At 62.9% G+C, this 56,951-nt stretch carries 49 protein-coding genes and 1 pseudogene; 25 read left to right on the forward strand and 25 right to left on the reverse strand.

Features of this window, described 5'->3' with window-relative positions:
* The 5 genes and pseudogenes from ACFSJC_RS12090 to ACFSJC_RS12110 form a co-directional block, all read left to right on the forward strand.
* Positions 1-234 (forward strand): annotated as a pseudogene (locus tag ACFSJC_RS12090) (methyl-accepting chemotaxis protein); the annotation flags it as partial.
* A 115-nt stretch (positions 235-349) separates the two neighbouring features.
* Positions 350-1,156 carry a CheR family methyltransferase gene (locus ACFSJC_RS12095; RefSeq protein ID WP_386026985.1) on the forward strand — a complete coding sequence of 269 codons (807 nt, stop codon included), beginning with the start codon at positions 350-352 and terminating at the stop codon, positions 1,154-1,156.
* 14 nt (positions 1,157-1,170) lie between these two features.
* On the forward strand, positions 1,171-1,689 hold the full coding sequence (locus ACFSJC_RS12100) for a chemotaxis protein CheD (protein WP_386026988.1): 519 nt from the start codon (positions 1,171-1,173) through the stop codon (positions 1,687-1,689).
* Positions 1,686-2,765: a protein-glutamate methylesterase/protein-glutamine glutaminase gene (locus ACFSJC_RS12105; protein ID WP_386026990.1), complete on the forward strand. Its 1,080-nt coding sequence runs from the start codon at positions 1,686-1,688 to the stop codon at positions 2,763-2,765. The genes ACFSJC_RS12100 and ACFSJC_RS12105 overlap by 4 nt, the downstream gene beginning before the upstream one ends.
* A 17-nt stretch (positions 2,766-2,782) precedes the next feature.
* Positions 2,783-5,047, forward strand: coding sequence for a putative bifunctional diguanylate cyclase/phosphodiesterase (locus ACFSJC_RS12110; RefSeq protein ID WP_386026993.1), 2,265 nt, complete (start codon positions 2,783-2,785; stop codon positions 5,045-5,047).
* Between the two features lie 82 nt (positions 5,048-5,129).
* Here the strand turns inward: ACFSJC_RS12110 and bfr (ACFSJC_RS12115) are convergent, their stop codons facing one another.
* Both bfr (ACFSJC_RS12115) and bfr (ACFSJC_RS12120) read right to left on the reverse strand, forming a co-directional pair.
* On the reverse strand, positions 5,130-5,606 hold the full coding sequence (gene bfr / locus ACFSJC_RS12115; protein WP_386026995.1) for a bacterioferritin: 477 nt from the start codon (positions 5,604-5,606) through the stop codon (positions 5,130-5,132).
* Positions 5,607-5,623: 17 nt separating this feature from the next.
* Entirely contained in the window at positions 5,624-6,088 is a 465-nt protein-coding gene (gene bfr / locus ACFSJC_RS12120) for a bacterioferritin (protein ID WP_386026996.1), read from the reverse strand.
* Positions 6,089-6,255: 167 nt separating this feature from the next.
* On the opposite strand from bfr (ACFSJC_RS12120), the gene ACFSJC_RS12125 reads away from it, so the two are divergent.
* The 3 genes from ACFSJC_RS12125 (at position 6,256) to ACFSJC_RS12135 (ending at position 7,371) form a co-directional block, all read left to right on the forward strand.
* Positions 6,256-6,459, forward strand: coding sequence for a (2Fe-2S)-binding protein (locus ACFSJC_RS12125; RefSeq protein WP_386026999.1), 204 nt, complete (start codon positions 6,256-6,258; stop codon positions 6,457-6,459).
* A 14-nt stretch (positions 6,460-6,473) separates the two neighbouring features.
* Positions 6,474-6,662, forward strand: coding sequence for a hypothetical protein (locus ACFSJC_RS12130; protein ID WP_386027002.1), 189 nt, complete (start codon positions 6,474-6,476; stop codon positions 6,660-6,662).
* 421 nt (positions 6,663-7,083) lie between these two features.
* On the forward strand, positions 7,084-7,371 hold the full coding sequence (locus ACFSJC_RS12135) for an ATP dependent RNA helicase (RefSeq protein ID WP_386027004.1): 288 nt from the start codon (positions 7,084-7,086) through the stop codon (positions 7,369-7,371).
* Positions 7,372-7,598: 227 nt separating this feature from the next.
* Here ACFSJC_RS12135 and ACFSJC_RS12140 read toward each other — a convergent pair whose 3' ends face one another.
* The gene (locus tag ACFSJC_RS12140) at positions 7,599-8,027 is read right to left on the reverse strand and encodes a TOBE domain-containing protein (RefSeq protein WP_386027006.1); all 429 of its coding nucleotides are present in this window, start codon (positions 8,025-8,027) and stop codon (positions 7,599-7,601) included.
* Positions 8,028-8,263: 236 nt separating this feature from the next.
* On the opposite strand from ACFSJC_RS12140, the gene ACFSJC_RS12145 reads away from it, so the two are divergent.
* The 14 genes from ACFSJC_RS12145 to ACFSJC_RS12210 all read left to right on the forward strand — a co-directional run bounded on the left by ACFSJC_RS12145 (position 8,264) and on the right by ACFSJC_RS12210 (position 23,781).
* Positions 8,264-9,058, forward strand: coding sequence for a TOBE domain-containing protein (locus tag ACFSJC_RS12145; RefSeq protein ID WP_386027008.1), 795 nt, complete (start codon positions 8,264-8,266; stop codon positions 9,056-9,058).
* 509 nt (positions 9,059-9,567) lie between these two features.
* Positions 9,568-11,550 carry a TonB-dependent receptor plug domain-containing protein gene (locus ACFSJC_RS12150; RefSeq protein ID WP_386027009.1) on the forward strand — a complete coding sequence of 661 codons (1,983 nt, stop codon included), beginning with the start codon at positions 9,568-9,570 and terminating at the stop codon, positions 11,548-11,550.
* Positions 11,551-11,561: 11 nt separating this feature from the next.
* Positions 11,562-12,140, forward strand: coding sequence for a molybdopterin-dependent oxidoreductase (locus tag ACFSJC_RS12155; protein WP_386027011.1), 579 nt, complete (start codon positions 11,562-11,564; stop codon positions 12,138-12,140).
* A gap of 73 nt (positions 12,141-12,213) precedes the next feature.
* Positions 12,214-12,858: a MotA/TolQ/ExbB proton channel family protein gene (locus ACFSJC_RS12160; protein WP_386027013.1), complete on the forward strand. Its 645-nt coding sequence runs from the start codon at positions 12,214-12,216 to the stop codon at positions 12,856-12,858.
* Complete coding sequence (locus tag ACFSJC_RS12165; protein WP_386027016.1) at positions 12,858-13,250, forward strand: ExbD/TolR family protein; 393 nt, start codon at positions 12,858-12,860, stop codon at positions 13,248-13,250. The genes ACFSJC_RS12160 and ACFSJC_RS12165 overlap by 1 nt, the downstream gene beginning before the upstream one ends.
* Positions 13,247-14,101 carry an energy transducer TonB gene (locus tag ACFSJC_RS12170; RefSeq protein ID WP_386027019.1) on the forward strand — a complete coding sequence of 285 codons (855 nt, stop codon included), beginning with the start codon at positions 13,247-13,249 and terminating at the stop codon, positions 14,099-14,101. Before ACFSJC_RS12165 ends, ACFSJC_RS12170 begins: the two co-directional genes overlap by 4 nt.
* Before the next feature lie 117 nt (positions 14,102-14,218).
* Positions 14,219-16,465 (forward strand): TonB-dependent receptor, encoded by a 2,247-nt coding sequence (locus ACFSJC_RS12175; protein WP_386027020.1) that lies wholly within the window; start codon positions 14,219-14,221, stop codon positions 16,463-16,465.
* A gap of 35 nt (positions 16,466-16,500) precedes the next feature.
* A complete protein-coding gene (locus ACFSJC_RS12180; protein ID WP_386027022.1) occupies positions 16,501-17,547 on the forward strand; it encodes an ABC transporter substrate-binding protein in 1,047 nt (348 codons plus the stop codon).
* Between the two features lie 4 nt (positions 17,548-17,551).
* Positions 17,552-19,792 carry a TonB-dependent receptor gene (locus tag ACFSJC_RS12185; protein ID WP_386027024.1) on the forward strand — a complete coding sequence of 747 codons (2,241 nt, stop codon included), beginning with the start codon at positions 17,552-17,554 and terminating at the stop codon, positions 19,790-19,792.
* A gap of 13 nt (positions 19,793-19,805) precedes the next feature.
* On the forward strand, positions 19,806-20,513 hold the full coding sequence (gene modA, locus ACFSJC_RS12190) for a molybdate ABC transporter substrate-binding protein (RefSeq protein WP_386027027.1): 708 nt from the start codon (positions 19,806-19,808) through the stop codon (positions 20,511-20,513).
* 166 nt (positions 20,514-20,679) lie between these two features.
* Positions 20,680-21,345 (forward strand): molybdate ABC transporter permease subunit, encoded by a 666-nt coding sequence (locus tag ACFSJC_RS12195; protein ID WP_386027030.1) that lies wholly within the window; start codon positions 20,680-20,682, stop codon positions 21,343-21,345.
* Positions 21,345-22,409, forward strand: coding sequence for an ATP-binding cassette domain-containing protein (locus tag ACFSJC_RS12200; protein ID WP_386027032.1), 1,065 nt, complete (start codon positions 21,345-21,347; stop codon positions 22,407-22,409). The genes ACFSJC_RS12195 and ACFSJC_RS12200 overlap by 1 nt, the downstream gene beginning before the upstream one ends.
* 15 nt (positions 22,410-22,424) lie before the next feature.
* Positions 22,425-22,838: a hypothetical protein gene (locus ACFSJC_RS12205; RefSeq protein ID WP_386027034.1), complete on the forward strand. Its 414-nt coding sequence runs from the start codon at positions 22,425-22,427 to the stop codon at positions 22,836-22,838.
* Positions 22,839-22,923: 85 nt separating this feature from the next.
* Entirely contained in the window at positions 22,924-23,781 is an 858-nt protein-coding gene (locus tag ACFSJC_RS12210) for a sulfurtransferase (protein ID WP_386027037.1), read from the forward strand.
* Between the two features lie 266 nt (positions 23,782-24,047).
* On the opposite strand, the gene ACFSJC_RS12215 is transcribed toward ACFSJC_RS12210, so the two are convergent.
* The 4 genes from ACFSJC_RS12215 to ACFSJC_RS12230 form a co-directional block, all read right to left on the reverse strand.
* Positions 24,048-24,656 carry a hypothetical protein gene (locus ACFSJC_RS12215; protein ID WP_386027039.1) on the reverse strand — a complete coding sequence of 203 codons (609 nt, stop codon included), beginning with the start codon at positions 24,654-24,656 and terminating at the stop codon, positions 24,048-24,050.
* A 206-nt stretch (positions 24,657-24,862) separates the two neighbouring features.
* Positions 24,863-25,237, reverse strand: coding sequence for a response regulator transcription factor (locus tag ACFSJC_RS12220; RefSeq protein ID WP_386027041.1), 375 nt, complete (start codon positions 25,235-25,237; stop codon positions 24,863-24,865).
* Positions 25,234-27,996: an ATP-binding protein gene (locus ACFSJC_RS12225; protein ID WP_386027043.1), complete on the reverse strand. Its 2,763-nt coding sequence runs from the start codon at positions 27,994-27,996 to the stop codon at positions 25,234-25,236. The genes ACFSJC_RS12220 and ACFSJC_RS12225 overlap by 4 nt, the downstream gene beginning before the upstream one ends.
* A 4-nt stretch (positions 27,997-28,000) precedes the next feature.
* Complete coding sequence (locus ACFSJC_RS12230; RefSeq protein WP_386027045.1) at positions 28,001-28,207, reverse strand: hypothetical protein; 207 nt, start codon at positions 28,205-28,207, stop codon at positions 28,001-28,003.
* A 343-nt stretch (positions 28,208-28,550) separates the two neighbouring features.
* On the opposite strand from ACFSJC_RS12230, the gene ACFSJC_RS12235 reads away from it, so the two are divergent.
* A complete protein-coding gene (locus tag ACFSJC_RS12235) occupies positions 28,551-29,474 on the forward strand; it encodes a choice-of-anchor A family protein (RefSeq protein ID WP_386027047.1) in 924 nt (307 codons plus the stop codon).
* A gap of 187 nt (positions 29,475-29,661) precedes the next feature.
* On the opposite strand, the gene ACFSJC_RS12240 is transcribed toward ACFSJC_RS12235, so the two are convergent.
* The 3 genes from ACFSJC_RS12240 to ACFSJC_RS12250 all read right to left on the reverse strand — a co-directional run bounded on the left by ACFSJC_RS12240 (position 29,662) and on the right by ACFSJC_RS12250 (position 35,511).
* A complete protein-coding gene (locus ACFSJC_RS12240; protein ID WP_386027049.1) occupies positions 29,662-30,096 on the reverse strand; it encodes a PIN domain-containing protein in 435 nt (144 codons plus the stop codon).
* 431 nt (positions 30,097-30,527) lie between these two features.
* The gene (locus ACFSJC_RS12245; RefSeq protein ID WP_386027052.1) at positions 30,528-33,023 is read right to left on the reverse strand and encodes a glycogen/starch/alpha-glucan phosphorylase; all 2,496 of its coding nucleotides are present in this window, start codon (positions 33,021-33,023) and stop codon (positions 30,528-30,530) included.
* 100 nt (positions 33,024-33,123) lie between these two features.
* Positions 33,124-35,511, reverse strand: a complete 2,388-nt coding sequence (locus ACFSJC_RS12250; RefSeq protein WP_386027055.1) for a phosphoketolase family protein — start codon at positions 35,509-35,511, stop codon at positions 33,124-33,126.
* 409 nt (positions 35,512-35,920) lie between these two features.
* Here ACFSJC_RS12250 and ACFSJC_RS12255 point away from each other — a divergent pair, with 409 nt between their 5' ends.
* On the forward strand, positions 35,921-37,033 hold the full coding sequence (locus ACFSJC_RS12255; RefSeq protein WP_386027057.1) for a cysteine protease StiP family protein: 1,113 nt from the start codon (positions 35,921-35,923) through the stop codon (positions 37,031-37,033).
* Between the two features lie 54 nt (positions 37,034-37,087).
* Here the strand turns inward: ACFSJC_RS12255 and ACFSJC_RS12260 are convergent, their stop codons facing one another.
* The 5 genes from ACFSJC_RS12260 to fusA form a co-directional block, all read right to left on the reverse strand.
* Complete coding sequence (locus ACFSJC_RS12260; RefSeq protein ID WP_386027059.1) at positions 37,088-37,675, reverse strand: Uma2 family endonuclease; 588 nt, start codon at positions 37,673-37,675, stop codon at positions 37,088-37,090.
* Between the two features lie 180 nt (positions 37,676-37,855).
* Complete coding sequence (lpdA, locus tag ACFSJC_RS12265; protein WP_386027062.1) at positions 37,856-39,562, reverse strand: dihydrolipoyl dehydrogenase; 1,707 nt, start codon at positions 39,560-39,562, stop codon at positions 37,856-37,858.
* A gap of 222 nt (positions 39,563-39,784) precedes the next feature.
* Positions 39,785-41,119 (reverse strand): dihydrolipoyllysine-residue acetyltransferase, encoded by a 1,335-nt coding sequence (aceF, locus tag ACFSJC_RS12270; RefSeq protein ID WP_386027064.1) that lies wholly within the window; start codon positions 41,117-41,119, stop codon positions 39,785-39,787.
* Between the two features lie 34 nt (positions 41,120-41,153).
* Entirely contained in the window at positions 41,154-43,808 is a 2,655-nt protein-coding gene (aceE, locus tag ACFSJC_RS12275; protein WP_386027066.1) for a pyruvate dehydrogenase (acetyl-transferring), homodimeric type, read from the reverse strand.
* An 801-nt stretch (positions 43,809-44,609) separates the two neighbouring features.
* Entirely contained in the window at positions 44,610-46,655 is a 2,046-nt protein-coding gene (gene fusA, locus ACFSJC_RS12280) for an elongation factor G (RefSeq protein ID WP_386027069.1), read from the reverse strand.
* 346 nt (positions 46,656-47,001) lie between these two features.
* Between fusA and ACFSJC_RS12285 the strand changes: the two genes are divergently transcribed.
* Positions 47,002-47,496 (forward strand): YbhB/YbcL family Raf kinase inhibitor-like protein, encoded by a 495-nt coding sequence (locus tag ACFSJC_RS12285; RefSeq protein ID WP_386027072.1) that lies wholly within the window; start codon positions 47,002-47,004, stop codon positions 47,494-47,496.
* Between the two features lie 12 nt (positions 47,497-47,508).
* On the opposite strand, the gene ccmI is transcribed toward ACFSJC_RS12285, so the two are convergent.
* From ccmI to rlmKL, 10 genes are all read right to left on the reverse strand, one after another.
* On the reverse strand, positions 47,509-48,828 hold the full coding sequence (ccmI, locus tag ACFSJC_RS12290; RefSeq protein WP_386027074.1) for a c-type cytochrome biogenesis protein CcmI: 1,320 nt from the start codon (positions 48,826-48,828) through the stop codon (positions 47,509-47,511).
* Between the two features lie 7 nt (positions 48,829-48,835).
* Entirely contained in the window at positions 48,836-49,327 is a 492-nt protein-coding gene (locus tag ACFSJC_RS12295; RefSeq protein ID WP_386027076.1) for a cytochrome c-type biogenesis protein, read from the reverse strand.
* Complete coding sequence (locus ACFSJC_RS12300) at positions 49,324-49,869, reverse strand: DsbE family thiol:disulfide interchange protein (RefSeq protein WP_386027079.1); 546 nt, start codon at positions 49,867-49,869, stop codon at positions 49,324-49,326. Before ACFSJC_RS12300 ends, ACFSJC_RS12295 begins: the two co-directional genes overlap by 4 nt.
* Positions 49,870-49,890: 21 nt before the next feature.
* Complete coding sequence (locus ACFSJC_RS12305; protein ID WP_386027080.1) at positions 49,891-51,885, reverse strand: heme lyase CcmF/NrfE family subunit; 1,995 nt, start codon at positions 51,883-51,885, stop codon at positions 49,891-49,893.
* Positions 51,885-52,355, reverse strand: a complete 471-nt coding sequence (ccmE, locus tag ACFSJC_RS12310) for a cytochrome c maturation protein CcmE (protein WP_386027083.1) — start codon at positions 52,353-52,355, stop codon at positions 51,885-51,887. Before ccmE ends, ACFSJC_RS12305 begins: the two co-directional genes overlap by 1 nt.
* Complete coding sequence (gene ccmD / locus ACFSJC_RS12315; RefSeq protein ID WP_386027085.1) at positions 52,352-52,522, reverse strand: heme exporter protein CcmD; 171 nt, start codon at positions 52,520-52,522, stop codon at positions 52,352-52,354. The genes ccmE and ccmD overlap by 4 nt, the downstream gene beginning before the upstream one ends.
* On the reverse strand, positions 52,519-53,277 hold the full coding sequence (gene ccsA / locus ACFSJC_RS12320) for a cytochrome c biogenesis protein CcsA (protein ID WP_386027087.1): 759 nt from the start codon (positions 53,275-53,277) through the stop codon (positions 52,519-52,521). The genes ccmD and ccsA overlap by 4 nt, the downstream gene beginning before the upstream one ends.
* A gap of 58 nt (positions 53,278-53,335) precedes the next feature.
* Positions 53,336-54,007, reverse strand: a complete 672-nt coding sequence (gene ccmB, locus ACFSJC_RS12325; RefSeq protein ID WP_386027089.1) for a heme exporter protein CcmB — start codon at positions 54,005-54,007, stop codon at positions 53,336-53,338.
* Positions 54,008-54,013: 6 nt separating this feature from the next.
* Positions 54,014-54,631 (reverse strand): cytochrome c biogenesis heme-transporting ATPase CcmA, encoded by a 618-nt coding sequence (gene ccmA / locus ACFSJC_RS12330; RefSeq protein ID WP_386027092.1) that lies wholly within the window; start codon positions 54,629-54,631, stop codon positions 54,014-54,016.
* Positions 54,632-54,746: 115 nt separating this feature from the next.
* Positions 54,747-56,909: a bifunctional 23S rRNA (guanine(2069)-N(7))-methyltransferase RlmK/23S rRNA (guanine(2445)-N(2))-methyltransferase RlmL gene (rlmKL, locus tag ACFSJC_RS12335; RefSeq protein WP_386027094.1), complete on the reverse strand. Its 2,163-nt coding sequence runs from the start codon at positions 56,907-56,909 to the stop codon at positions 54,747-54,749.
* Between the last annotated feature and the right edge of the window lie 42 nt (positions 56,910-56,951).

Here is a 56,951-nt window from a genome sequence, read left to right on the forward strand (position 1 = left end):
CAGAACGCCTCGGCCTCCGAGGAGCTGGCGGCGACGGCCGAGGAGATGAGCGGTCAGGCCGAGCAGCTCCAGCAGATGATGAATTTTTTCAAGATCGCATCGGATGTGGAACGGGCCGTCAAGGATAGGATCCGTGCCCCCGATGCGCGGCCGAAGTTGGCGTCCAAGGCGGCCGATAAGGTGATGCCCATGACGTTTCCTCCATCCTCGGACTCGGAGTTCGTTGCCTTCTAGCCCCCGGCACGGGAGTCGACTGAGGTCGACGAGCTACGCCTTGATGATGCAGCCACATAGCTGCTTGTCCGTCGATCCTGGTGGGTCGGTCGGGCACGCGGTGCGGAACATTTAGATGAGCACGCAAGAGACACGATTGACCGACCAGGAGTTTGCGCAGTTCCGAAAATTCATTCACGGAGTCGCCGGGATCAGCTTGGCACCCGTGAAAAAGACCTTGGTCGCTGGTCGCCTGAGCAAGCGGCTGCGACATCATGGTCTGACCAGCTTTTCGGACTATTACCGACTCATCACGGCCCAAAGCGATGAGCGCCAGATCGCGGTGGATCTGCTGACCACCAACGAGACCCATTTCTTTCGCGAGCCAAAGCACTTCGAGCTTCTGCGCGACGGGCTTCTGTCCGAGCATCCGCCCGGGCGTCCCTTTCGTGTCTGGAGCGCGGCCTGTTCCAGCGGCGAGGAGGTCTATACCCTGGCGATGGTGTTGGAGGAGTCGCTGGGGGGGGCGCCCTGGGAGGTGTTCGGATCCGACATCAGCACCAAGGTTCTGCAGCAGGCAGAGTCAGGGCTCTATTCGATGGAACGTGCCTCTGAGCTGTCCCAGGATCGGCTGAGACGTTATTGCCTCAAGGGGGTCGGAAGCCAGGAGGGACGCTTCCTCGTCGCACCGCAACTGCGCTCCAGGACGCGCTTCGCACAGGTCAATCTGACGGCCACCTTGCCGTCGACTCCCACCTTCGACGCCATCTTTCTGCGCAACGTCATGATCTACTTCCAGCCGGAAACCAAGCGGCAGGTGGTCCAGTCGCTCATGAGTCGGCTGCGTCCGGGTGGCTGGTTCTTCATCGGTCATTCCGAAAGTCTCAACGGATTGGCGTGCGATCTGGAAGGCATCGCGCCCGCCGTCTATCGAAAGATCTGAGCGGATCTCCGTCCATGCAAGACATCTATGTGTATCCCTGCGATATCTGGTTCGGTGGCGGAGAAACACGTCTGCGGACCCTGTTGGGTTCTTGCGTCGCGGTGACGCTTTGGCATCCGAGGCTGCGGATTGGTGGGCTCTGTCACTTCATGATCTCGCGTGCTCCCGCATCCATGCGTCCCGAGCGCGAGGGCTGTTACGCCGATTCGGCGATGGCTATGCTACAGAGTCGGATTGCGGCGACCGGATGCGCTCCGAGCGAGTTCGAGGCCAAGCTCTTCGGCGGTGGGATCATGTCGACTTGCCCAGATGCTGTGCTCGAACTTCAGCCCTATCAGGTCCAGGAACGCAACATCGCGGCCGGCCGCGAACTGGCCAAGCTCTTCGGCCATCCGGTGGTCGCGGAGCATCTGGGTGGCCACGGTCACCGTCAGCTGGTCTTCGATGTCGCCACGGGTCTCGCCTGGCTCAAACATTCGCCCGTCGTCTGCGATGAGGGGTGTCGTCGTTGTAAAAAGGAGCAAATGGCATGAGCCCCCCCGTCAAAGTCATGATCGTCGACGACTCGGCCACCGTGCGTCAGGTGTTGTCTGGACTACTCAATGCCGAGCCCGATCTGACGGTGATCGCGACCGCCTCGGATCCGCTGTTCGCGCTGGAGAAGATGAAGCGCGATTGGCCGGACGTCATCGTTTTGGACGTGGAGATGCCGCGCATGGACGGTATCACCTTTATGAAGAAGCTGATGGCGGAGCATCCGACACCTGTCGTGATCTGTTCTTCTCTGACAGAGAAGGGCGCCCAGACGACCGTTCAGGCGCTGGCGGCGGGGGCTATGGACGTCATCACTAAACCCCATCTGGGGCTGAAGGACTTTCTCTCCAGCGCAGCCAAGGACGTCGCCAATGCCGTGCGCGCGGCGGCTAAGGCCAACATGCGGCGCGTCTCGCCCTCGCCAGCGCCGTTGGCTGTGGCACCCAAGTATTCGGCTGATGTCATGCTTCCGGCCCCCGATCAGGCGATGCATCAGACGACCGAGAAGATCGTGGCAATCGGCACTTCGACCGGAGGCACGCAGGCGCTGGAGATTCTGCTGACGGCGCTGCCCCGCACGACGCCGGGTCTGGTCATCGTCCAACACATGCCGGAGCGCTTCACCACGGCCTTCGCCCAACGGCTCGACGGGCTCTGCCAGATGGAGGTGCGGGAGGCGCAGAACGGCGACCGTGTCATGCAGGGGCGCGTCCTGATCGCTCCCGGTGGACGCCACATGGTGCTCAAGCGTAACGGGGCTCAGTATCAGGTCAACGTCATGGACGGTCCGCCGGTGAGCCGGCACAAGCCGTCCGTCGATGTGCTTTTCCGGTCCGCCGCGCGTAGCGCGGGACGCAATGCGCTCGGGGTCATCATGACCGGAATGGGCGATGACGGCGCGCGCGGTCTCAAGGAGATGCACGATGCCGGCGCTATGTCGGTCGCGCAAGACGAGGCGAGTTGCGTCGTTTACGGGATGCCTAAGGAGGCGGTCAAGTTGGGTGCCGTGGAGCGATCCCTGCCGCTCGAAGAGATCTCCGGTGCCATCATGGCCTTTGCCAGCGGGCGTCGATAGTCGAAGGGAGCTGTGCGATGATTTCTGGACGATGCCAGGGCGCAAGCCCGCAGAACTCCATGATGGTGTCGTCGATTCTGGTCGCCTGGCCGGCCTTGACCTGGTTGACGATGACTGGTGTCACCGATCCGAGCATTGGGGTCGGAGAGACACTCTATGGCGCCCTTCAGGCGCTCATGGCTGCGGTAGCCGCCGTCGCTACGATACGGATTGCGCTGGCGCCTCGTCTCTGGTTTCGGCGCGGTAGACACCCGCACCGGCGCCAGATGGCGATGGGCATCCTCTTCGCTTCGGTTTTGGCCCTCGGGGCGGCCGCACAGCTTACCAGCTGGTTGCTGTTGGCGATGGCGGTCGTGGCCTTCGGGGTATTCCTCCTCACGCGTGGTCAGCGCACGGAGCTGGATCTGGCGCTGTTCGGGCTGGTCCTGTTGGTCACTTGCTGTCTGTTCCTCGTCGTCGCCGAGCGTGTTGCCGATCCCTTTCTTCAGCTGGGTGGCGACGGCCTGGTATTGGCGGGACTCCTTTTGCTGTTGCGGTTGCTTGGTCGAGAGGATGCCGCGACCCGCCCCCCCTGCGCGCCCAGACTCGCATGCCTGAAACAACTGATCGATGTTGCCCCGGTCGGGGTCGTCGTCATGGATACAGACTCCAGGATTCGTTATGCCAACCGCCAGTTCGCATCCATGATGGGATCGGCGGATCCGCTTGAGCTTGAGGCTGGCGAGCGCCTGTCGGATCTGGCTCAGGACGCGGTCTCTCGGCAGGTGCTGCTGCGCGAGCTCGCCAACCTGACGGAGTCTGCCGAACCCGATTCCACTGGTGCGGCGGCGATCTCGCTACGCACGCTCGACGGTGTCGATGTGACCGCCGACATGACCTTCGGCTGTGCTAGCGTGGGTGATCGTGCAACGATCATCGCCATCGTTCGGGATACGTTGGAACTTAGTCAGCAGGATTATCTGCTGCACATGATGGCGACTACGGACGATCTGACAGGGCTTCCGAATCGCGCGCAGCTGTCCTTGATTCTGGACGACCCTGCATCCGGTGTGGCACGGGGCGAGCCGGGCGCTCTGGTTCTGATCGATCTCGATCGCTTTCGTCAGGTCAACGAGACGCTCGGGCACGAGTTCGGCGATCTGTTGTTGGTGACTGTCTGCGCGCGCCTGGTCGAGAATTTGCCGGCCGGCACCCCGCTGGTGCGTTTCAGCGGCGATGTCCTGGTCGCGGTTTTGTTTGGTGCCGATCGAGGCGCCGTGGTCGCGTCTGCCGACCGAATTCTACGGGCATTCGCCGAGCCGATTCTCATCAACGAATGGGAGCATTCGCAGAGTCTGAGCCTGGGGATCGCGCTTATTCCCTCCGATGGCCAGGATGTGAGTCAGTTGGTGCGCAAGGCGGATCTGGCGCTCGGGTGGGCCAAGTCCTCGGGCGGCAATGCCTATGCCTTCTACGATGGCCCCGTCGCGGATCAGGTCCAGCGGCGGCATCGGCTGCAGAGTCTGTTGCGACAGGCGCTCGCCGAGCGCGAACTGCATCTCCATTATCAGCCCCGTGTCGACTTGCTGACTCGGCGCATCACCGGCTGGGAGGCGCTGTTGCGCTGGGACAGCCCCCAGGAGGGTGCCGTCAGTCCGGGTGAATTCATTCCGGTGGCCGAGGAGTCGGGGCTGATCCTGGAGATCGGCGATTGGGTTCTGCAGGAGGCCATGGCGCAGCATGCCCGCTGGATAGACCAGGGGCTGAACCCGGGAACGATGGCGGTCAATGTCTCTCCCCGCCAGCTGCGTCGGCCCGATTTCGCCAAGCGGATCGCGGCACTGATGGAGCGCCACGGTGTCGCAGCCAATCAGCTCGAACTCGAGATTACGGAGACGGCGCTGATGGAGGATGTTCCGACCGCGACGCGGGTACTGAAGGAGCTCAGTGACATGGGCGTCAGTCTGTCGGTCGACGACTTCGGGACCGGTTATTCCTCGTTGGGTTATCTGCGGAGTTTTCCGCTCGATCGGCTCAAGATCGATCGGAGCTTCGTGACACCGCTCGGAAGTGACGGGCATCCCGAGGCGATCGCGCGTGCCATCATCGTTCTGGCCCATTCACTCGGTCTGACCGTGGTCGCCGAGGGCGTGGAGACAGAGTTACAACTGCGCTATCTGGTTCTGAACGATTGCGAGGAGGTCCAGGGGTTTCTCTTCAGTCGTCCGCTTCCGGTGGCAGAATGCGAGCGGCTCCTGAGGAATGGCCGACCCCTCTGTGTCCGAGAGGTCGCCGGGAACTGAGGCGCTTCACCCTATTGCGTTCTCTGAGTGCGGCGCGGCGAACCCATGTCGTGGTTTTCGATCTTGGGATCGTCCGCTGGATTCAGGACGCGTCCAACTGAGACTGAAGATAGTTGCTCATCCCCAGACGGTCGATGAGACCGAGCTGGCGCTCCAGCCAATAGGCGTGATCCTCTTCCGTGTCCTGCAGCAGTACCTCAAGCATCTCCCGCGTCTGATAATCCTGCTCCTGTTCGCAGATCGCGATGGCCTCCTTGAGCGCATCGACGACCTCGTATTCCAGCTGCAGATCGTTCTTGAGCATGCTGGTGACGTCGGTTCCGACCCGCAGTCCGTCGCGTTGCGAAAGGTCTGGCGTCGCCTCTAGGAAGAGCATGCGCTTGATGATCTTGTCGGCATGCTCGCGCTCCTCCTGGGTTTCGTGGTCGATGCGCTCGAACAGCTTGTGAAAGCCCCAGTCCTCGTACATGCGCGAATGAATGAAATACTGATCGATGGCGGCCAGTTCGCCAGCCAGCAGCTTCTGAAGTTGTGCGATGACGGTCGGTTTGCCTTTCATCTCTCTTCTCCTCCGGCTCAAACGGCCGATTGCAGGTAGTTTTCGATTCCCAGCGCTGCGATGAGCGAACTTTGCGTTTCCAGCCAGTCGATGCGCTCCTCGGCGTCTTCCTGCAACTCCTCCAGGTGGTGCCGGGTCACGAAGTCTTGTTGCTGCTCGCAATGGGCGATGGCCGCGACCAGTGTGTCGCGGTAGCGCCGCTCCATGGTGAGGTCGTGCTTCAGGATCTCGGGGACCTGCTCGCCGATCATCAGCTTTCCCAGGTCCTGAAGATTGGGCAGCCCCTCCAAGAAGAGGATGCGAGCGATGAGCGCGTCAGCGTGCTTCATGGCGCGGATGGACGCCTTGTATTCCTGTTCCTCCAAATGGTGGAAGCCCCAGTTCCCGAGCATCCGCGCATGCAGGAACAGCTGGTTGATTTGAGTCAGGCTCTCCTTGAGCACCGCGTTGAGCTGTTGATTGATGGTGGGATCGAGTTTCACTGGTGTTGTGCTCCCGGTCGAGGTCGATGAATGACAAGGGGTGAGGCGAGACGATATTTGGGGCAACTGAGATTTTGCGATCGGAATCGCATTGTAGCCCTTGACATCAATGCGAATCGTTCGTATTTTCTTGATACCTCTACGCTAAAACTTAGGTGGCCCTGAACATGTACGTTTGCATCTGCAACTCGGTTACGGACCGTCAGATTCGCGAGGCGGTCGAGCAAGGACATGACACCCTGGGTAAGTTGCGTTCCGAACTCGGAGTCGCTGGCTGCTGCGGCAAATGCCAAGAGTGTGCAAGGAATCTGCTCAATGAAGTAGTAGCCGAGCCCGGTTGCTTCAACCTCGTCCTGTCGGCGGCCGCGTGACGGAGAGAGATTCCATGACCCGTTTGGCCTCAACGCTTGATGGTCCGCTCGGCCCTGAGGTTCGATTGCGGCTGCGTCTACGTCTGTTTTATTGGTTGAGGGCTGTCCTCGGCGGCATGCCGATGAGTCGGCGACGCGAACGCTGGAATATGTTGCACCGCTACGCCGAAGAGATGAGCCGCGAGCGCAGCCGCAAAAATTAACATTTCCCCATCGTTCAGGTTGGCACGTGTCGCTTTTCACGTGCCCGATCCATCGTTCGTCTTCCCGCCCTCGGTGCGGCAGGCCCGGCGCCCTCGTGTCGTTGCGCCTGTTCGTGCGCTTCATCCCAGGCGATTTCTACGCCGATTCCACCTTCGTTCACCGATTTGATCGCTGGTCGCGACCCCGCTCGGGCGTCGCGCGCGGGCGTTTGCACGTTTGGCGGCATTCGCCCTTGACCTGGCCGCCATTGTCTCTTTATATTTAATGAGAATCGTTATCGTTTGATTCTTGTTCTGTCACAAGCTCGCGAACGCTGGATCACCTTCGGTCGAGCGGTGTGACCAATGCCAGTCGTGTCCGGACGTTCGTCGGTGCGGCTTGCAAGGTACCCGCGAGTCCATGCCGATACGGAGACACCGAATGCAACCCTTGATTGCCATGCTTGCAACCGACGATCTCGTCCACCTGGACCGGCCGGCCCTGGAATCACGGCTCGGCGATCTCATCCGACGTTACGTGCGCGAGGCTTCGGTCGAGCAGGCCGAGTCCGTTGTGCGTCACATCGACGCGCTCTATTTGCATCCGGATGTCTGTCGGGATGCCGAGGAGCAGTGCGCCTACCGGCGATTCGCGCGGCATTGGCGTTGTATCGCCGGGCGCTATCGGGAAGGGAAGGTGGACCCCATGTCCGGGACGGTTGTCACCTGAATTTAGGTTGTACTGGCGAGTCCAGGCGCAGCGGTTTGGTGTTGGTGCCTGAGGCAAGCCTATTGGGGCGGGGCAGCGTGAAATCCGAGTGATGGTCGAGCAGACGCTTCGGGGCGGTTCTGCTTTGGCGTTCTCGGTTGGTGGGGTAGGGGGAGATTGACGCCGCCCCGCGAGCGATGGGGCTGCATGATCGAGCGGCGGGCGCCGTCTGGCGCCCGCGAAAAGACTTAGGCCGGGACGCCGAGAATGACGGCGGATGCCTTGAAGACGGCCATGGCAGCAGTGCCTTCCTTGAGACCCAGTTCTGTTTCGGCATTGTGGGTGATGGACGCGTGAACCTCGTCGCCGCCAGCCAGCGCGATCGTGATTTCGGCGCTCACCGGGCCAGCAGTCACATTCTTGACCGTGCCTGCGAGGCAGTTGCGGGCGCTCAGACGAATCCCGGAATCGTCGGTCATGACGAGGACGGAGGATGCCTTGACGAGCGCGACGACCTCTTTTCCCCCAGCCAGCCCCAGCGATTGAGCGCTTTCGTTGGTGACCACGGCAACCAGCTTCTCACCGCCAGGCAAGGTGAGGTCCACTTCGCTGTTGACCGCACCGGTCTTGACCGCTTCGACTGTTCCGCGAAGGATATTGCGCGCACTAATTTTCATATCGATGCCTTACCTTGCTGATGAAATTGCGTCTTGTGCGCCAGGCCCTTTCTGGCAACTGGCGAATTCTACTTTAGGACGTTGCGGTTTGTACTTACAACCATAGCGGTGGCTATTGTTCCCCTTTGGTTCGCAGCCTTCTTTTGTCGTCTTGTTCGAGGTTGTATACTCACCGTTATATCTATCAAAGTATAGCGAATTCCATGTTCCCACACGGCGCAGAATCGGTTCGCCTGATGAGCAAGCTGTCCGTCGAGACGCAGCTTGGCAATTTCCTGGGCGATACGCGCATTCGTCTGTTGGAGGCCATCGGTCGCCACGGTTCCATCTCCCGCGCAGCCAAGGCCGTGCCCATGTCATACAAGTCGGCATGGGATGCTATCGATGCCATGAACAACCTGGCCGAGTCCCCATTGGTCGAGAGTTCGGTGGGTGGGCGCCACGGCGGCGGTACCCATCTGACGCCCTATGGCGCCAGACTCATCGCCATGTTCAGGGCGATCGAACAGGAATATCAAGGGGCCCTTGAACGTCTCTCGCGTGAGATGGGCGATTCGGAGGAGGCGGACCTGCAAGAGTGCCGTCGGCTGTTGCGACGGATGGGCATGAAGACCAGCGCGCGCAACCAGTTCGCCGCGAGGGTCTGTGGTCTCAATCTCAGCGAGGTCAGTGCCCAGGTGCAGCTTTGCATGGACGAGGGACTGCAATTGACCGCGCTCATCACCCGCGAGAGTGCACGCCACCTCCAGCTCGAGATCGGCATGGAGGTGCAGGCGTTCATCAAGGCCTCTTCTGTCATCCTTTCCGTCGACCCGAATCTGCGTACCTCTGCACGCAATCATCTATGGGGTCATGTTAAGCGTATCTATGAAGGCCCTGTCAACGTCGAGGTCACCCTGGTGATTGCGGGTGGGCGTACCGTCACCGCTGTCGTCACCAGGGATAGCGCCGAACATCTCGGCCTCTTGGTCGGGAGTCCCGTCTGCGCCGTGTTCAAGGCGACCAGCATCATCCTCGTCACCCTGCATTGAGGCGTGTCGTCACCCCGGAGCAGTGAATTCTCGCGGTTCGTTCCGTGTGTCTTCTCTTCATGGTGAGGCCTGTTGGCGCTTGCTGCACGAGATTCGAGCGAGGACCGTCCGATATCCCGCTGGTTCTGTCTGGTTCTGTCGATGTAGGTCTCGAATCGTTGTATACAAAACGACATAACGAATCGTGCGTTTTGCCTCATTTTCCCCCGCAGCCTTGCCCGTTTCGATTTTGTGTGTCGATTTCTTATTTTTTAACAAAAGGTTAAGAAATGGAGTCGGTGTCTTTTGAATTTGGCATCGATACTGCATTGCTGTTGCCATGGCCATGGAATCGCCATTGGTATGCTGTGTCTGGCGTTGTATTTTTTTGACTATAACGGTCGTTTTACCGACGTCTCCGACTTGTTTGGAAGGCGCGTGGCGACCCGAACCGACGGATGTTTTCGATTGGTCGGGGCCGAGCGATTCGACGTGCCCTTCATCAATCGATCCGACAGTGAGAGCAGACCTTGAAACGAAAAATAGGTATCGATTCGGCCATCGGGCTGTCGCTATTGGGCGTCGCCGTTGGCGCCCAGGCTGAGAGCGCCTTGCCCTTGTACGATCTGGGAACGGTCCAGGTGACAGCGACTCCATCGCAACTCGGCGAGGTGGGAGGGGATCAGGCGTCCTCTCTGATCACGCTCGACGAGATGCGCGAATTCAACCGCAACAACGTGGGCGATGCGCTCGACCTGTTGCCGGGCGTGACGGTGTCGACCAACTCTCGCAACGAGAAAACGGTCTACGTCCGAGGCTTCGATTCGCGCCAGGTGCCGCTCTTCATCGACGGCATCCCGGTCTATGTCCCCTATGACGGTTACGTGGATTTCAACCGCTTTACGACGGCCGACCTCTCTGCGATTCAGGTCGCCAAGGGTTTCAGCTCCGTCACCTATGGTCCCAATACGCTGGGAGGGGCGATCAACCTCATCTCGCGCAAGCCGACTCGGGAGATCGAGGGCGATGCGAGCGTCGGATTCGGCGAGGGGAACGAGCGCACTGCCTCCGCCAACGTCGGCAGCAATCAGGGGCTTTGGTATGTCCAGGCCGGCGCATCCTGGATCGAGAGCGACGACTTTCGGCTGTCTTCCGACTTCAAACCGACGGCGACCGAGAACGGCGGGGCGCGCGAGAACTCCTACCGCCGTGACGACAAGCTGTCCCTCAAGATCGGTCTGACTCCGAACGATACGGACGAATACGCATTGAGCTACTACCGTCAGAGCGGAGAGAAGGGTCAGCCGCCCTCGACCGATCCGAGCTATGTCCGCTACTGGCAGTGGCCCTATTGGGACAAGGAGAGCATCTACTTCATCTCGAACACCGCGCTCGGTGACACCGAGTCGGTGAAGCTGAGGCTCTATCACGACGAGTACGACAATGCCGTCGAGTCCTATACCGACGACACCTACACCAGGCTCAAGACCTCGGGTAAGGGCAGCGTCGGATCGGCCGGCAAGAGCGTTTACAACGACCGCACCAATGGTGGCTCGATCGAGCTGCGCTCGACCCGATTCAACCGTCAGGATCTACGTCTGAGCCTCCAGCTCAAGAAGGACGAGCACAAGGCCGACGATACCCTGGAGCTCACAGAGCACTTCGAGGACACCCTGACCACGATCGGAGTGGAGGACAACATCGCTCTGGCCAAGGATCTGACCCTCTCGCTTGGTGTGGTCTGGAGCGAGCTGCGGGCCGACACTGTCTACAAGTCGAGCGATCCCGTGCCCGATCCCGGCGATCAGTCGGCCACCAATGGTCAGGTTGGGCTTTTCTGGGATCTCGATCAGGTCGGACGTCTCTATGCCACGGTCGCTGGAAAGACCCGTTTCCCGACCCTGAAGGACCGCTATTCGTTGCGTCTCGGCAAGGCCGTTCCCAATCCAGACCTGGAGGCCGAACAGTCGATCAACTATGAGGTTGGCTACCAGGGCACGCCCTGGGGGCAACTGCACCTCGAAACGGCCCTGTTTCTGAGCGACATCACCGATCTCATCCAACAGGTCGACAACGTCGAGGACGACAAGTACCAGATGCAGAACGTCGGCGAGGTACGCGTCACCGGCTGGGAGTTGAGCGCGTCGGCACCGATCGGCGCCCATTGGACGGTCGGGGGAACTCTGACCCTGCTCGATCGTGAGAACCGAAGCGATCCCGATACCAAACTCACCGGCGTTCCGGACCGAAAGGTCACCGCCCATGTCGCCTTCCGTCCGGCGGATCGCTGGGAGGCGCTGCTGTTCGTCGAGCACGAAGGGCCGCGTTGGGAGTCCGACACCGTTGAGTTGGACGCCTATACCACCGCCAACTTCAAACTTTCCTTTCGTCCGGTCGATGAGCTGGTTTTAGAGGCCCGTCTGGACAATCTGGTCGACGCCGATTACGAGCTGGCCGACGGTTACCCGAATCCGGGACGTATGTGGTTCATCAACGCAAGGTACGAATTCTGATGTCTGTTTCCATGCCAAAGACCTGTCTTCACCCATCCAGTCGGCTCGCACGATCGCGGGCCGGTCTCTCCTTTCTGATCCTTGGCCTGCTGGCGTCGAGTCTGGCGGTCGCGTCTCCGGCCATGGACCCGCAGATGTCCTACATCTCGGATTCGGTTGCCGTCACGGGGGCGGTCGAGAATCCACTCACCCTCTCGGTGGCCGATCTGGAGCGGTTTCCGCCTCAGCAGATCGGTGAGGTCGAGATGATCTGCGACACCGGCGTCAACATCGGCAAGAAGGAAAACCTGCGCGGCGTCCTGCTGCGCGACATCCTCGAACAGGCCAAGCTCAAGGCCCTCACGCCGCGCGATTTCCGCAAGATGGCGGTGATCGCCAAGGCCACGGACGACTATGTCGCGATCTTCTCCTGGGGCGAGATCTTCGATTCCGAGGTCGGCGATCACGTCATCGTCTACTTCCGCAAGGATGGCGCGCCGCTCGGCGTCGAAGAGGGGCAAATCGCGCTCATCTCGACGACGGACAAGCGCACCGGCCCGCGTCATGTGCGCTGGCTGAACGCGATCGAGGTCCGGCAGCTCGTCAAATGAGCAGCAGACCCATGCCTGAGCGTCTCATGCGTTATGTGAAATCAAATATAACGTTTGCGAACGGAGATCCCCGATGACTCTCTCATACCTGATGCAACTGGCCGAGCATTCGGGCGGTGTGCTCTATCTGATGGTGGGGCTCTTGACCGCTGCGCTTGCGGTGATCGCCGAGCGCACCTGGGCGCTGCGCAACCTGACCCGTCACGGCGAGACCCTGACTCGGGCCCTGATCGATCTGCCGGCGCAGGATCGTTCCGGACTCGAATGGATCAGCGAGACTCAGGCGCGCCCCCTGCATGGAGCGTTGTTGGAGACTACCCTGGCCTTGCCGCCCAGCAGTCAGGAGCTGCTGGGTAATCGGCTGGAGGAGGTGATCCTGCGCCAGGTGCCGCTGCTGGATCGGCGTCTCTGGGTTCTGGATACCACGGTCACTCTGGCTCCCTTGCTCGGGCTGCTCGGGACCATTGTCGGCATGTTCCACGCGTTTCAGGTGCTCTCGGAGCCTGGTGCCGCGCCCAATGCCGTGACCGGCGGCGTGGCCGAGGCGCTGGTGGCGACCGCCGCTGGGCTGTTGATCGCCGTCATCGGTCTGGTTTTCTTCAACGGGCTCAACGAGCGCGTTCGGCTCGCCGTGCATCAGCTCGAAACGCTCAAGGTGATGCTGGTCAACCGCTTCTCCGAAAGCGGTCCGCGAGAGCCTGCGTCCGGAGCCCTTTGATGCGCTATCTGGAGCGGCGCAAGGCGCGTATCGAGATCGTGCCCATGATCGACATCATGTTCTTTCTGTTGGTGTTTTTCATTATGGTCACGCTCAACATGATCCCCGCTACCGGGATCGGCAGCCGTCTGCCGTCGAGCGCCAGCGCCGAGCGGCTTGAGTCGCCGCAGGTCGTGGTCAGTCTGGACGCGGCAGGCATGATCACCGTTGACCGGCAAGGCATGACGCTCGATGAACTGGCGGCCGTGTTGCGCGAGCGCGGCACGGAGACCCGCGTCGTCATCGCCGGCGCCGAGGCCGCGGCCATCGGCGATCTGGTCGCCGTCATGGACGTCTGTCGCTTGGCCGGGGTGACCCGCATCGGCATCGCCACCCGGGAGCCCGAGGCGTGACCCGGACCGAGGCGCCATTGCCGACCCTGCCGTTGTGGCTGGCCACGGCGATCGCCCTCGGAACCGAGGCGGCGGTGGTGGTCGGTCTGTCCAACTGGCCGGCACAGCGAATCAGACCGCCTCAGGTCGATCCGGTCGAAGTGAGTTTGGTGTCCGCCTCCGCGTTGGCCGATTCCGCTGCGGCCGACGCGGTGGGCGACGCCCCCGCCGACGTACCGGAGCCCGAGGCGGCGTCTCTTCCCGAGCCGGAACCGACTCCGCCCGAACCCCCGCCCCCAGAGCCCGTCGAGGAGCCGGAACCTCCGGCACCGGAGCCGCTCGCCGTGCCAACGCCGGATCCCATTGCGGAGCAGGTCGCGGTGGCGCCACCCAAGCCGAGGCCAATACCGAAGCCCAAACCCAAACCGAAGCCTAAACCAAAGCCAAAGCCGGTGGTCAAGCCGGCGCCGAAGCCGGTCTCCAAGCCTGCGGTTCGTTCGGCGTCCACCCAGACCCATGCCAACTCCGGTCACTCGTCCGCCGCGTCCAAGCAGTCGGGAAGCGCGAGCGGTGGATCGCGAGCCGGCAAGGGCGGTGCCAGTTCGCCGGCGGCCTACCTGAACAATCCGGCTCCGGGCTATCCGGATGCGGCGCGCCGCCAGCGCCAGGAGGGCACGGTCCATCTGCGGGTGCTGGTCAACGTCGGCGGGCGGCCCAGCGAGGTGCGGATCGCGACCTCCTCGGGGGTCGCCAGTCTCGATCAGGCCGCGCTGCGGGCGGTGCGTCGCTGGCGCTTTAAGCCGGCGCGCCAGGATGGACGGCCGATCTCCGCCTGGGTACGCATCCCCATCCGGTTCAAGCTGAATCGGTAGGGAGGATCGAGCGCGGCCAACTCCATCGATCCGGATTTCCAGCATTGGATCGATCTAACGGGGCGATGCGAAACCCATCGTCCCCCAACCCCTTGTCAAAGCGAAGGAAGTTGTAGCATGAAGTCATCGCTTAACCCCGCCGCGCTCGTGGCGACGACCTGCGCCATGGCGGCCCTCACCGCCGCCATGGCCGACGAGGTCCAGCTCTCGCCCGTGACCGTCTACGGCCAGCAGGAGTCCGACTGGACCGCCATCGGTCTTGAGGATGACACCACGGCGACCCGTTATCTGATCGGCGGCAAGACCCTGGATCTGCTCGCCGCGCCGAGCCAGATCAATCCCTATCGCGCGCTGCGCGAGATCCCCTCGGTCAGCGTCGCCGACATGGATCCCTATGGTAGCTCGAATCTCAACAGCAACAAGGGGTTGCGGGTTCGCGGCAAGATCGCGTCTCATGGCGCCATGGGCAGCGTCGATGGGTTGCCGCTGACCGGCATCAACCCAGGCCCCGGCTATCTCTGGCTGTTCGACATGGAGAACGTCGAGTCGCTCTCGCTGACCCAGGGTCCGATTCCGCCCGACCGGCTCGCCTTCTTCACCACCATGGGCGTGCTCGACAACCAGCTGCGCTGGCCCGAGGCGCAGGCGGGCGCGCACCTGTCGCAGAGTTTCGGTTCGTACGGCTTCCAGCGCACCTTCGCGCGGCTGGATTCCGGCGAACTCTCGAACGGCATGAGTTTCTTCGGTTCCGCCTCCTATACCTCGGGCGACAAATGGCGCGGTCCGGGCAAATCGCCGGACGGGCGCGAGAACTTCGAGGGCGGCGTGGTCCAGCGTTTCGATGGGGGCATCGAGGCCAAGCTCTATTTCGCCTACAACGACATGAGCCTGGACGACTATCGTCCGCTCGATTACGCCCAGGCGCGCAACCTCTCGCGCTACCGCAATTTCGACTACAACGCCTCGCCCAGCTCGAATCCGGCCGATCGGGTCAACTATTACAAATACAACCAGCAGCAGTTCACGGACTGGACCGTTTTCGGCGAGCTGACACTGCCTCTGGCGGGCGATTCCAAACTCACGATCAAGCCCTTCTATACCTATGAAGAAGGCGTCTTCTACAGCGGCATGTCGAACGGCAAGGTTCGCGAGTGGCTGATCGACCACGACTGGTACGGGGTCAGCGCGGAACTGGCGACCCGTTTCAAAGAGACGGATCTCAAGCTGGGCTATTGGATCAACACCATGGATCCGCCCGGACCGCCCACCGCCTGGAAGCTCTACAACACCACCGCATCCGGCGGACGCTCCTTCTCCAACTGGGCCTTGCTCGCCGAACCCACCGAGCGGCACAGTTTCCAGAGTCTCTACGCCATGGCCACGCATGCCTTCGGCGACCTCGAGGTCGAGGGCGGCGTGCGCTATATGGTCGAGCACATGTCCGGCTTCGACGTCTACAAGACCAATGGGATCGGCAACGTCTCCTTCGATCAGGCGCTGCATCTCGCCTCGACCATCGATCCGACGCGCAGCGCCGATGGCGTGACCTTCCATGAGGTCTTGCCCTACCTGGGCTTCAACTATGCACTGGCGCCGACGGCCGACCTCACGTTGAGCGTCGGACGCAACTATGGCGCGCCCGTCTATGGCCTCTGGCCGACCTACCAGATGAACGCCGCCAAGTTCGCCGCCGCGGGCGTCACGGCCGACGCGATCTGGAACACCATCAAGCCCGAACTCTCGGACGCGGTCGATCTCGGGCTGCATCTGCGCTTTCCCTGGGGCACCATCGAGCCGACCCTCTACTACGCCCGCTACAAGGATCAGGAGGTTGCCTTCTGGGATCCGGCGGTTGGGCTCGCCTATTCGCAGAACATCGCCGAAAGCCACGCCTACGGCGCCCAGCTCGCCGCGACCTGGACGCCGACCCGCACCATCGACGTCTTCGGAACCCTGTCCTACGACCACTCGGTCTTCGACGACGATCTGGCTACGACCGGCGGGGCCATGCTGGATGTGGCCGGCGAGCAGTTGCCCGGCTCGCCGCAATGGCTCGCCAGCCTCGGCGGGCGCTGGCACATGGGGCGCTTCAGCGTCGCGCCCGTCGTCCACTATTCCGGCGATTACTACGCCGACTCGGCCCGTTCCGAAAAGGTCTCCGGTTACGCCACGGTCGATCTCGATCTGAGCTACGAGGACCGTGTCGGGCTCGGCGATCTGACCGCGACCCTGAGCTTCATCAACCTCTTCGACAAGGACTACATCGGCTACGTCAATACCAGCTACGTCCAGGATACGGGGCAGTTCAATTACTACCCAGGTTCCCCCTTCACCATCCTCGCCACGGTCGCGGTCGATTTTTGATTTCCATGAACACTGACTCCTTTGGAATGCCAATGATGCACGATTCCCCTCTCCTTTCCCGCCCTCGCCGGACCCTGCTGGCGAGCGCCCTCCTGCTGGCCGGACTCGGTGTCCAGGCCGCCGAGCTGACCGATATGACCGGACGCCAGGTCCAGGTGCCGGACCGGATCGATCGCGTCTTCGCCGTCGCCCCGCCCGTGGTGCCTCTGGTCTATGCCATCGATCCCGGCAAGCTCGTCACGCTCAACTTTCCCTTCAAGCCCGAGGACGCCCCCTATGTTTCGCCGGCGGTGAAGGACCTGCCGATCGTCGGACGCTATACCGGCGAAGGGCTGCCTCCCAATCCGGAGCTGTTGGCCAGCACCCATCCCCAGCTCAGCATCGCCTGGGACATGCCCTTCATCGATGCCAAGCAGGTCGAGCAGACCTTCCAGAATCTCGGAACGCCCGGGCTCTTCGTCCATCTGGAGCATCTCGCCGACTACCCGGCCGCGCTCGAACTGGTCGGTAAGGCGATCGGTGAGGAGGCGCGGGCGACGCTGCTGGCGAACGATATCCGCGCGCGCATGCAGCGTGTGAGCGAGGCGGTCGGCTCGGTCCCCGAGGCTGAGCGCAAACGGGTCTATTTCGCCGAAGGCCCCGAGGGTCTGTTCACCGAATGCAACGACTCCTTCCACGCCGAGGTCATCGAGCTCGCCGGCGGCGACAATGTGATGCACTGCGAGACCAAGGCGATGTGCGGACGCGACAAGGTGTCCCTGGATCAGGTCGCGACGCTGGATCCGGACGTCATCCTGGTGGACCAGCCCAAGGCATTCCAGACCATCAAGACGGATGCGGCCTGGAGCGGACTGCGCGCGGTGCGCGAGGGGCAGGTCTATCTGGTGCCCTCCAAGCCCTTCAACTGGATGGGTCGCCCGCCGTCCTTTATGCGCGCGGTGGCGATGGAATGGTTCGCCAACGTCCTCTATCCGGAGCGCTTCCGCTGGGATGCCGAGACGGAGATCAAGGACTTCTACAGCCTCTATCTGGGCGTGAAGCCGGAGGTTGTGGATGTTCCGGCGATCCTGGGCGGGAAGTAACGGCATGATGCAGCGCGAAACCCACTTGCTGATGCTGCTGTGGCCGATGCTGGTGCTTTCCCAGGGCGCGCTGGCCGAGTCGGACACCGAGTTGAGCGCCATCGAGGTGACGGCCTCTCCGATCCCTTCGGTCGCGCCGCTCGAAGGACAGAACTATTCGGCCTCGCGCGTCGATGCCGAAGGGTTGGCGACGTTCGGCGGACCGGCCCAGGCTAATCCCTACCGGGCGCTCGATCTCATGCCCTCGGTCAATCTCACCGGCGTGGATGCCTACGGTCTGAGCACCGATCAAAACTTCATGCGGGTGCGCGGCATCGCCGCCTCGACCTATAGCAACCTGGCGGTCACGGTGAACGGCACACCGTCCTCGGTCAGCGCCGGCCGCGGTGGCGTGGGCAATCTGTTCGACCTGGAGAACCTCGAATCCGTCACCCTCTGGCGCGGCGCCCAGCCAGCGGACGTCGGGCTCGGCATGGGCAACCTGGCGGGCAGTATGAACCTGGAGATCAAGGCGCCGACCGAGGAGGCGGGCGCGCATCTGCGCACGGCAGTCGGCGGCGACGGCTTCCACAAGCTCTTCGGTCGCATCGACACGGGCACCTTCAACGGCGGCTCCAGCCTCTTCCTCTCGGGCTCGACCGCCGAGAGCGAGAAATGGCGCGGGGAGGGCGGACAGTCCCGCGACACCTTCAACGCCGGCTTCGCCCAGAACTTCGGCGAGCGCGGATCCCTGCAGCTCTATGCCGCGCATAACCGCTTCCATCGCGACGAGTATCGACCGCTGACCTATGCGCAGAGCAAGCATCTGGATACCTACGGAAATCTCGACTACAACGCCGATCTGACCGGGGTGGCGACGACGGATGCCGACTATTACGCCTACAACAGCCAGCATTTCGACGAGACTAACCTGCTCGCGCGCTTCAGCTGGGCGCTGACCGACGACATCCAGATCCGATTCAGTCCCTACTGGCTGTCGAACGAGGGCGAGCGCCGGGTCGGCAAGACCGACAGGGTCATGGTGATCGACATCGACCAGGAGCAGTACGGCGCCACGGCCGAGCTGGTCGCCGAGCTTGCCGACCAGACCCTGACCCTGGGCTACTGGACCCAGCGGCTCTCCTCCATGCCGCCGCCCATGAGCCAGAAGGTCTATGCGATCGACAGGCAAGGGGGGCTGGTCTTCTCCAAATGGGGCATCCTCGCCGACATGGGCGACCGCGCCTACGAGAGCCCCTATCTTCAGCTGTCCGGCGAGCGCGGTCGCTGGCACTATGGCCTCGGGCTGCGCTATCTGAGCTTCCGCATCCCGGGCATCACCAGCTATGACGGCTCGGGTCTGCCCGACGTGAGCCACGATACAGCCCTGTCCATGAACCCGGCGGTCGTGGCCGCCCTCAGCACCGAGGCGGTGACCCTGGACGAATGGCTGCCCACGCTCAGCTCCCGATTCGAGCTGACCCAGGCGCTGGACCTCAAGGCCGCCTATGGACGCAGCGTCGGCAATCCCTGGATGGGGCCGCTCTACAGCGTCTACATGAGCAACCGCAAGGCGTTCCAGAAGGCGGGTATTCCGCTGCAGCAGCTCTGGGACGATCTGGCCCTGGAGAAGTCGGACACCATCGAGCTGGGTCTCGAATGGCGTCACGGCAGCCTGGTCCTGACTCCGACGCTCTATTACAGCGACCTGCGCGACAAACAGGTCACCGCCTACGATCCGGCGGTCGGCGTCTCCTATCTGCAGAGCGGCGTCGATGCGACGGCCTACGGCGCCGAGCTGGAGGCGAGCTGGGGCCTCGATCGACACTGGACCCTGATCGGCAGCCTGTCCTGGAACCGCAACCGGCTCGACGACGACATCCGCGCCGGCAGCTCGGCGGTGCTGGAGACCTCGGGCAACCAGGTGCCGGACGCGCCCGAATGGCTCGCCAAGCTGGGCGCCGAGTTCCGCTACGGGAACTGGAGTCTGACCCCAATCGCGCGCTATGTCGGGCGCCGTTACGGCGACGCCCTCAACCAGGAGTCGGTCGACGACTATGCCACGGTCGATGTCAACGCGGTCTATCGGCTCGGCAAGGTCGCCGGCATGAAATCGCTCGAGATCGGGATGTCCGTGATCAATCTCTTCGACGCCGATTACATCTCGACCATCGACGTGGGTCAGGACGACGCCCGGCCCGAGAGCATCGATTATTACCCGGGTGCCCCCTTCACGGTCGCCCTGTCGCTGTCAGCCAACTTCTAACGGGGAGATTCACATGCGGCTCATCACACTCACCCTGGTCCTCCTGTTCGCGGTTCCGGTCTGGGCGGATTCGCTCCTGATCGCCGCGGGCGCCGGCTACAAGAAGCCCCTGGTCGAGATCTATGCCGCCTTCGAGGCGTCGAGCGGAACCCGGGTCGAGGCCGCCTTCGGCAACATGCAGCAGGTCATGGCCCAGGCCCGCGACAGCGGCCGGGTCGATCTGGTGGTCGGCGAGCGCGGATTCCTGGAGAAGACCGGGCTCTTCGGGCGCTACGTCGAGCTGGGTACCGGACGCCTGGTCCTGGCCTATGGTCCCAAGGCGCTCGGCGGCTATCGCGATCTGGCGGATCCCTCGGTGGAGCGCATCGCCCTGCCGGATCCCGGGAAGGCCATCTACGGCAAGGCGGCGACCCAGTTCCTGGAGCGCAGCGGGCTCATGCCCGAGGTGAAGGACCGGCTCATGGTGGTGGCGACCGTACCCCAGGTCTCGGCCTATCTGATCGCCGGAACGGTCGACGCGGGCTTCATCAACATCACAGACGCGCTCGGCATCCAGGACCGGATCGCCGGATACGAGGAACTGCCGCTCGAACTCTACGACCCGCCCCGAATCGTCCTGGCCTTCCCCAAGGACCGAGCCGCGTCCGAATCGGCCAGCGCATTCGAGGCATTCCTCGGATCGGACCGGGCCAGGGGCATCCTGGCCAGATACGGGCTCTGACAGGAAAATTTGAACCGCAAAGGCGCGAAGGGCGCAAAGATCTTCGAATGATCGCGATTCAATCCATGTTTGCGCAGGACGGGTCGTTTCGCATGCCTCGGCGTCCCGCATCGAAACCCTTTGCGCGCTTTGCGCCTTTGCGGTTCGACTCCCCGAGTATCCCGGCATGACGCCCTGGCTCGACTGCTCGCCCGCCGCGCTGCTGCTCAGTCTGCAGGTCGCCGGCGTGGTGCTGGTGCTCTTCCTGGTGGCGGGCATCGCGCTCGGCTATGCGCTCAGTCAGCCGATTCCGTTTCGAGGTCTGCTGGATGCGCTGGTCTCGCTGCCGCTGGTGTTTCCGCCCATCGCCATCGGCTTCTTTCTGCTGATGCTGTTCGGGCGGCACGGGGTCATCGGCGGCCCATTGCATCAGTATCTGGACTGGGATCTGGTGTTCTCCTTTCCGGCACTGGTCATGGCCGCCTTCATCGCCGGGTTGCCGCTGGTGGTCAAGCCCATCCAGTCGGCCATCGAGGGCAGCGCGCGCGAGCTGATCGAGGTCTCCTACACGCTCGGCAAGGGCCGGCTGGCGACGCTCTTCCTGGTGGTGATTCCGGTCATCCGGCGCCACATCGCCGCCGGGCTCACGCTCGGGGTCGGACGTTCCTTCGGCGAGGTGGGTATGACCCTGATGCTCGGCGGCAACATTCTGGGTTCGACCGAAACCCTGTCGCTGGCCATCTACAACCAGGTTCTCGACGGCAATTTCGCGTGTGCCACCCGGCTGTCGATCTTGCTCGGGGCACTGTCTTTGGGGCTCTTCCTGCTCCTGCGGCGGTTGGGGAGGCTCTGATGGCCTGTCTGGAGGCCCATCTCGATTTCAGGCGGGGCGTCTTTCGGCTGCATGCCCAGATCCAGATTGCGTCGGCTGGAGTCACGGCGCTAGTGGGGCCGTCGGGCTGCGGCAAGACGACCCTGTTGCGCTTGCTCGCCGGACTGGAGCGGCCGATGTCCGGCTACGTTCGACACGGCGAACGGGTCTGGTTCGACCGTGGACAACGGATCGATCTGGCCCCGGGGCGGCGACGGGTCGCCCTCATGTTCCAAGACTATGCGCTCTTTCCTCATCTGAGCGTGGCGCGCAACATCGCCTACGGACAGCCGCGCGGCGATGGGGCAGGGGAGGTGCGTTTCTGGCTCGATCGGTTGCAGCTACAGCCCTTCGCCGAGCGTCTGCCCCATGCGCTCTCGGGCGGTCAGCGTCAGCGCGTTGCCCTGGCGCGCGCGCTGGCCTCGCGCCCGGACGTGCTGCTGCTCGACGAACCCTTCTCGGCCGTCGACCTGGGTCTGCGCCAGTCGCTGCGTCTGCTGTTCCAGGAGGTGGTCGCGGAGCGACCCATGCCGACCGTCCTGGTGACGCACGATCTCGACGACGTGCGCCATCTCGCCGACCGGGTCGGCGTCCTGGTCGACGGCGAGTTGCGTCAATACGGCCCGACCGCCGAGGTGTTCTCTCGCCCTAGCGACGCCGAGGTGGCTCAGGTTTTGGGCTGGGACAACAGGCTCCCCGTGTCCGGCTGCGAGGACGGTTGGGCGCGAGGCGACTGGGGACGGCTGCGATTGAACGGATCGCTCGCGTCCGCGATCCCCGAGCACCTCGCCATCCGGCCCCATGGACCCAGCCTGACCGATGGCCCCGGCCTGGCCGTGGAGATCGCCCGCGTCACCGACATGGGGGGCTATCGGGTCTTGCTCTGTCGTCTGCCCGACCGCTCGGCGCTGCGCATCCATCTTCCGTCGGATCAACATCCACCCGCGCTGGGTACCCAGGCACGCCTGCGGGTTCCAGACGACTGCATCCTGCCGCTGCCCGCTTCAGCCCTCGGCGCGGCATTTCCTGCGTCCGCATTCACCTGAACCGAGGTCATCGCCATGAACGACGTCTTCACATCCGAGTGCGCCTATGGCAAGCATCCCCGTCGTCACCGCCGGGGGAAGTCGGATAGCTGTGCCCCGAGCTGGCAGAACGCGTTACCCCAGGAATGGCGCGACCGGGTCGTCGTACCTCAGTCCTTCCGCGTCTTCCGCGAATTCGAGATTCCCGCGCGACGCGTCTTCGGCTACGACCAGGGCGGCACGATCTGTTACAGCGCCCATGACTATCGGCTGATCGACGTGCGTTCGGATGACGACGAAGACTTCTACGAGACGCTCGCCTATGCCGAGTCGGTCGTCGCCTGGCGACTGAACGACGGACGCTGGCTGGTGAATCGCCGCATCGACTCGCTCGGCGCCGAAGGCGAATCCGAGAACGACCTTCAGGTCGAGGACGGGATGCCGCGTTGATCGCGGGGAATGGTTTCGATCTAATGGATCGATTCGAACGCCCGTTATGGGTGCCATTGATCGACAGCGAGTGACCAGATTTCAGATGAATCCGACCCCTTTTTACCCCCTGATCGACGCCCGGACCCTGATCGAGCAGATCCAGGATCCCAATCTTCGCGTTTTCGACTGTCGCTTCTCCTTGGCCGAGCCGGAGTTCGGTGCGCGGGTCTATCGAGAGGGGCACATTCCCGGCGCCTATTACGCCAATCTCGACACCCATCTTTCCTCGCCGATCGGTCCCGAGACCGGACGGCATCCGCTGCCGGATCCGATGCGCTTGATCGATTGGCTCGGCCAGTGCGGTGTGACCAGTGACACCCGTGTCGTGGTGTACGATGATCTGGGCGGCACCTTCGCCGGGCGTCTGTGGTGGCTGTTGCGCTGGCTGGGTCATTCGCAGGTGGCCATGCTCGATGGCGGACTGAGCGCCTGGACCGAGGCGGGTGGCGATCTGAGCACCGAGATACCTACAGCCGATGCCTGCGTCTTCACGGCGGCGCCCGAAGATACCGCCTGGATCGCCAGCGACACCTTGGTTGCGGCGCTGGCGACGAATGAGGTCCAAATCATTGACGCGCGGGCGCCGGAGCGTTTCAGCGGTGAGGTGGAGACCACGGACCCGGTCGGTGGCCATATCCCCGGCGCGATCAACCTGCCGTTCACCGGAAATCTGGGGCCGGATGGATGCTTCCTGCCGCCCGAGGAGCTGCGCCAGCGCTTCCTCTCGGCAATCGGCGAGGTGCCGCCGAATCGCGTCGTTCATAGCTGTGGGTCGGGGGTCACGGCCTGCCACAATCTGTTGGCCATGGAGGTTGCCGGCCTCGCCGGGTCGCGGCTTTATGTCGGGTCTTGGAGCGAATGGGTCCGCTCGCCCGACCGCCCCGTCGCGACCGGATTGTAACGACCTGGACTGAGGCTCGGCTTCTCGCTCGGGGAACCCGAATATCCCCAATCGCTGTGAGTCGATCTGTGGATAAGCTGTGAGTTTGCGGTCTAAGGTGCGGGCGAGAATGGAGAAGTGCGGAGCTGGCTAGAAGTCGTCCATGACGATCGGATGTCCGTTCCATGGAGACTGCCGGTTCAGGTCATCGAGATCGACGCCCGCTTCTTGGCCGTCACGTGCGGGGTGCGCGTTGCGGACCCCGCGCATGGCCAGTCAGGCCGGACTCATTTGGAGAGCGCCTGCTGGATCGCATCCAGGTCGAGTGCGTTCAGGTAGTCTTCGATGGGCTTGGAATCCTTCAGATGCGAGCCCTTGCCCTGGATGACGAGCCGGTTGCCGACCATGAGGGTGATCTCGTAGTCCTCGCTGTCGGCTGCGTGCTCGATCATGCCGCGAAAGCCTTTCAGCGAATAGGTCTTCATGTCCTGATTGTTCTGCATCATGAGCGGCATCGACAGGGCCATGGTGAGCATGGGCATCATGGGCGAGTCGGCCATGAGATTGAGTGAGACCTCGCTCTGATCGTCGCGGAAATAGCGCCGGCTCAGCGTGGTGCCGGTAATGATGGCCGCTATGCCGCCGGACTGGGCCTCGGGGGCGTCTGCCTTCCAGCCGTCGAGCGGTTCGGGCAGCAGCTTGAGCAGGCTCGCCGTCATCTGCTCCTGGATCTTGCTCACCGCGAAATTCAGCGTTTCCACCGCAGAGCGCAGCTCGCCGGCCTCATAGGATGCGCGCGCGGCATCGATCTGGTCCGTGACCTCGTCTGCCGATCCGGCGGTGGAGAGGGTGAGCGCGGCCGTGAATGCCAGCAGGGTTGCGGTCTGTTTCATCATGATTCGTCTCTCTTGGAAGTCGTGGATGTGTGGTGATGCGAGGCGCTGGCCTCTGTGTATCCGGTATAGCCAGCGAGAGGGGATCGAAACTGGTGCGATCTCTGATCGCTATTGTGCTTGAATCCTCGGGGCGCGAAGTTCGGGTTGCGATGGTCTGCGAGGATGCGCGGATTGATGCCACCGAAGAGGCGCGTCGCGGTTAGATCTCAGTCGGTGAGGGCGAGCAGCTCTTTGACCTTCTCGACCAGTTCGCGGGTCGAGAAGGGTTTGGTCATGTAGGCGTCGGCGCCCAGGCTCAGTCCCTTTTGTCGGTCGGCCTCGCCGCCTTTGGCGGTCAGCATCAGGATGCGGGTATGGGCCAGCTCAGGTTCGGATCGAACGGTCTCCAGGACCGCGAAGCCGTCGAGCTTGGGCATCATGACGTCGAGCACCACAAGGTCGGGTCGGTGGGTGCGCACGGCGGTCAGGCCGGCCTCGCCATCGCGCGCGACACGGACCTCGTGGCCTTCGCGCATCATCAGGAATTCGAGTGAGATGACGATATTGGGCTCGTCGTCGACGATCAGGATGCGTTTGCTCATGTGGATCCCTTCATCCCAGGTCTCCCCTCGGGATGTGCGGGGAGCTCGAAGCAGAGGGTAGCACCTTTTTCGGGCTGACTTAGCGCCCAGAGCCGACCGCCCTGATGATCGATGATCTGGCGGCTGATCGGCAGTCCGAGCCCGGTACCGGCCGGTTTGGACCCGCCGATCTGGGTCTGATGGAATTTCTCGAAGACCTGCTCCAGGTCCTCTTCGGCGATGCCGGGTCCGTTGTCGTTGACGCAGACGCGGTAGCGGCTGCCGTTGCTGTGCGTCGATAGATGGATATGGATCCGGCCTTCCTTGGCCGCTGCGAACTTGGCGGCGTTGGAGAGCAGATTCACCATGACCTGGATCAGACGGTCGCGGTCGCCCCACACGAGCGCTGGCTGGGTTTGGAGGTCGAGCTCTACCTGGGTGCCTCGGTCGGCGATCAGTTGCTTGGTTGCGGAGACGGATTGCTCGATGATCCCGCGCAGATCGATCGTCTCGTTGCGCCATTCGGCCTGACCGGACTCGATCTTGGCCAGATCCAGGACCTGATTGACCAATCGCGACAGACGCTCGGTCTCGCTGACCAGGATGCCGAGGAAGTGTCGACGCTGGTCGAGCGGGATCGTCGGATCGTCGAAAAGGATTTCGGAGAAGGCGCGAATGGAGGCGAGCGGCGTCCGCAGCTCGTGCGTGACCGAGGAGATGAAGTCGTCCTTCAGGCGGTCGAGTTCCTGCAGGCGCTGGTTTGCGGCGCGCAGCCCCTCGGTGGCCTCCTCCAATGCACGCGATTTCTGCTCCAGCTCATGACTGTAGGCGCGGATCTGAGATGCCTCGTCGAGGATGTCGAGTACCTCTGCGAGTCCGAGCGTCTCCTCCTGGGTGACCGAGGCGACCATGACCCGTGCCGAGGCGCTGCCGATGGCGCCAGAGAGCAGGATTTCGGCGAAGTTGACGGTCTCGGCGTCGGCCGGCAGTGCGCTGATCGAATCGTATCCCCGGCCTTGGGCGAGATATTCGAACGCCTCGCGGGTGCGCCGGATCCCCAGGAAGCGCGCGACCAAGGCGGTCAGCTCGTGCAGCTCCGCGCTGCCGCGCCAGAGCCGGGGGCTGGTCGGATGGCTCTGGCGTAGCGCATCCACGAAGAGCCGTGCCTGGCGTGTCTCTAGCGCATTGGGTTCGCGTAGCGATGAGATCAGCAGAAAGACGCCGATGTTGATGGTCAGGCTCCAGAAGAATCCGTGCGTGACCGCGTTCCATCCATCCAGTCCGAACAGTGCCTGCGGGGCCAGGAAGTCGAGACCACCTGGGCCGGACTCCATGAAGGCGGGCGGCAGCCAGCCCGAGCGGGCGAATGAGGGCAGCAGCAGACAGTAGATCCAGACCAGGAATCCCGCCGAGAGTCCGGCCAGCGCGCCTTCGCGCGTGCCGCCGCGCCAATAGAGTCCGCCGATCACCGCCGGTGCGAACTGGGCGACGGCAACGAAGCTGATGAGCCCGATACTGACCAAGGCATAGGCCTCGCCGGCGAAGTGGTAGTAGAGATAGCCCATCAGCAGGATGACCAGGATGGCACCGCGACGTATGTTGAGCAGCAGACGGCCTAGATCGGCCGGGGGCGGGCGTCGGCGCCAGCGGCGCATGAGCGCCGGGAGTACCAGATCGTTGCTGACCATGGTGGAGAGGGCGATGCTCTCGACGATCACCATACCGGTCGAGGCCGACAGTCCGCCGATGAAGACCAGCAGCGCGAGCCAAGGCTGATCGAAGGCGATCGGCAGGGTGAGCATGAAGGTGTCGGCGTCGACCTCGCCGCCCGGAAACAGGATCAGTCCGGCAATGGCGATGGGGACGACGAAGAGGTTGATCAGGAGCAGATAGAGCGGGAAGACCCAGATGGCGCGTTTCAGATGGTTCTCGTCGCTGATCTCCACCACGCCCATCTGGAACTGGCGCGGTAGCAGGATGACCGCGAGCCCGGCCAGCAGACTGATGGCGAACCAGTCCGCGAAGGGCGAAATGCTGGGTTCGAGCAGTGGGCGCAGCGCCTCCTGGGTTTGCGCCGCCGCCGCGAGCTGGCCCAGTTCCGTGGGGCCGAGTCCCAGCAGACCGAGTGTGACGAAGAGCCCGACCGCGAGGAAGGCAATCAGTTTGACGATGGATTCGAAGGCGACTGCGGCGACCATGCCCTCGTGACGCTCGCTCGCGTCGAGCTGGCGCGTGCCGAAGAGGATGGCGAAGGCGGCGAGCAGTAGGGTGGCGATGAAGGCAGTGTCATGCCACAGCGGCAAGCTCGTCTGCTCCGGCATTCTCACATCGGGATAGTGATGGAGGATGATGAAGCTCCAGGAGATCGCCTTGAGCTGCAGCGAGATGTAGGGGACGACGCCGACGACGGCAATGAGGGTGACCAGTCCGCCGAGCGCTTGACTCTTGCCGTAGCGCGAGGCGATGAAATCCGCGATCGAGGTGATGCGCTCGGATTTGCTCACCCGGATCATTTTGAGCAGGACCGATCCCCAGAGCAGCGCCATCAGCGTCGGTCCCAGATAGATGGGCAGGAATCCGATGCCGTTCTCGGTCGCGCGTCCGACGCTGCCGTAGAAGGTCCATGCGGTGCAGTAGACCGCAAGCGAGAGTCCGTAGACGGTCGGGTGGGCGATGACCGAGCGTCCGCAATCGGCGCGACGGTCGGCCCAGAAGGCGATGGCGAACAGCAAACCCAGATAGAGACAAGAGATCCCGATGATGAGCGGGCCGTCGATCATGATCTCAATGCCGATCCCGAGCGCGCGACAGGATCCAGGCCGCCAAGCCGATGATGGCCGCCCAGGCCAGGAACAGATAGATGAGCAGGGCGGGAATCCCGAGGAGTCGATCGAGCGCCTCGAACTGGCCGACCAGCGGTGAGGAAAGAAGCAGCAATCCCGCGAGAAAAAGCGCCAACAGGCGTTGTCTAACCAGGGTGGCGCGAGGCATGAGGTCTCCCGGCGAGATTCGAGGGTCGTTCGATGCGCTGGATGGCCTTTTGTCGATGCATCCGGCTCGGGGTGCAGATCGAAATGGATCCCTGAAGGTTGGGTTGCCTGACTATGGACTCAATAGTTTGGCTTTCGGTTTTTTAGCGAAGGTACGTGCGGCTGATTTTGGTCGTAAATCGCGGATTTCATTGCTGATGCCAAGGTGCTATCGTCCTGAGAGCGATAGCTTGCTCATGATGGTGGATGCCTGGATTTTACCTGGCTAATGCTGTTGTTTTTGTTCCGGACGTGGCGTTCTTGAAGACGCACTCCGGGCGGTTATGGAATTCCAGAGGTTATATATGAAGACACGATTGAAATTAATGGCCGCCCCTCTTTTTCTGGGCGCCGCCCTGTTCGCTCACCCAGTTTTTGCGCTAGGTCTGGGGGTGGCGGGTGACTATAACGCATTCGTCTTTGGCGATTTCGTCAGCAGCAATACGGATACCGAAGGCCGTTTGGCGGCTGGAGGCAATGTGACGTTGAGCAATTATGGGGTTGGAGCCAAGCTGACCGGCGTCTCGACGACGATACCTAGCCTGCTTGTCGGCGGTAATCTTACTTATACCAACGGGCAGGTGAATAAAGGGAATGCGATCGTTGGTGGAAACGCTTCGACTCCAGGTCTTACTGTGCTCAATGGCACCCTGAGCAGTCATGTCGCCCCACTTCCTGTCGATTTTATGGCGGCGAAGAACGCGCTGACCAGTCTGTCCGGGACGCTTTCTTCCTCCGCCGCAAACGGTAGCGTGGCATATAACGGAGGCAATATCGCGATTGCGGGCGATGGTACGAATGCCTTGCAGATTTTTGATATCGATGGGGCGAATCTATCCTCGGCAAGCTCCCTGACGATATCTGATCCGAACAGTATCTTTTCTGGTGCGACATTGGTTTTCAATGTGTCTGGCACATCGAATGCGATTCGTAATATGGGCATGCAAGACCTGAAGGGTTATGCGGGAACCGTGCTCTTCAATTTCTACGACTCGACGTCTCTCGATATGTCCGGCGTGGGTATCGAAGGAAGCATTCTGGCGCCAAATGCCAGTGTTACAGCGAACAACGGTCAGATGAACGGAACGCTTGTCGCGAGTTCTTGGGACGGCAGCATGGAGTTGCACAATGTTCCCTTTACCGGGGCCGTTCCAATACCTGGCGCGGCGTTGCTTTTCGGTTCCGGTCTCATGGGGCTCGTAGCGATGAGGCGGTTTGCCAAGTCATGAGTTGGCGGATTCCCCCGCGTTCCGTTCGTTGAGATCCGGGGCGATTCGCTGCTGAACGGTTTTTCGGTGGGCCGATCGAGCAAGGCTCGCGATGGTTCTCAAGGCGCCGGCCTAGTTAGCAGGCTCGGCGCAGGAATCTTTTTTCGGGGCGAGAAACGGGCGATTCTGGAGCTGCGATTTCGGGGATTCAGGCGCGAGCGGTCTGCACTTCCTTCAGGAATTCCACTGGCGCGAGGATCGAAATCGAGGGGTTTATGAAGTCGTGCGGGTTCAGTGTGACGAGTCGATCGATTCCGTTCACGCGGGCGCATTCATGCGTGAGCGCGTCGTCGAAATATTCCCATTCAAGGGCCATTGCCGCGTCCACGACGACTGCGTCGACCGGTGCGATGTTTAGCATGCTACGCAATTCCACGAGCTGGGATCGCGCTCTCAACGAACCGTGCGAGCGGCTCAGGATATCGTTGAGCGAGTCGATCGCGGTTGCACATAGATAACCGTCGACCTCGCCATTGGTGACGAGTTGAAGCGCGGCGATCGAGTCCGGTTGATCAGCGGCTTCGCCGATGAGGGCGTCGACTAGGACTGTGAGGTCAAACAGTGCCTTCGTTTGCGCGGCCATTGGGACTGCCTCCTTAGCTATTGCGTTTATGGTTCGTCGATCCGGGGGGATCTCTTTTCATGCGTTTCCACTGAGCTCGAAATCGCGTGAGTCGCGTGTTGAGATGGACGCGATGGAGTGGGTGTCGGACGGTCGTGCTCGGCCGAAAACAGGTGGGTGCTGAACGGGAAAAAGGAACGGTACCAGAGGGCCGAATAGAGGAGGGGCATTGGATTGCGCATCCGGTGCCCCGCTGAAGCGGGCGCTTGCGGTTCGGACGGTTGCCCGTGTTCTTAGGGCGTTTCCCTGATGCCTGCTGAGCATGTCCTTGATGTTCTGCTCATCGGTTTGATTAACGATTGGTAAGATTCTGCCTCGATTTGGGTGTGGGCGCGAGGGCAATTTGAGGCGGAAGCGGAAGCTTCCGCGCTCTGTGTGCGGTTTGGTCCTGCTCAGAGGCCGATCGGATGCGGTTCGGTCCGCCAGATGTGTTCGGCGTACTCGCGGATGGCGCGATCCGAGGAAAATTTTCCCATCCGGGCGACATTGAGGATCGACATCCGCGTCCAGTGCTGGTGGTCGCGGTAGGCCTCGGCGACATGGTCCTGGCAGGCGATATAGGCGCGGTAGTCGGCGAGGACCATGAACGGGTCCTGGTTGACGAGTCGATCGGTCAGCGGTCGGAACAGCTGGGTGTCGCCGTGCGAGAAGAGTCCCGAGTTGATGAGGTCGATGTCCGATTTGAGCTCGGCATCTCTAGCGTAATACTCCCAGGGGCGATAGCCCTCGCGCTGGTGCTGACCGACCTCATCGGCCGACATGCCGAACAGGAAGAAATTTTCTTTGCCGACCTCCTCTCGGATTTCGACGTTGGCACCGTCTAGCGTGCCGATGGTCAAGGCCCCATTCATCGAGAACTTCATGTTGCCCGTGCCTGATGCCTCCTTGCCGGCGAGCGAGATCTGTTCGGAGAGATTGGCAGCCGGGTAGAGATGCTGACCGTTCTTGACGTTGAAGTCCGGCATGAAGACGACGCGGATGAAGCCGTTGATCTGCGGGTCGTTGTTGATGACCTCTGCGACCGCGTTGATGAGTTTGATGATGAGCTTGGCCATGAAATAGCCGGGCGCCGCCTTGCCGCCGAAGATGAAGGCGCGCGGGACCATGTCTTGATTGGGGCTTTGCTTGATGCGTTGATAGCAGCGGATGATATGCAGCAGGTTCAGGTGCTGGCGCTTGTATTCGTGAATGCGCTTGGCCTGGACGTCGAATATGGCCTCCGGGTCGAGCAGAACGCCGGTGCGGTGTTTCAGCCAGGCCGCCAGATCGCGCTTGGCCGCGATCTTGACCGCGTGCCAGCGTTCGTGGAGCCCGCTGTCCATGGCGTGGGCTTCGAGATCGCGCAGCCGGCCGAGATCGCGGATCCAGTCGTCGCTGCCGCAGGTCTCGCTGATGAGTCGGGCCAGACGCGGATTGGCGACCACCATGAATCGCCGCGGCGTGACCCCGTTGGTGACGTTGTGGAAACGGTCCGGCCAAAAGTCGTGGAAATCCTTGAACAGGGTGGTTTTGACCAGTTCCGAATGCAGCGCGGCGACGCCGTTGACCGCGCGGCTGCCGACCACCGCGAGATTGGCCATGCGCACCCGCCGCTCGCCGTCCTCGGCGATCAGCGACATGCGCCGCACCCGCTCTTCGTCGCCGAGAAAGCGGATCCGGACCTCGTCGAGGAAGTGCCGGTTGATCTCGTAGACGATCTCCAGATGGCGCGGCAGCAGCCGCTCGAACAGGCTGACCGACCAGGTCTCCAGCGCCTCGGGAAGCAGTGTGTGGTTGGTGTAGCAGAAAACGCGGTGGGTGATGTCCCAGGCCCGGTCCCAGTCCATGTCGTGTTCGTCCATCAGCAGACGCATGAGTTCGGCGACGGCGAGCGATGGGTGCGTGTCGTTGAGCTGGACGACGAATTTTTCGGCGAAGCTGTCCAGCGGGCCGACCGTGTTGAACTGGAGCCGGATCATGTCCTGTATGGAGCAAGAGACGAAGAAGAATTGCTGCTTGAGACGCAGTTCCTTGCCGGCCTCGGGCTCGTCGTTGGGGTAGAGCACCTTGGAGATGGTCTCGGCCTCGATCTTGGCATGCACGGCGCCGTAATAGTTGCCGACATTGAACGCCTGGAAATCGAATGACTCTGACGCTTCTGCTTTCCAGAGTCGAAGCAGGTTGACGTTGCCGACTCCGTAACCAAGGATGGGGGTGTCGTAGGCAACCCCATCGATGATCTGCGCGGGCACCCAGCGGGTCCGGGTACGATCGTCGTGGTCGCGGTACTGCTCGGTATAACCACCGTAGAAGACGGGGAAACGGATCTTGGGCCGAGGGATCTCCCAGGGATTGCCGTTGCGCAGCCAATTGTCGCTTTTTTCCACCTGCCAGCCGTCTTCGATCGTCTGATCGAAGATTCCGAATTCGTAGCGGATTCCGTAACCGATGGACGGGATCTGCAGGGTCGAGAGCGAGTCCATGAAGCAGGCCGCCAGCCGGCCGAGCCCACCATTGCCGAGTCCCGGCTCTTCCTCTTCCGCGATGATGGCGTCGAAGTCCAATCCCAGTTCATGCGCGGCCTCGGTCGCGGTCTCGACGATGCCGAGGTTGACCAGGTTGTTCGCCAGATGGGGGCCTAGCAGAAATTCGGCCGACAGATAGCAGACCGTGCGCGATTGATTGGACTTGTAGTGCTGCGCCGACTTGATCCAGCGTTCGAGGATGCGGTCGCGGGTGGTGTAGGCGGCAGCCATGTAGAGATCGTGCGGGGTCGCGACCTCCCTGAAACGGCCTTGAATGTAGAAGAGATTGTCCAGGAAACCCTGTTTCAATGCGGTTTTGGACATCCCGGTGCGGGTGCTTTCGCGGTCCACGTCCAACGGCTCGGGGGATTGCGCCATGCTCATGGTGACACCTTGTCGAGAGGGAGGAGGTTGCGAGGATCGGGGAGGGCGGTCGGCCGATCCGCCAGGCGATGGCGGCCGGCCGACGATGCGTGTTAGGAGGTTAGAAGGGCCAGACCCATTCGTCCACCTCCGGCTTGTCGATACCCTGCTCGTGGGCGTAGTTGCGGCATTCGATCTGCATGTCGCGCAGCTTCTCCTTCACGTGCGCGCCGGCCACCTGCAGGCGCGGCACCCGGTTGATGACGTCGATCGCCAGGCTGAAACGGTCGATTTCGTTGTTGATCGCCAGTTCCAGCGGGGTGTTGATGTTGCCCTTTTCCTTGTAGCCGCGCACATGCAGATGGGCGTGGTTGGTGCGGCGGTAGGCGAGACGGTGGATCAGCCAGGGATAGCCGTGGAAATTGAAGATGACCGGCTTGTCCTTGGTGAAGAGGCTGTCGAAATCGGCGTCGCTCAGTCCATGCGGATGCTCGCCAGCCGGCTGCAGGGTGAAGAGATCGACGACATTGATGAAGCGGAGTTTGATGTCCTCGAAATGCTCGCGCAGCAACGCGGTCGCGGCCAGGGCCTCCTTGGTCGGGATGTCGCCGCAGCCAACCATCACGGCATCGGGCTCGCTGCCCTGATCGTTGCTCGCCCACTCCCAGATGCCGATGCCCTTGGTGCAGTGCTTGATCGCGGCATCCATGTCCAGGTATTGGAGATGGTTCTGCTTGTCGGCGACGATGACGTTGATGTTGTCACGGCTCTTGAGGCAATGGTTGACGGTGGAGAGCAGGGTGTTCACGTCCGGTGGCAGATAGATGCGTGTCACCTCCGGATTCTTGTTCACCACGACGTCGAGGAAGCCGGGGTCCTGATGGGTGAAGCCGTTGTGGTCCTGACGCCAAACGGTCGAGGTGATCAACAGGTTCAGCGAGGAGATTCGCGCGCGCCAGGGGATGTCCTCGCAGATCGCCAGCCATTTGGCGTGCTGGTTGTACATGCTGTCGATGACGTGGACGAAGGCCTCGTAGGTGGCGAAGAAGCCGTGACGTCCGGTCAGTACATAGCCCTCGTACCAACCCTCCAGCGTGTGTTCCGAGAGCATCTCCATGACCCGTCCGTCGGGCGAGAGTTCGCCGCCGTCGGCGTCCTCTTCCCGGTAGTCGCAGAGCCAGAGCTTCTTGCTGACCTCGTAGATGGCGTCGAGCTTGTTGGAGGTGTTCTCGTCCGGTCCGAAGACGCGGAAGTTGTCCATGTTCTTGGCCATGACGTCGCGCAGCAGCGCGCCGGTCGGTTTGGTGTTCATGGCGCGGACGCGTCCCGGATGCGTGATCTGCAGGGCATAGTCGCGGAAATCCGGCATGCGCAGCCCTCGGCGCAGCAGACCGCCATTGGCGTGCGGGCTGGCGCTCATACGCATCGTGCCCTCGGGGGCCAGCGCCTTGAGTTCGGGGATGAGCCGTCCCTTGTCGTCGAACAGTTCCTCCGGGCGATAGCTGCGCATCCAATCCTCGAGCTGGCGCAGATGGGCCTCGTTGGCGCGCATGCCGGATAGCGGAACCTGGTGGGCGCGCCAGAAGCCCTCGACCTTGTGTCCGTCGACGCTCTTGGGTCCGGTCCAACCCTTCGGCGTGCGCAGCACGATCATGGGCCAGTGGCAGCGTGTCGCCTTGCCGCTTTCGCGTGCCTCCTGCTGGAAGGCGCGGATCTGGGCGTGGCAGGCGTCGAGCGTGGAGGCCATGGTCTCGTGCATGGTCATGGGGTCGTCGCCCTCGACGAAATGGGGCGTCCAGCCATAGCCACGGAAGAGCTCGGTCAGTTCCTCTTTGGGGATGCGCGAGAGCAGGGTGGGGTTGTTGATCTTGTAGCCGTTGAGATGAAGGATCGGCAGTACGGCGCCGTCGCGGATCGGATTGAGGAACTTGGACGAATGCCAGGAGGTAGCCAGCGGTCCGGTCTCGGATTCGCCGTCGCCGACCGCGACGGCGACCAATAGATTCGGGTTGTCGAAGGCTGCGCCGAAGGCGTGCGAGATGGAGTAGCCCAGTTCGCCGCCCTCATGGATGGATCCTGGCGTCTCTGGCGTGCAGTGCGAGCCGATCCCGCCGGGGAAGGAGAACTGCTTGAAGAAGGACCTCATGCCCTCTTCGTCCTCGCTCTTGTTGGGATAGATCTCGGAGTAGGTGCCTTCCAGGTAGACGGGGGCCAGGACGCCCGGTGCGCCATGGCCTGGGCCGGCGAGGAAGATGGCCTCCTGCTGGCGTTCCCTGATGATGCGGTTGAGATGGACGTACATGAAGGAGAGACCTGGACTCGCGCCCCAATGACCTAGCAGCCGCTTCTTGAGATGCTCCTCCTTCAGCGGTTCCTTGAGCAGGGGGTTGGCGCGCAGATAGATCATGCCGACGGCCAGGTAACAGCAGGCGCGCCAATAGGCATCGATGCGTGCGATCTCATCGCTTGTGAGCGTGCATGTGCTCTCGGATATGGGTGAGGTCGTCATGGAAGGCTCCTTTGGCTTGGTGGTTGATCGGACTTGGGGTCAGACAAGGACCGAATCGATACGATCCAGGAATGCCGTTGGCTTGGGACTCGCGCCTCTGGCTACGAGCATTCCATTCTTCGAGCAGTCCGGTGCGCGAGAATGGTGTGTGCATCCCTCTGCTGCGCCGGAGATACCATAGGCTAGCGTCTCCGGAAGGTTTCGGGATGAAGAGGAGATTACGGTTGGTTCATCGGACCGGCAGCGCGTTTTGCTGGTACGGTCAATAGCCTGATAGTCTAGGGCGCGAAGTTCAAGTGCCCTCTGGAATCCGACCCCGTCGTTTGTACGACTGACGAGCGATGGATGTCACCTCTGAATGACGGGCTTTCTCGGCAAGCCTGTTCCAAACAGCGGATAGAATCAATCCATGACGAACGATAAATCAGGGGGCGAGCCGTTTTCGGGCAGCTACCGCACCGAGGATGTTCGGTTTCTGCTCAAACCGATCGACATCGACCCTATCGACGTGTCCGAGAAGGAGCGGCTCATTCAGAGCGGGCGGCGCCATTACAGCGAGATGCTCAGCCGCGAATCGCTGCCCTCGGCAGCCTATCTGGATGTCTTCCATCGTGCGCTGGCCATGGGGTTGGAGCCGATGTCTCGGGGCGCGCTCGATCTGGCGGCGATCATCGCCGCGCGTCGCCCCGGAGAGATCACGCTGGTCTCCTTGGCGCGCGCCGGTACGCCGGTCGGAGTCGCGCTCAAACATTTGTTGCGCGAGGTCTTCGGACGCGATTCCGAGCACTATTCGATCTCAATCATCCGCGATCGCGGGATCGATCGCAATGCGCTGCGCTTCATCCTCGACCAGTCGGGGCGCGATCCGGCCGGGGTCGTGTTCGTCGATGGCTGGACCGGCAAGGGCGTGATCGCGCGCGAACTGCGTCATGCGCTCGGGGATTTCGAGCGCGACCGAGGTGTGCATCTGGACGCCGATCTCTATGCCCTGACCGATCTGGCCGGAGTCGGAGTCGCACCTTCGGACGCCGACTACCTGATTCCATCAAGCATTTTGAACGCCACCATGTCGGGACTCGTCAGCCGCTCCATCCTCAATGAGCGCATCGGGCCAGACGACTTCCACGGCTGTGTCTACTATCGCGAATTCGCTCACGCCGATCTCTCTATCTGGTTCATCGAGGAATTGCTCGTCAAGGCGCGGGCCTTGCTCGCCGAGGGGTATGTGCCCAGCGACCGACCGGTCGATCCGGCGTCGGCGCGCTCGCGCTCGACGGCGTTGCTCGGCGCCATTCGCGCGTCCTTCGGAATTCGCGATGAGAACTTCATCAAACCCGGTATCGGCGAGGCCACGCGCGTGCTGCTGCGTCGCGTGCCCGAGCGCGTCATCATCCGTGATCCGGACGCCTCCGAGGTCGCGCATCTATTGGAGCTGGCGCGCGAAAAGGATGTGCGCTGGCAGGTCGATCCGGGGCTGCCCTACCAGGCCGTATCGCTCATCAAGGGGGTGAACGATGCCTGATGCCCGGCGTCTTGGCGGAGGGCTTTGATCAGGTCGCCCCAGTGAAGACGGGGATTATGTGTTGCTGGCAGGCTGCTCGGTCAGGTTGACGTCTTCGTAGACGGCATCAATGGGGGCGCTGAAGTCGATGGAGGCCAGATCCAGGCGATCTCCCTCACCGAAAGGGAACAAGACCCATTGACCCGCTTCGTTGCGTCGGAAGACGTCAATCGACATCTGCTCTGGGTCGATGACGACATATTCGCGCAAGGATTCGAGCTGGCGATAGTGGGCGAACTTTTTCCCTCGGTCGAAGGCGGCGGTCGAGCTGGATAGGACCTCGACGATCAGCGTCGGGGCCTGTTTGTAATAGGTCTGGGCCGCGTCTGCGGTGCTGCAGGTGACGAAGACATCGGGATAGAAAAAGGCGTCAGACGCCTCGACACGGACCTTCATGTCCGACATATAGACGCGGCAGGGGCTGCCTCGAACGTGCGAGCGAAGTAGGGCAAAGAGGTTGCCGGCGATGGTCACATGGGCCTCGCTCGCGCCGGCCATGGCGAACACCTGCCCAGCCAGATATTCGTGCTTGATCGGTGATTCGGTCTCTCCAGCCAGATAGTCCTCGTGGGTGATGGCGGTCTGTTCCGCTGTGCTCGTCATAGTCGTTTCCTCCTGTTTGGATGCGCATCCGCGTCGGTTCGTGATCGATGCTTCAGGAGGGGCGGGTGGCGGGGTGTCGACGGCATGGATGCCGTCGTCAAGCCGACAAGGACGCCTCTACGGCGTCCCCCGACAGTTGCCGCCCGCCCCGGAAGGCCGATAGACGAGCTGGGTGTCAGATCAGCGCTTCTTCGGCGGCATCAGGTCTGTGATGGATCCATGGGCCATCTCGGCCGCGAGACCGATGGTCTCGTTGAGGGTCGGATGCGGATGGATGGTGAGCCCGATGTCCTCCATGTCGGCGCCCATTTCGAGCGCGAGCACGGCCTCGCCAATCAGTTCGCCCGCGTTGGGTCCGACGATCCCCGCGCCGAGGATGCGCTTGGTCTCGGGATCGAACAGCAGCTTGGTCATGCCCTCGTCGCGATGGATGCCGAGCGCGCGTCCGCTGGCGGCCCAGGGGAAGACGCCCTTCTCGTAGGCGATGCCCTTCTCCTTGGCCTTGGTCTCGGTGAGCCCCATCCAGGCGACCTCGGGGTCGGTGTAGGCGACCGAGGGGATGGTCATGGGGTCGAAGAGCGCGGGCAGTCCGGCGATGACCTCTGCCGCGACCTTGGCTTCGTGGGTGGCCTTGTGGGCTAGCATGGGGCCACCGACCACGTCGCCGATGGCATAGATGTTCTGAACATTGGTGCGCTGGTGGGCGTCGACCTTGATGAATCCGTGCTGGTCGACCTGCACCCCGGCGGCCTCGGCGTTGATCAGCTTGCCGTTGGGCAGGCGGCCTACCGCGACCAGGACCTTGTCGTAAGTCTCTTCGCCCGGATGCTTGCCCTCGAAGACGACCTTGATGCCCTCGGGGGTGGCGCTCATGCTGGCGACCTTGGTCTCCAGCTTGATGGTGTCGTAGCGCTTCTTGAGCACCTTTTCGGCGCAACGGACCAGATCGATATCGGCGCCCGGCATCAGCTGATCCTTGAGTTCCACGACATCGATTTTGGCGCCGAGTGCGCTGTAGACGCCGGCCATCTCCAGACCGATGATGCCGCCTCCAACGATCAGCATGCGTGCCGGGACATCAGCCAATGCGAGCGCATCGGTCGAATCCATGACGCGCGGATCCTCGTGCGGGAAGCCGGGGATCTTCAGCGGCGAGGAGCCGCAGGCGATGATGCAGTGGTCGAAGCGGATGCCGACACGGCCTTCCTTGGTCTCGACGCCGATGCGGTTCGGCGACTCGAAGCGTCCGGTGCCCTGCACGACCTGCACCTTGCGCTGTTTGGCCATGGACGCAAGCCCGCCTGTGAGCTTGGCGACCACCTTGTCCTTGCCGGCGCGCATCGCGTCGAGATCGACCTCGGGCTCGCCGTAGGTCACGCCCATGACGCCGAGGGTCTTGACCTCTTCCATGATCATGGCGGTGTGCAGCAGCGCCTTGGAGGGGATGCAGCCGACGTTGAGACAGACGCCGCCGAGCCTGTCGTAGCGTTCGATCAGGACGACCTTCTTGCCGAGGTCCGCCGCGCGGAAGGCGGCGGTGTAGCCGCCGGGGCCGCCGCCCAGGACCACGACCTCGGTGATCAGATCGTTGGGGTTGGGCGTCAGGATGGATTCTTTCGGCGCCAGCTCGGTGGCTACGACGCCCTCGGCGACCTCCATCGTCAGGATGACATCGCCTTGCGAGACACGATCGCCGACCTTGACGCCGATCGTTCCGACGGTGCCGGGCGCCGGGGCGGGGATTTCCATGGTGGCCTTATCGCTTTCCAGCGTGATCAGCGATGCCTCCTGGTCCACCTGGTCGCCGGATGAGACCAAGACCTCGATGACCTCCACATCCTTGAAATCGCCGATGTCCGGGACCTTGACCTCGATACTGTTACTCATGGTGGGGTGTTTCTCTCTTGGCCGCCTGGGCCCTGGGTGATGGGACGAGTTGCTGGCGCCAATCCTAAACGATCGCCCATGCCGAGGTGAAATCGCTGCAGCATGGTCGTGTCGCGAGATGCCGGGTCCGGCCGAGTCCGCGAGCCGTTCCCTGGATGGGATCACTCGCGGATTCAGCCGGGATGCCGAGCGGCCGGGCGGACCGGCGTCAGGCGGTTTCGCTCAGAGCAGCAGTTGTCGGATATCGCCGAGCAGGTTGCGCAGCAGGGCGGTGAAGCGTGCCCCATCGGCGCCGTCGACGACGCGGTGGTCGTAGGAGAGCGAGAGCGGCAGCATGAGCCGCGGTACGAATTGCTGGCCGTCCCAGACCGGTTTCATCTCGGAACGCGAGACACCCAGAATCGCGACCTCCGGTGCATTGACGATGGGCGTGAAGGCCGTGCCTCCGAGGCCGCCAAGGCTGGAGATGGTGAAACAGCCGCCCTGCATGTCGCCTGGAAGCAGCTTGCCGGCCCGGGCCTTGGCGCCAAGATCGGCCAGCTCGGCGGCCAGCGCGAGCAGTCCCTTCGTGTCGACGTCGCGGACCACGGGGACCAGCAGCCCGTTGGGCGTGTCGACGGCCACGCCGACATGGGTGTAGCGCTTCATCACCAGTTGCTCGCCATCGGCGCTCAGTGAGGCCTTGAGGATGGGCATGCGTTCCAGCGCGGTGGCGACCGCCTTGAGCAGGAAGGGCAGGAAGGTGAGCTTGATGTCTTGCTGGGTCGCTTCGTTCTGGCGTCCCTTGCGGAAGGACTCCAGCTCGGTGATGTCCGCCTCATCGAACTGGGTGACATGGGGAACCGTCAGCCAGCAGCGGTGCAGATGCTTGCCGCTGATCTTCTTGATGCGCGACAGCGCTTCGGTTTCGATCGGTCCGAAGCGCGAGAAATCGACCTCGGGCGCGCTCGGGAGCTGAAATGCGGCGCCCGAGTCATGATTGGATTCCGGCCCACGGTTCAGGATCTGTTTGACGAAGCCCTGAACGTCGCCCTTGAGGATTCGGCCCTTGGGGCCGGATCCACGGACACGCGCCAGGTCGACGCCCAGTTCGCGTGCGAAACGACGCACGGCGGGGCTTGCGTGTGCCTTGCGTCCTCGGGCGATGGCCGCGATGTCCTCGGGGCGAGGTAGCACGGGAGCCTGGCGTCGCTCGGTCTCGCCATGGGCGCGCGGCGCCGGTTCCGGGGCGGGTTTGGCGGACGTGGTCGGCTGTGGGGTTGCCGTTTCCTCCTGGGCGTCCTGTTCCTGGGGCGACGACTCGGCGGTTTGGTCGGTGCCGGTCGCGAGCCTCAACAGGGGATCGCCGGGGTTCAGTCGATCCCCGAGTTCGACGAGCAACTTCTCGACCACCCCCGCACGAGGCGAGGGAATCTCCATGGTCGCCTTTTCGCTCTCCAGTGTGAGCAGCGATTGTTCGGATGCGATCCGGTCGCCGGGGGCGACGAGGATCTCGATGACCTCGACATTGGAGAAATCTCCGATGTCGGGCAGCAGAATGTCTTCGACGTTTGCCACGCGATGTCCTCCTGGGCCTGTTATGCCGGATGTCTCAAGCCCTGACCGGGTTCGGTTTGTCCGGATCGATGCGGTACTTGGCGATGGCCTCGGAGACCCGCGTCGCCGGGATCTCTCCCTCGTCCGCCAGTGCCTTGAGCGCGGCGAGCGCTACGTAGTAACGGTTGACCTCGAAGAATTTCCTGAGCTGACTGCGCATGTCGCTGCGGCCGAATCCGTCCGTGCCGAGCACGAGATAATGACGGGGGACATAGGGGCGGATCTGATCGGCATAGGTCCGCATGTAATCGGTTGCGGCGACGATGGGGCCGTGTGTTCCGGTGAGCTGCGATTCGACATAGGTGGTGCGTTGCTCCTGTTCGGGATGCAGCATGTTCCAGCGCTCGATCTCGATCCCCTCGCGTCGCAGTTCGTTGAAACTGGTGACGCTCCAGACATCCGAGCCGACGTCGAAGTCCTTCTCCAGCAGTTCGGCGGCGGCCAGAACCTCTCGCAGGATGGTGCCGGCGCCCAGCAATTGAACGCGGTGGCTGCGTTCCTCGCCGCGATGGATCCGGTGCATGCCGCGCAGGATGCCCTCGCGACTGCCCTCGGGCATCGCCGGATGGGCGTAGTTCTCGTTCATCGCGGTGATGTAGTAGAAGACGCTCTCCTTGTCCTGGTACATGCGCCGCATGCCGTCCTGGACGATGACCGTCATCTCATAGGCGTAGGCCGGGTCGTAGGCGACGCAGTTGGGGATGGTCGATGCCAGAATGGTGCTGTGGCCGTCCTGATGCTGGAGTCCCTCGCCAGCCAAGGTGGTGCGGCCGGCGGTGCCGCCGATGAGAAACCCGCGTGCCTGCATGTCGCCCGCCGCCCAGGCGAGATCGCCGATGCGCTGGAAGCCGAACATGGAGTAGTAGATGTAGAAGGGGATCATGCTCTGGCCGTGGTTGGCATAGGCCGTAGCCGCAGCGATCCAGGACGACATGGCGCCGGCCTCGTTGATGCCTTCCTGCAGGATCTGGCCCTTCTTGTCCTCGCGGTAGTACATGACCTGGTCGGCGTCGACCGGTTCGTAGAGCTGTCCCTGCGAGGCGTAGATGCCGAGCTGGCGGAACATGCCCTCCATACCGAAGGTGCGCGCCTCGTCCGGAACGATGGGGACGACGTATTGACCGATCTTCTTGTCCCTCATGATCAGCGTCAGCAGACGCACGAAGGCCATGGTGGTCGACATCTCCTTGTCGCCGCTCCCCTCAAGCAGGGTATGGAAGGTCTCCAGGTCCGGGATGTCGAGCGGCGGCGCGTCGTCGCGCCGTGCGGGCAGATAGCCGCCGAGGCGTTCGCGTGCCTGGTGGAGATATTTCATCTCCTCGCTGTCCGCCGGTGGCTTGTAGAAGGGGGCGGCTCCGATCTGGTCGTCCGAGATCGGGATATTGAAGCGATCGCGGAAGGCCTTGAGCGAGGCCTCGCCCATCTTCTTCTGCGAGTGGGTGATGTTCATGCCCTCGCCGGCGACGCCCATGCCGTAGCCCTTGACCGTCTTGGCCAGGATCACGGTCGGCTTGTCGGTCGTCTCCATGGCGGCCAGGTAGGCGTTGAAGACCTTGATGGGATCGTGTCCGCCACGGTTGAGGCGCCAGATGTCCTCGTCGGTCATGTTGGCGACCATCTCCTTCAGCTCGGGATATTTGCCGAAGAAGTGCTCGCGCGTGTAGGCGCCGCCCTTGGCCTTGTAGGCCTGATAATCGCCGTCGACGCATTCCTCCATGCGTTTGAGCAGCAGGCCCTGCTTGTCGCGGACGAAGAGCGGGTCCCAGTAGCGGCCCCAGACCACCTTGATGACGTTCCAGCCGGCACCTCGGAAAACGGCCTCCAGCTCTTGGATGATCTTGCCGTTGCCGCGCACCGGGCCGTCGAGACGCTGCAGGTTGCAGTTGACCACGAACACCAGGTTGTCGAGGCGCTCGCGTGCGGCGAGCGAGATGGCTCCGAGCGATTCGGGCTCGTCCATCTCGCCGTCGCCGAGAAAGGCCCAGACCTTGCGCCCGGTGGTGTTGACCATCCCTCGATCGCGCAGGTAGTGCATGAAGCGCGCCTGATAGATGGCCATCAGGGGACCGAGTCCCATGGATACGGTGGGGAACTGCCAGAAGTTGGGCATGAGCCAGGGGTGCGGATAGGAGGAGAGTCCGTTCCCGTCCACCTCCTGGCGGAAGTTGTAGAGCTGATCCTCGCCGATGCGGCCTTCGAGGAAGGCGCGGGCATAGATGCCGGGCGCGGAGTGGCCCTGGTAGAACACCAGATCGCCCCCGTGATCCTTGGTGCGGGCATGGAGGAAATGGTTGTAGGCGACGTCGAGCAGGGTCGCCGAGGAGGCGAAGCTCGCAATGTGTCCCCCCAGCTCGGTCGAGAGTCGGTTCGCCTGAATCACCATGGCCATGGCGTTCCAGCGCACGAAGGAGCGAATGCGTCGCTCCATCGCCAGATCGCCGGGAAAGCGTTGTTCGCTTTGCACCGGGATGGTGTTCAGGTAGGCGGTGTTGGCCGTGAAGGGCAGATAGGCCCCGGAGCGGCGCGCCTTGTCGATCAGGCGCTCCAGCAGGAAATGGGCGCGTTCGATGCCTTCGTTTTCCAGTACGGCATCGAGCGAATCGAGCCATTCCTGTGTCTCTTGTGGATCGATGTCGGGCTTGTTGGTCATGTCGCTCCCGGGAATGCGTTCAAGACAGATACGGTTCAGACAAGGCCCGGATTATATATCAGTCATCCGTTATATAAATACTAAGGATTCGTTAATGCAATGCGCCGATTTCGACCGGGTCTTGGTTCGCTTGCGTCTGGCCTTGTTGAGAGAGGTTCTGAGCCATGGTCGGGTGAGGCGGATCCAGTTCACCGCTATTGGGTCGCCGTCGAGCCAATCGGGTCAGAGGTCACGGAGTCGAAGTGTGGTGCGCTTCGAGCTTTGATGCGGCGTTGCCGCACGGCATCATCGATAGAGATTGGTGCGAGCCTGCTCCTGACGGAACGATCGCGAGCCGCCGTGTTCGATGAGGTGGCGGTGGCTTTTGGGGGCGGCGACCTCGCTTACGCCTAGAGGTCAAGGTCAGGATCGACCGGGCCAACTTCAACGGATGTCGGATGAGGCCCAGTAATGATCCCTAAGGAAAACAGAAGAGCGAGAGCGATCGTGCGTAGAGTGTGGCAAGCACTGACCGCGCGTATCGGGGTACGGGAGGCTAGAGTCCCTCGAAGCCCTTGCCAAGAATCGGGAAAGGAAGCAGCCGTAGACGCGCGAGGCCACCACTCGGAAGTGGCACACCGGCCTGAGGCCGATGCTCCTTGATGGCTCGATCGCTTACGCCGCGATTCCGTCGCGATCGTTCGCTAAGGTGATTGCTGGGTTGGGGCTCGTTCCCGCGTACCCCAACCCATGTCGACCATCGGGTCGCTTGATACCTGAAAAATCGTCTAAATCGGCGCTAGACGACAGGTTGGGTGGGTGTCAGTCGTCCGAGCGCTGGTAGGCGTCCGTCATCTGCTTCTGGATGTTGCCGGGCACCGGGTCGTAGTGGCTCAGCTCGATGCTGTAGGTACCCTCGCCACCCGTGAGCGCCTTGAGTCTGGCGTCATAGCCCGAGAGTTCGGCCAGTGGAACCTCGCCCTCAATGAGGATGCGTCCACGGCTCTTGGACTCGCTGCCGTTGATTCGGCCGCGCCGGCTGGACAGGTCGCCGGCCAGATCGCCCATCGCCGTGTCCTTCGCGGTGATGCGGATCTTGACGATGGGCTCTAGGACGACGGGTTGGGCCTTGAGCAGTGCGTCAATGAATGCCTTGCGTCCGGCGGTGGCGAAGGCGATGTCCTTGGAGTCGACTGGGTGGTGTTTACCGTCATAGACGGTGACCTTGACGTCCTGTAGCGGATAGCCCGCGATCGCCCCCTCGTCCATGACCTGGCGAACCCCCTTTTCGATCGAGGGAATGAAGTTGCCCGGGATCGTACCGCCGACGACCGCGTCCACGAAGGCGAATCCAGCGCCGCGTTCGTTGGGCTCGATCCGCAGATAGACCTCGCCGAACTGTCCGGCTCCGCCCGTTTGCTTCTTGTGTCGATGGTGCCCTTCGGCCTGCCCCATGATGGTCTCGCGGTAGGGGATGCTCGGCGGATGGGTCTCCACCTCGACATGGAACTGTTCGGCCAGACGTTTCAGGATGACCTTGAGATGGAGCTCGCCCAGACCTCGGGCGATGGTCTCGTTGGCCGAGGCGTTGTGCTCGACGTGGAAGCAGGGGTCCTCGTCCTGGAGCTTGTGGAGCGCATCGGTCAGCTTCTGCTCGTCACCGCGCTTGGTGGTCTCGATGGCGAGTCCGAAGAGAGGGACCGGGCACTCCATGGTCGAGAGGTGGAAATGGTCCTCTTCGTGCGAGTCGTGCAGCACGGCATCGAAATGGATGTCGTCCACCCGTGCAACCGCCAGGATGTCTCCCGGAACCCCTTCGGGAACCTCGATCAGCTCCGCGCCGTGCAGGCGGAACAGATGGTTGACCTTGAACGGCTTGCGTGAATCGCCGACGAAGAGTTGGCTGTTGGGTGTGATCCGGCCCTGATGAACGCGAAAGATGCCGATCTTGCCGCGATAGGGGTCGTTGATGACCTTGAAGACGTGGGCCACGGCGTGGAGGTTGGGATCCGGGCTGACCTGTATCGGCTCCATCGATGCACCCTCGCCCTTGAGGAAGGGGGGCGGATTGCCCTCGGCCGGATTCGGCATGAGGCGCTCCAGGATTTCGAGCAGCTCCGGTATGCCTGCTCCGGTTTGGGCCGAAACGAAGCAGATGGGGATCAGGTGCGCCTCGCGCAGCGCCGCTTCGAAGGGGTCGTGGAGCTGTTCCGGCTTCAATTCCTGCCCCTGCTCCAGATAGACCTCCATCAGGTCTTCGTCCACCTCCACCACCTGGTCGACGATCTGGCTGTGGGCCTCGGCGACCGAGGAGAAATCCGTCGTCTCTCCGCTGGGCTGGAAGAAGCAGTCGACGACGCTCTGACCGCCGTTCGCGGGCAGGTTGATCGGCAGGCATTCGGCTCCGAATGCCTCGCGGATCTGCTCGATCAGCTGAGGGAGGTCCGTATCTGGCGCGTCGATCTGATTGACGATGATGATGCGGCAGAGCGCGCGGTTGTCTGCGGCCTTCATCATGCGGGCCGTCATGGGCTCGATGCCGGTTTGGGCGTTGATGACCAGTGCCGCCGTTTCCACAGCGGGCAGCATCGAGATGCTGCGGCCGAGAAAGTCGGGCGCTCCGGGGGTGTCGATGATGTTGATGTGTTTCCCGCCGGTCTGGAAGCTCGTGATGGCGGCGTCCAATGAGTGCAGGAGTTCCTTTTCCAGCGGGTCGTGGTCGCAAACGGTCGAGCCTTTGGCGACGCTCCCTGCGGTTGGGATAACGCCTGTGGCGGTCAGCAGGGTCTCCACCAGGGTTGTCTTTCCGGAGCCGGCGTGGCCGACCAAGGCGATGTTGCGGACGTCTTCGGCATTGTAGTCAGACATCTTTGATCCCGTCGTGGCGCTTGAATGGGTCCCAGGGCGTTCGACGACGCCCTTTCGGGTTCGTTCGGACAAGCCGAAACTATACTGTAACCCAGGCGCTCATCAGGAGGAGAGGGGGCGACGGTGAATACGGGACGACCTGCCTCAGATCAAGGATCCTGATCGGCTTCCGCGCGGCGTTCGGTTTTCCCTACGTAGGAAGGATCAATAGTCCCCGATAAAAAAACGGCGACCGAATCGATCGCCGAAGGACGCACAGCTAGGGAAAAACGGATGGCTCTCTTTGGTTTTGAACCATAATTCCGCGTGTTGCCTAAGACGTTAGCACACCCTTGGAGGTTGGAAGATGGCACTGGTTCTCAAATCAGAAGCTTTCGTCGACGGAGATAGGATTCCACGTCGTTTCAGTTGCGAAGGCGAGGATGTCTCGCCTCCATTGACCTGGCAGGATCTACCGGAGGGGACCGAGAGCCTGGTTCTGATCCTGGACGATCCCGACGCCCCCGATCCAGCGGCGCCGCGTATGGTCTGGGACCATTGGGTCCTCTACAACATCCCGCCGACCTGCTCCGGGTTGGTCGAGGGAGCGGCGCGCGGTGGATTACCCGAGGGAACGAGAGAGGGGATCAACAGCTGGGGGCGGACGGGCTATGGCGGACCCTGTCCGCCGATCGGCCGTCATCGTTACTTCCATCGTCTCTATGCCCTGGACACCCGGCTCCCGGATGCCCTGGGACAGCCCACCAAGGACGAACTCCTGCTCGCGATGGAGGAGCACATCCTTGCCCACGCCGAACTGGTGGGGGTCTATGACGCGTGCAAGGTGGATGCGTCGGCCTGAGGCCGACTAACATCAGGGTCGGACGCTGTCGATCACCACGGAGACCTCCGAGGTCTCGCCAACGGCGACCGGCCCGCTCGTTCCCTGTAGGTCTCCAGGTCGAGGTGTGGCATCTCCACTCTTGGATATCCGCGCTCCCACGCTGACCTGGCTCACGCTGGACAGCTTGAGCGCCGGGCTCATCGCCTGGCTGTCGTCCAGCGTGACGCTTGCCGGTAGATCCTTGACCTGGATGCGCTGCACGGCGAGTGGCATGGGTGGTCCCTGGGTCGCCCGGGCGAAGACGAAGACGCTGTCCTCGGGCGCTGCCTGAGCCGCGATCGTCGGATCCAGGCTCACCTCGACCTTCAGACTCGCGGCGGGTAGCACGGACGTTTCCTGCGCCGACGTTTCATCGGTCGCGGTGGACTGAGTTGCTGGCGCTGGGGCGGTCTCAGATGTCGTGGGCTGGGTCTGGCCGGCGGCGCGATTGCGCGCCTCGGTGACCATCTGGCCCAGGTTCTTCGCCTCTTCGCTTCCCGGCTCCAAGGTATCCAGGATCTTCTGCCAGGCATCGGCGGCTTCCTGGAATCGATTGTCCTGGAAGGCGATCATCCCGTTCAGCCAACGCGCGGTCGGATCTTGAGGGTCCTTCTCCAGCGCGGCCCGGATGAGTTCGGCCGGTTTGCCGGCGAGGCTCTTTGTCGGGCTGGCGGCAGCGAGCGCCTCGGCGTAGGCCAGCATCACCGGGATCTCGTCCGGGGCCAGCGAATAGGCCTTTTCGAAGGCACCCAATCCCTTGTCGAACTGGTCGGTGGCGAAGTAGGTCCGGCCGAGCATCAGCCAGCCGTCGAGGTTTTCGGGATCCTGCTTCAGGCGCTCTTCCAGCCGGCCGACCAGCTCTTCCAGCGAGGCGGCGGACTGGGTCTCCGCGCCGCTTTCATGCTCCGCGACCTGGTTCGGCCCGAGTTCGATCTGATCGATGATCCCCGGATCGCCCACCGTTAGATACAGCAGAACCGCCGAGGCGGGTACGGCCGTGGCGAGTATGGCGGCCAGCAGCCAGCGGCTGGCGGCGGATGCGGGACGCTGCGTCGCTTGGGTCTTGGTCTCGTCGACATCGTAGAGGAGTTCGCGCTCCAGATCGTGGCGCGCAGCCAGGTAGCTCTCCTCGTCGATGAGCGTCGCGGTGCGGTCGTCCTCCAATTCCTTGAGTCGTTGCTCGAACACCGCGAGATTCAGCGCATCCTGATCCGGCGCCTCGGTCGGCGTCTCCCGGCGCAGCAACGGGGGCAGAATGAACCACAGGGCCAGGGCGAGGAGGCCGCCGGCCAGAATCCAGAAGATGATCATTGGCTATCTAGTCCTGTTGGTTGCCGGGCTTGGCGAGCAGTTGGCGCAATCGTTCCTGTTCGGTCTCGCTCAGCTCCTGTTCGGGCTCTTCTTTCTTGCGCTGCAAGGTACGCAACAGCAGGAAGGCGCCGAATCCGACGAAGAGGAAGGGGCCGAACCAGAGGACGTAGGTCGAGGGCTTGATCGGCGGATCGTAGAGCACGAAATCGCCGTAGCGCTCGACCAGGAAGTCGATGACCTCCTGGCGGCTTTTGCCTTCCCGCATCATGCGGTAGACCTCGTTGCGCAGATCCTGGGCGACGCTGGCCTGGGAACCGGCGAGCGATTCGTTCTGGCACACCAGGCAGCGGAGCTTGCCGACGAGATCGCGGAACTCGTGGGTCTTGGCCGGATCCTCGAAGGTGAATTCCTCCAGGGTGAAGGCATGCGCGGTCCCGAGAGCGATGGCGCCGGTCAAGAGCCCGGCGGTCGCAAGTGCTTTCAAGGTTGGACGCATCATGATTTCTTGGCCGAATAACGCTCGATGATTGGACGGATCTCGGACTCCCAGACCTGCTGGTCGATAGGCCCGATGCGTTTGTGGCGAATGATGCCCTCGCCATCGACGATGAAGGTCTCGGGCGCGCCGTAGACGCCCCAATCGATGCCGGTCTTGTTGTCCGGGTCGTAGATGATCTCGGAGTAGGGATCGCCGAACCGTTGCAGCATCTGCAACGCCTCCGGGCGGTTGTCCTTCCAGTTGAGACCGATGATCTGGACGTCGTTCTCACGGGCGATGCGCATGAGTTCGGCGTGTTCCTGGCGGCACGAGGGGCACCAGGAGGCCCAGACGTTCACCAGCGAGACCTTGCCGCGCAGCAGATCCTTGGTCAGGGTGCGGTCGGGGTCCTTCAGCGAGGCGAGCGCGAAGTCGGGCGCCGGCTTGTCGACCAGCGGCGAGGGGATTTCGCGCGGGTCCTGGCCCAGTCCGTAGAAGAGCAGGGCGGCCAGCGCGAGGAAGATGCCGAGAGGGATCAGGGCGCGAGAGGCGGATGTGGTCATGATCGATTCGAATCCATTGGTTCAGATGGCTGGCGCCGTGCTCGCCGCTCCCGCTGGAGCGGTGGCGGTGCGGCGGATGGCGCGGTAGCGCGGATCGGAGACGGAGACGATGCCGCCGATGGCCATCAGCAGCGCGCCGAGCCAGATCCAGCGCACGAAGGGCTTGTAATAGATGCGCAGCGCCCAGTCGCCGGAGTCTCCGATCGCCTCGCCGAGCGAGATATAGATGTCGCGCAGCAGACCTGCGTCGATCGCGGCCTCGGTCATCGGCATGCCGCCCGAGAAATAGCTGCGTTTCTCGGGATAGAGCCTGGCGATCTCGCGCTCGCCCTGGAAGACGGTGAAGTCGCCTCGGAAGGCGCTGTAGTTGGGGCCGGGGACCGCCGTGACGCCGTTGAACTGGAAGCGATATCCGGCCTCTTCATGCACGCCGCCCGGCGACATGCGCACGTCGGTCTCGTCGCCATGATTGGAGACCAGCGTAACCCCAATGATGAACACCGCCAGACCCATGTGGGCCAGCCACATGCCGTAATAGCTGCGGCTGTTGCCGGCGATGTCTGCGCGCAGTCCCTTGAGTCCGCCCTTGTGCCGGAGACGGCTGAAGAGGCTGCTCAGGTGCGAGCCGACCAGCCAGGCGGCCATGGCGACGCCGAAGCCGACCCACAGATCCCCGGTCGAGGACAGGACGGGGAACGCGATCAGCACTAAGGCTGCCACGCCGAGCAGGATGGCGAACCAGAGTGCGCCCAGCAGTCGCCGATGCGAGTCGTGCTTCCAGTGGGTGAGCGGTCCGACGCCGGTCGCCAGGATCAGCATGGGCGAGAGCGCGATGAACATCTTGTTGAACCAGGGGAAGCCGACCGAGATCTTGCCCCAGCCGGCGGCCTCGTAGATGAGCGGCGCCAGGGTGCCGAACAGGACCAGAACCGCCAGGGCGGCGAGTAGCAGGTTATTGGCCAGCAGGAAACTCTCGCGCGAGACCAGGTCGAAGCGACCGCCGCCCGAGATGGAGGGCGCACGCCAGGCGTAGAGCGCCAGCGAGCCGCCGATCACGATGCAGAGGAAGAGCAGGATGAAGCTGCCGCGCGCCGGGTCGGTGGCGAAGGCGTGGACCGAGGTGAGCACGCCCGAGCGCACCAGGAAGGTGCCGAGCAGCGAGAGCGAGAAGGCCGAGATGGCCAGCAGCACGGTCCAGGTCTTGAAGGCCGCGCGCTTCTCGGTGACGGCGAGCGAGTGCATGAGCGCGGTGCCGACCAGCCAAGGCATGAAGGAGGCGTTCTCGACCGGATCCCAGAACCACCAGCCGCCCCAGCCGAGTTCGTAATAGGCCCACCAGGAGCCGAGCGCGATGCCGATGGTCAGGAACACCCAGGCGACTGTGGTCCAGGGGCGCGACCAGCGTGCCCAGGTCGAGTCCAGCTTGCCGCCGATCAGTGCGGCGATGGCGAAGGCGAAGGCGACCGAGAAGCCGACGTAGCCCATATAGAGCATGGGCGGATGGATGGCGAGTCCGGGATCCTGGAGCAAGGGGTTCAGATCGCGCCCTTCGAGCGGTGCCGGGAAGATGCGATCGAACGGATTGGAGGTCAGGATCGTGAACAGCAGGAAGCCGATCGCGATCATGCCCTGAACCGAGATGGCCCGCGCGATCATGGGCAGCGGCAGGAAGTGGCTGCGGGCCGCGACGGCAGCGCCCCAGCCGGCCAGCATCAGCACCCACAGCAGCAGCGAGCCTTCGTGCGCGCCCCAGATCGCCGAGATCTTGTAGGCGGTCGGCATCAGCGAGTTGGAGTTGGTCGCTACATAGATGACCGAGAAATCGTCGGTCAGGAAGGCCTGCATCAGACAGAGGAAGGCGATGCCGATGAAGGTGAGCTGACTCCAGGCGAGCGGGCGGGCCATGCCCATCCAGACCCGGTTGCCGGTGAAGCTGCCGATCAGCGGAACGCTCGACTGGACCACGGCGAGCACCAGGGCCAGGAGCAGGGCGAAATGACCGATCTCGGGCACCATCAGTTGGTTGCCTCGCTCGTTTGGACTGCAGACTCGGCGACGCCCTCGGCATGGGCCGTCTTCAGGGTGCTGGCGACCTCGGGCGGCATGTATTCCTCATCGTGCTTGGCCAGAACCTCCTCGGCGTGGAAAACACCGTCGGGTCCGAGCCGGCCCTTGGCGACGACGCCCTTACCCTCGCTGAAGAGGTCGGGAAGGATGCCGGTATAGGCGACCTTGACCGTCTCGGCGTTGTCGGTGACGTCGAATCTGACCGTCAGGCCGTCGCCCTCGCGTCGGACCGAACCCTCGGTCACCAGACCGCCGAGTCGGAAGACATGATCCTGGGGCGCCTCGTTGGCGACCACCTGGGATGGGCTGAAGAAGTAGGAGATGTTGCCCTTGAGCGCGGTCAGCGCCAGGGTCGAGGCCGCCGCCACGCCGAGCACGGCCAGGCCGACGAAGACGAGCCGCTTTTGTCTTGCTTTCATTCTGTTCCTCCGGTGTCACGCATCCGGGTCAATCGACCGAGCCGAGACCAAATGGTTCGCCGCTGCGCGCGCAATTGCAGGACCTCCGCCACCAGAAGGACGGCGACCATGCCATAGGCGCCCCAAACGAAGAAGCCGTATCCGCCTTGTGAGAAGAATTCGCTCATGCCTGCCTCCGCGCCTTCAACAATTCTTGGACCCAGGTGTTTTCGGCCTCGCGTGTCAGGATGATGCTACGCAGCCGCATGAGGGTGGCGGCGAAGCCGTACATCCAGAACGCCAGCGTCATGGTCAGCATCGAGAAGAGGATGTTGCCGTCGATGCGGGTCAGATTGGAGCGTTGATGCAGGGCCGCGCACTGGTTGGGATCCGGGCAGTTGATCGACCAGAAGATGACCGGAACCATGATGAGACCCACGATCGCCAGCAGGGCCGAGGCGCGGTCGGCGCGACGCGTGTCGTCGATCGCCGAGTGCAGCGCGATGTAGCCGATGTAGAGGAAGAAGAGCACCAGCTCGGAGGTCAGGCGCGGATCCCAGTCCCAATAGGTGCCCCAGCTCGGGCGGCCCCAGAAGGCGCCGGTCCAGAGTGCCAGGAAGGTGAAGATGGCACCTGTGGGCGCGACCGCGTTCGCCATCATGAAGGAGAGACGCGTGTTGAAGACCAGACCGATCGCGGCCCACCCCACCAGGACGATGTAGAGCCACATGGACATCCAGGCCGAGGGCACATGGATGAAGATGATGCGGTAGTACTCCTTCTGCGGATTGCTGCCGCCGAGCTGGCTGGCCGTCTCGAAGAAGCCCCAGTAGAGGCCGATGGCGAGCAGCAGGAGCGTGAGGATCCAGAAGACTGGAATCAGACGCCCGGCGATGGGATAGAAGGACGCGGGCGACGCGAATTTGAACCAATTCAGAGTCATTAGCTTGCTAGGACTGTCGTGTGAGTTGGGAGTCGTTTCGGGCTGGTGCGCGCCTGTCTCATTCGAGCGAGATCTTAAGCGCCGCCGAGGAGGCGACGGGCGCAAAGACCAGTGCGACCAGGAGGAAAGCCCCGAGCAGGGCGAAATAGGGCTGGGTGTCGGCGAGATCGATGCGGCTGACCTCGACGGCACCCGAGCCATAGACCAGGATCGGAATATAAAGCGGCAGAATCAGCAGCGACAACAGAATGCCGCCGCCGCGCAGCCCGAGCGTGAGGGCGGCGCCGATGGCGCCGATCAGGCTCAGGATCGGGGTTCCGACCAGGAGCGCCAGCATCATGATGATGATGGCGTTGTCGGTGAGCTGAAACTGCATGCCCACCAGGGGGGCGATCAGCACCAGCGGCAGCCCGGTCAGGATCCAGTGCGCCGCGACCTTGGCCAACACCAGGAGCGAGAGCGGTTGGGCGGTCAAGAGCATCTGTTCGAGCGTGCCGTCTTCATAGTCGGCGGCGAAGAGACGCTCCAACGCGAGCATCGAGGCCAGCAGCGCAGCGACCCAGACCACGCCGGGGCCGATGATCTGGAGCGCCTTGCTCTCGGTTCCGACACCGAGCGGAAAGAGACTGACGACGATCACGAAGAAGAAGAGCGTGGTCAGGACATCGGTGCGTCGCCGCATGGCCAGTGTCAGGTCGCGTGAAAGGATGCACCAGAAGACTCGCAGCACGGCGGTTCAGTTCCCCAGGTTCAGTTGTTCGATCTGCCCGGAGGTGAGTGGAACCTCCTGGTGGGTGGTCAGCACGGCGATTCCGCCGGCCGCGACATGGTCGGCGATCAGCGATTGGAGCAGGGCGACTGCGTCGACGTCCAATGCGGTGAAGGGCTCGTCCAGGATCCAGAGCGGCGCCTTGGTCAGGATGAGCCGGGCGAGCGCGACACGCTTCTTCTGACCCTGGGACAGCATGCGGGTCGGCAGATCCTCGAATCCGGCCAGTCCGATGCGCGCCAACGCGTCCCAGATCGCCCCCTCCGGGAGACGATCTCCGTCGAGCGTCGCCCCGATGGCGAGGTTCTCAAGCCCGGTCAGCTCGCCTTTGATGCCGTTGGTATGGCCGAAGTAGAGCAGGTCGCGCCGATAGTCCTCGCCGAGCGCGCGGATGGATTCGCCGCGCCAGAGGATCTCGCCCTCATCCGGCATGAAGAGGCCGCAGAGCGTGCGCAACAGGGTGGTCTTGCCGCTGCCATTGCGTCCGCGTACATGCATCAGGGTGCCCGCGTTGAGCGCGAACCCTAAATCGGTGAAGAGCCGCCGGTCACCGCGTCGGCATTCCAGCTTGGTTACCTCGAGCATCTCGACTCTGACTTGGGTGGGGCGAGTGACCCGGCCTCGCGGACCGGGGACCAAAGGGCGGCAAAATATACGCTTAGGTCGATTTCCACAACCTGGCCGCTATGCGTCGCCCCGTTCAGGAGGCCGAATGCCGGATTCGCCAGCAGTTGTGAATGCGTGGGTTGCGGGCGAAATCCCTGGGCAGCGTGTCGGCGCTGATGTCGACGACCTCCAGCGGTGCCAAGGCGTCGAGATCGATACGGAACCGTCTGAGATTGTTCGAGAAGATGAGATCTCCACCCGGCTCCAGGACCCGCATCGCCGACTTGATGAGTCCCACATGGTCGCGCTGGATGTCGAGCGTGCCGTACATGCGCTTGGAGGTGGAGAAGCTCGGTGGGTCGAGGAAGATGAGATCGAATTGACGCCGCGTGGCCATGGATTCCAGCCAGCGGATGCAGTCCGCTTGGATCAGTTCGTGGGCGTCGCTCTCGATGCGGTTGAGCCCGAGATTGCTCGCTGCCCATTCGAGATAGGTGCGTGACATATCGACCGTGGTCGTCGACACGGCGCCGCCCATGGCGGCATAGACGCTGGCCGTTCCCGTGTAGGCGAAGAGGTTCAGAAAGCGTTTGCCCGGTGCCAGGGCGCCGATGAGCCGGCGCACGTCACGGTGGTCGAGGAAGAGCCCCGTGTCCAGATAGTCCTCGAAGTTGACCAGGAAGCGGTGACCGCTTTCGGAAACTTCGTGAAAATGGCGCGTCTCGGCCAGTTTCTCGTACTGATTCAGCCCCTTCTGAGGACGCCGAATCTTGAAATAGACCTGCTCGCCCGGGACCTCCAGCACCTCTGGGATGAGCCCGAGCGCTTCGCGCAGACGCTGACGGGCGCGCTTGGGATCCACGCTCGCTGGCGCGGCGTATTCCTGGACGTGCACCCAGCGCTTTTCGCCCTCGTAGATGTCGATCGCCAGGGCATATTCCGGCAGATCCGCGTCATAGATGCGCAGACAGGAGACCTGCTCGTCGCGTTGCCATTTGCGCAGCGACTTGAGGTTCTTGACGATTCGGTTCGCCAGCATGGTCGCGCTGGGGCTGCGTTCCTCGGGCGGTAGCGGACGCGGCTGATTCGAGACGAAATAGCGCGGCTCGACGCGAAAATGCAGCAGCTTGCATTCGATCGGGCCGTTGTAGAGGGTATGCATGCGCTGTGCGCGCAATCCCATGCACTTGCCGAGTTCGGGGGCACCGGTGAAGACGCCGGCGCGCCAACCGACGAAGCGTTCCTTGAGAACGGATCCGAGCCTCGCATAGAGGTCCGGCAACTCGTCCTCGTTGCCGAGACGCTCGCCATAGGGCGGGTTGACGATCACCAAACCCTCGTCCTCGGGGTGACCGGGGCGGCAATCGTTCAGCTCGCGGCGTTCGAAGTGCGCGTAACCGGTGAGACCCGCCCGCTCCAGATGATGCAGCGAGATGCGAATCGCGTCCGAATTGACATCGTAGCCGCGCAGGCCGCCGAGTCGGCGCAGACCGGCATCGCGGCGGATCCGGGCCTCGCCGAGCAGGCGCTGCCAGGTCGGCTCGTCATGCTGCAGCCAGCCATGGAAGCCGAAGCGCGGGCGCATGAGTCCGGGGGCGATGTCGGCGGCGATCAGCGCGCCCTCGATCACCAGCGTCCCGGAGCCGCACATGGGATCGAGCAGTGCACCGCCCTCGGCCGCGATGTCGGCCCAACCGGCGCGCAACAGCACGGCGGCTGCCAGGTTCTCTTTCAGCGGAGCCGCCGAGCCCGCGTCCCGATAGCCGCGCAGGTGCAGCGACTGTCCCGAGAGATCGATGCTGATGCCGATCGTGCCCTGATGGGCATAGACATGAACGCGCAGATCGGGGTCGTTCGGGTCGACGCTCGGGCGATGGCCGAACCGTTCCGAAAAGCGGTCGGCGATGGCGTCCTTGACGCGCAGCACGCCGAAATGGCTGTGGCTGATTCCGGGCAGTAAGCCGTCGAACTGGATGGCGAAGGTGTGGTCCGGCGTCAGATGCTCCTCCCAGGCAACCTCGCGGGCGATCTCGTAGAGATCATCCGGTCCGTTGGCGGACGCGTGTGCGATGGGGAGCAGGAGTCGGTTGGCGATCCGCGACCAGAGGCAGGCGCGGTATCCGTCCTCCAGGGTGCCGGAGAAGCGCGCGCCGCCGCGCGTTTCGGTTGCGTCCCGCATGCCGAGCTTGATCAGCTCCTCGGCGAGAAGGCTCCCCATGTTTTTCGGGGCGGAGGCGAAGAAGATCAGCGGGGACATTGCGGGGCGAGAACTCCGGTAGCGACTCACTGGGGAGGCCGG

This window comes from Thiorhodococcus fuscus (genome assembly GCF_042682685.1).
Taxonomy (GTDB): Bacteria; Pseudomonadota; Gammaproteobacteria; order Chromatiales; family Chromatiaceae; genus Imhoffiella; species Imhoffiella fuscus.

Excerpts from the sequence above, each read along its gene's own strand:
- ACFSJC_RS12095 (WP_386026985.1), top strand. The coding sequence starts at position 350 with ATGAGCACGCAAGAGACACGATTGACCGACCAGGAGTTTGCGCAGTTC.
- ACFSJC_RS12100 (WP_386026988.1), top strand. The coding sequence starts at position 1,171 with ATGCAAGACATCTATGTGTATCCCTGCGATATCTGGTTCGGTGGCGGA.
- ACFSJC_RS12105 (WP_386026990.1), top strand. The coding sequence starts at position 1,686 with ATGAGCCCCCCCGTCAAAGTCATGATCGTCGACGACTCGGCCACCGTG.
- ACFSJC_RS12110 (WP_386026993.1), top strand. The coding sequence starts at position 2,783 with ATGATTTCTGGACGATGCCAGGGCGCAAGCCCGCAGAACTCCATGATG.
- bfr (WP_386026995.1), bottom strand. The coding sequence starts at position 5,606 with ATGAAAGGCAAACCGACCGTCATCGCACAACTTCAGAAGCTGCTGGCT.
- ACFSJC_RS12125 (WP_386026999.1), top strand. The coding sequence starts at position 6,256 with ATGTACGTTTGCATCTGCAACTCGGTTACGGACCGTCAGATTCGCGAG.
- ACFSJC_RS12130 (WP_386027002.1), top strand. The coding sequence starts at position 6,474 with ATGACCCGTTTGGCCTCAACGCTTGATGGTCCGCTCGGCCCTGAGGTT.
- ACFSJC_RS12135 (WP_386027004.1), top strand. The coding sequence starts at position 7,084 with ATGCAACCCTTGATTGCCATGCTTGCAACCGACGATCTCGTCCACCTG.
- ACFSJC_RS12140 (WP_386027006.1), bottom strand. The coding sequence starts at position 8,027 with ATGAAAATTAGTGCGCGCAATATCCTTCGCGGAACAGTCGAAGCGGTC.
- ACFSJC_RS12145 (WP_386027008.1), top strand. The coding sequence starts at position 8,264 with ATGAGCAAGCTGTCCGTCGAGACGCAGCTTGGCAATTTCCTGGGCGAT.
- ACFSJC_RS12155 (WP_386027011.1), top strand. The coding sequence starts at position 11,562 with ATGCCAAAGACCTGTCTTCACCCATCCAGTCGGCTCGCACGATCGCGG.
- ACFSJC_RS12160 (WP_386027013.1), top strand. The coding sequence starts at position 12,214 with ATGACTCTCTCATACCTGATGCAACTGGCCGAGCATTCGGGCGGTGTG.
- ACFSJC_RS12165 (WP_386027016.1), top strand. The coding sequence starts at position 12,858 with ATGCGCTATCTGGAGCGGCGCAAGGCGCGTATCGAGATCGTGCCCATG.
- ACFSJC_RS12175 (WP_386027020.1), top strand. The coding sequence starts at position 14,219 with ATGAAGTCATCGCTTAACCCCGCCGCGCTCGTGGCGACGACCTGCGCC.
- ACFSJC_RS12180 (WP_386027022.1), top strand. The coding sequence starts at position 16,501 with ATGCACGATTCCCCTCTCCTTTCCCGCCCTCGCCGGACCCTGCTGGCG.
- ACFSJC_RS12185 (WP_386027024.1), top strand. The coding sequence starts at position 17,552 with ATGATGCAGCGCGAAACCCACTTGCTGATGCTGCTGTGGCCGATGCTG.
- modA (WP_386027027.1), top strand. The coding sequence starts at position 19,806 with ATGCGGCTCATCACACTCACCCTGGTCCTCCTGTTCGCGGTTCCGGTC.
- ACFSJC_RS12195 (WP_386027030.1), top strand. The coding sequence starts at position 20,680 with ATGACGCCCTGGCTCGACTGCTCGCCCGCCGCGCTGCTGCTCAGTCTG.
- ACFSJC_RS12200 (WP_386027032.1), top strand. The coding sequence starts at position 21,345 with ATGGCCTGTCTGGAGGCCCATCTCGATTTCAGGCGGGGCGTCTTTCGG.
- ACFSJC_RS12205 (WP_386027034.1), top strand. The coding sequence starts at position 22,425 with ATGAACGACGTCTTCACATCCGAGTGCGCCTATGGCAAGCATCCCCGT.
- ACFSJC_RS12210 (WP_386027037.1), top strand. The coding sequence starts at position 22,924 with ATGAATCCGACCCCTTTTTACCCCCTGATCGACGCCCGGACCCTGATC.
- ACFSJC_RS12215 (WP_386027039.1), bottom strand. The coding sequence starts at position 24,656 with ATGATGAAACAGACCGCAACCCTGCTGGCATTCACGGCCGCGCTCACC.
- ACFSJC_RS12220 (WP_386027041.1), bottom strand. The coding sequence starts at position 25,237 with ATGAGCAAACGCATCCTGATCGTCGACGACGAGCCCAATATCGTCATC.
- ACFSJC_RS12225 (WP_386027043.1), bottom strand. The coding sequence starts at position 27,996 with ATGATCGACGGCCCGCTCATCATCGGGATCTCTTGTCTCTATCTGGGT.
- ACFSJC_RS12230 (WP_386027045.1), bottom strand. The coding sequence starts at position 28,207 with ATGCCTCGCGCCACCCTGGTTAGACAACGCCTGTTGGCGCTTTTTCTC.
- ACFSJC_RS12235 (WP_386027047.1), top strand. The coding sequence starts at position 28,551 with ATGAAGACACGATTGAAATTAATGGCCGCCCCTCTTTTTCTGGGCGCC.
- ACFSJC_RS12240 (WP_386027049.1), bottom strand. The coding sequence starts at position 30,096 with ATGGCCGCGCAAACGAAGGCACTGTTTGACCTCACAGTCCTAGTCGAC.
- ACFSJC_RS12245 (WP_386027052.1), bottom strand. The coding sequence starts at position 33,023 with ATGAGCATGGCGCAATCCCCCGAGCCGTTGGACGTGGACCGCGAAAGC.
- ACFSJC_RS12250 (WP_386027055.1), bottom strand. The coding sequence starts at position 35,511 with ATGACGACCTCACCCATATCCGAGAGCACATGCACGCTCACAAGCGAT.
- ACFSJC_RS12255 (WP_386027057.1), top strand. The coding sequence starts at position 35,921 with ATGACGAACGATAAATCAGGGGGCGAGCCGTTTTCGGGCAGCTACCGC.
- ACFSJC_RS12260 (WP_386027059.1), bottom strand. The coding sequence starts at position 37,675 with ATGACGAGCACAGCGGAACAGACCGCCATCACCCACGAGGACTATCTG.
- lpdA (WP_386027062.1), bottom strand. The coding sequence starts at position 39,562 with ATGAGTAACAGTATCGAGGTCAAGGTCCCGGACATCGGCGATTTCAAG.
- aceE (WP_386027066.1), bottom strand. The coding sequence starts at position 43,808 with ATGACCAACAAGCCCGACATCGATCCACAAGAGACACAGGAATGGCTC.
- fusA (WP_386027069.1), bottom strand. The coding sequence starts at position 46,655 with ATGTCTGACTACAATGCCGAAGACGTCCGCAACATCGCCTTGGTCGGC.
- ACFSJC_RS12285 (WP_386027072.1), top strand. The coding sequence starts at position 47,002 with ATGGCACTGGTTCTCAAATCAGAAGCTTTCGTCGACGGAGATAGGATT.
- ccmI (WP_386027074.1), bottom strand. The coding sequence starts at position 48,828 with ATGATCATCTTCTGGATTCTGGCCGGCGGCCTCCTCGCCCTGGCCCTG.
- ACFSJC_RS12295 (WP_386027076.1), bottom strand. The coding sequence starts at position 49,327 with ATGATGCGTCCAACCTTGAAAGCACTTGCGACCGCCGGGCTCTTGACC.
- ACFSJC_RS12300 (WP_386027079.1), bottom strand. The coding sequence starts at position 49,869 with ATGACCACATCCGCCTCTCGCGCCCTGATCCCTCTCGGCATCTTCCTC.
- ACFSJC_RS12305 (WP_386027080.1), bottom strand. The coding sequence starts at position 51,885 with ATGGTGCCCGAGATCGGTCATTTCGCCCTGCTCCTGGCCCTGGTGCTC.
- ccmE (WP_386027083.1), bottom strand. The coding sequence starts at position 52,355 with ATGAAAGCAAGACAAAAGCGGCTCGTCTTCGTCGGCCTGGCCGTGCTC.
- ccmD (WP_386027085.1), bottom strand. The coding sequence starts at position 52,522 with ATGAGCGAATTCTTCTCACAAGGCGGATACGGCTTCTTCGTTTGGGGC.
- ccsA (WP_386027087.1), bottom strand. The coding sequence starts at position 53,277 with ATGACTCTGAATTGGTTCAAATTCGCGTCGCCCGCGTCCTTCTATCCC.
- ccmA (WP_386027092.1), bottom strand. The coding sequence starts at position 54,631 with ATGCTCGAGGTAACCAAGCTGGAATGCCGACGCGGTGACCGGCGGCTC.
- rlmKL (WP_386027094.1), bottom strand. The coding sequence starts at position 56,909 with ATGTCCCCGCTGATCTTCTTCGCCTCCGCCCCGAAAAACATGGGGAGC.